At 69.6% G+C, this 57,671-nt stretch carries 48 protein-coding genes (2 of these 48 running past the window's edge); 22 read left to right on the top strand and 26 right to left on the bottom strand.

The window, feature by feature from the left end; all coding sequences use genetic code 11:
* Positions 1 to 348 carry the start of a UMP kinase gene (gene pyrH / locus WMF14_RS39145; protein ID WP_437794837.1) on the bottom strand. It extends 414 nt beyond the left edge of the window, so 348 of the gene's 762 nt are visible here — the first part of the coding sequence; its start codon is at positions 346 to 348; its stop codon lies beyond the left edge, outside the window.
* 228 nt (positions 349 to 576) lie between these two features.
* Between pyrH and rpoZ the strand changes: the two genes are divergently transcribed.
* Both rpoZ and WMF14_RS39135 read left to right on the top strand, forming a co-directional pair.
* Complete coding sequence (gene rpoZ, locus WMF14_RS39140; protein WP_044966694.1) at positions 577 to 819, top strand: DNA-directed RNA polymerase subunit omega; 243 nt, start codon at positions 577 to 579, stop codon at positions 817 to 819.
* A gap of 117 nt (positions 820 to 936) precedes the next feature.
* Entirely contained in the window at positions 937 to 1,815 is an 879-nt protein-coding gene (locus tag WMF14_RS39135) for a class I SAM-dependent methyltransferase (protein WP_437794835.1), read from the top strand.
* Between the two features lie 171 nt (positions 1,816 to 1,986).
* On the opposite strand, the gene WMF14_RS39130 is transcribed toward WMF14_RS39135, so the two are convergent.
* Entirely contained in the window at positions 1,987 to 2,724 is a 738-nt protein-coding gene (locus WMF14_RS39130; RefSeq protein WP_272102835.1) for a metallophosphoesterase family protein, read from the bottom strand.
* Positions 2,725 to 3,139: 415 nt separating this feature from the next.
* Here WMF14_RS39130 and WMF14_RS39125 point away from each other — a divergent pair, with 415 nt between their 5' ends.
* Together WMF14_RS39125 and tssM are read left to right on the top strand one after the other, a co-directional pair.
* Positions 3,140 to 3,832: a hypothetical protein gene (locus tag WMF14_RS39125; RefSeq protein WP_272102836.1), complete on the top strand. Its 693-nt coding sequence runs from the start codon at positions 3,140 to 3,142 to the stop codon at positions 3,830 to 3,832.
* Between the two features lie 93 nt (positions 3,833 to 3,925).
* The gene (gene tssM, locus WMF14_RS39120) at positions 3,926 to 6,841 is read left to right on the top strand and encodes a type VI secretion system membrane subunit TssM (protein ID WP_437794832.1); all 2,916 of its coding nucleotides are present in this window, start codon (positions 3,926 to 3,928) and stop codon (positions 6,839 to 6,841) included.
* A gap of 15 nt (positions 6,842 to 6,856) precedes the next feature.
* Here the strand turns inward: tssM and rimI are convergent, their stop codons facing one another.
* The 6 genes from rimI to WMF14_RS39090 form a co-directional block, all read right to left on the bottom strand.
* Positions 6,857 to 7,381 carry a ribosomal protein S18-alanine N-acetyltransferase gene (rimI, locus tag WMF14_RS39115; protein WP_272102838.1) on the bottom strand — a complete coding sequence of 175 codons (525 nt, stop codon included), beginning with the start codon at positions 7,379 to 7,381 and terminating at the stop codon, positions 6,857 to 6,859.
* Positions 7,378 to 8,580, bottom strand: a complete 1,203-nt coding sequence (locus WMF14_RS39110) for a vWA domain-containing protein (protein ID WP_272102839.1) — start codon at positions 8,578 to 8,580, stop codon at positions 7,378 to 7,380. The genes rimI and WMF14_RS39110 overlap by 4 nt, the downstream gene beginning before the upstream one ends.
* A gap of 62 nt (positions 8,581 to 8,642) precedes the next feature.
* Positions 8,643 to 9,923, bottom strand: coding sequence for an alanine racemase (gene alr / locus WMF14_RS39105; protein ID WP_437794829.1), 1,281 nt, complete (start codon positions 9,921 to 9,923; stop codon positions 8,643 to 8,645).
* A gap of 99 nt (positions 9,924 to 10,022) precedes the next feature.
* Positions 10,023 to 10,556, bottom strand: a complete 534-nt coding sequence (locus WMF14_RS39100) for a hypothetical protein (protein ID WP_437794827.1) — start codon at positions 10,554 to 10,556, stop codon at positions 10,023 to 10,025.
* A gap of 438 nt (positions 10,557 to 10,994) precedes the next feature.
* The gene (locus tag WMF14_RS39095; RefSeq protein WP_012239857.1) at positions 10,995 to 11,585 is read right to left on the bottom strand and encodes a GTP-binding protein; all 591 of its coding nucleotides are present in this window, start codon (positions 11,583 to 11,585) and stop codon (positions 10,995 to 10,997) included.
* An 11-nt stretch (positions 11,586 to 11,596) separates the two neighbouring features.
* Positions 11,597 to 12,079 (bottom strand): roadblock/LC7 domain-containing protein, encoded by a 483-nt coding sequence (locus WMF14_RS39090; protein ID WP_012239856.1) that lies wholly within the window; start codon positions 12,077 to 12,079, stop codon positions 11,597 to 11,599.
* Between the two features lie 767 nt (positions 12,080 to 12,846).
* Here WMF14_RS39090 and WMF14_RS39085 point away from each other — a divergent pair.
* The 4 genes from WMF14_RS39085 (at position 12,847) to WMF14_RS39070 (ending at position 20,334) form a co-directional block, all read left to right on the top strand.
* Positions 12,847 to 16,656 (top strand): DUF3857 domain-containing protein, encoded by a 3,810-nt coding sequence (locus WMF14_RS39085; RefSeq protein ID WP_437794825.1) that lies wholly within the window; start codon positions 12,847 to 12,849, stop codon positions 16,654 to 16,656.
* Positions 16,657 to 16,841: 185 nt separating this feature from the next.
* Positions 16,842 to 17,039: a 50S ribosomal protein L35 gene (gene rpmI / locus WMF14_RS39080; protein WP_012239854.1), complete on the top strand. Its 198-nt coding sequence runs from the start codon at positions 16,842 to 16,844 to the stop codon at positions 17,037 to 17,039.
* 26 nt (positions 17,040 to 17,065) lie between these two features.
* Entirely contained in the window at positions 17,066 to 17,425 is a 360-nt protein-coding gene (gene rplT, locus WMF14_RS39075) for a 50S ribosomal protein L20 (RefSeq protein ID WP_272102843.1), read from the top strand.
* Positions 17,426 to 18,849: 1,424 nt separating this feature from the next.
* Complete coding sequence (locus tag WMF14_RS39070; RefSeq protein ID WP_272102844.1) at positions 18,850 to 20,334, top strand: sigma-70 family RNA polymerase sigma factor; 1,485 nt, start codon at positions 18,850 to 18,852, stop codon at positions 20,332 to 20,334.
* A 163-nt stretch (positions 20,335 to 20,497) separates the two neighbouring features.
* Here the strand turns inward: WMF14_RS39070 and dacB are convergent, their stop codons facing one another.
* Entirely contained in the window at positions 20,498 to 22,072 is a 1,575-nt protein-coding gene (gene dacB, locus WMF14_RS39065) for a D-alanyl-D-alanine carboxypeptidase/D-alanyl-D-alanine endopeptidase (protein WP_272102845.1), read from the bottom strand.
* A 178-nt stretch (positions 22,073 to 22,250) separates the two neighbouring features.
* Between dacB and WMF14_RS39060 the strand changes: the two genes are divergently transcribed.
* Entirely contained in the window at positions 22,251 to 22,784 is a 534-nt protein-coding gene (locus WMF14_RS39060) for a hypothetical protein (protein ID WP_272102846.1), read from the top strand.
* Positions 22,781 to 23,263: a hypothetical protein gene (locus WMF14_RS39055; RefSeq protein ID WP_437794821.1), complete on the top strand. Its 483-nt coding sequence runs from the start codon at positions 22,781 to 22,783 to the stop codon at positions 23,261 to 23,263. Before WMF14_RS39060 ends, WMF14_RS39055 begins: the two co-directional genes overlap by 4 nt.
* Positions 23,264 to 23,309: 46 nt before the next feature.
* Here the strand turns inward: WMF14_RS39055 and WMF14_RS39050 are convergent, their stop codons facing one another.
* Complete coding sequence (locus tag WMF14_RS39050) at positions 23,310 to 24,209, bottom strand: fumarylacetoacetate hydrolase family protein (protein ID WP_437794818.1); 900 nt, start codon at positions 24,207 to 24,209, stop codon at positions 23,310 to 23,312.
* A gap of 459 nt (positions 24,210 to 24,668) precedes the next feature.
* Here WMF14_RS39050 and WMF14_RS39045 point away from each other — a divergent pair, with 459 nt between their 5' ends.
* Positions 24,669 to 26,354, top strand: coding sequence for a CTP synthase (locus WMF14_RS39045; RefSeq protein ID WP_272102849.1), 1,686 nt, complete (start codon positions 24,669 to 24,671; stop codon positions 26,352 to 26,354).
* A gap of 270 nt (positions 26,355 to 26,624) precedes the next feature.
* On the opposite strand, the gene WMF14_RS39040 is transcribed toward WMF14_RS39045, so the two are convergent.
* Together WMF14_RS39040 and WMF14_RS39035 are read right to left on the bottom strand one after the other, a co-directional pair.
* Complete coding sequence (locus WMF14_RS39040; protein WP_437794815.1) at positions 26,625 to 27,509, bottom strand: acyl-CoA desaturase; 885 nt, start codon at positions 27,507 to 27,509, stop codon at positions 26,625 to 26,627.
* Between the two features lie 208 nt (positions 27,510 to 27,717).
* Entirely contained in the window at positions 27,718 to 28,707 is a 990-nt protein-coding gene (locus WMF14_RS39035) for a diacylglycerol/lipid kinase family protein (protein ID WP_437794812.1), read from the bottom strand.
* Positions 28,708 to 28,801: 94 nt separating this feature from the next.
* On the opposite strand from WMF14_RS39035, the gene WMF14_RS39030 reads away from it, so the two are divergent.
* On the top strand, positions 28,802 to 30,124 hold the full coding sequence (locus WMF14_RS39030; protein ID WP_437794809.1) for a hypothetical protein: 1,323 nt from the start codon (positions 28,802 to 28,804) through the stop codon (positions 30,122 to 30,124).
* 36 nt (positions 30,125 to 30,160) lie between these two features.
* Here WMF14_RS39030 and WMF14_RS39025 read toward each other — a convergent pair whose 3' ends face one another.
* The 3 genes from WMF14_RS39025 to WMF14_RS39015 form a co-directional block, all read right to left on the bottom strand.
* Positions 30,161 to 32,176, bottom strand: a complete 2,016-nt coding sequence (locus tag WMF14_RS39025) for a DUF6029 family protein (RefSeq protein WP_437794806.1) — start codon at positions 32,174 to 32,176, stop codon at positions 30,161 to 30,163.
* Positions 32,177 to 32,263: 87 nt separating this feature from the next.
* Positions 32,264 to 32,788: a peroxiredoxin family protein gene (locus WMF14_RS39020; protein WP_437794805.1), complete on the bottom strand. Its 525-nt coding sequence runs from the start codon at positions 32,786 to 32,788 to the stop codon at positions 32,264 to 32,266.
* A 144-nt stretch (positions 32,789 to 32,932) separates the two neighbouring features.
* A complete protein-coding gene (locus tag WMF14_RS39015; protein WP_272102855.1) occupies positions 32,933 to 33,460 on the bottom strand; it encodes a TlpA disulfide reductase family protein in 528 nt (175 codons plus the stop codon).
* A gap of 407 nt (positions 33,461 to 33,867) precedes the next feature.
* On the opposite strand from WMF14_RS39015, the gene WMF14_RS39010 reads away from it, so the two are divergent.
* The 3 genes from WMF14_RS39010 (at position 33,868) to WMF14_RS39000 (ending at position 38,492) form a co-directional block, all read left to right on the top strand.
* Complete coding sequence (locus WMF14_RS39010) at positions 33,868 to 35,097, top strand: hypothetical protein (protein WP_437794802.1); 1,230 nt, start codon at positions 33,868 to 33,870, stop codon at positions 35,095 to 35,097.
* Positions 35,098 to 35,225: 128 nt separating this feature from the next.
* On the top strand, positions 35,226 to 36,326 hold the full coding sequence (locus WMF14_RS39005; protein ID WP_437794799.1) for an Mrp/NBP35 family ATP-binding protein: 1,101 nt from the start codon (positions 35,226 to 35,228) through the stop codon (positions 36,324 to 36,326).
* A 126-nt stretch (positions 36,327 to 36,452) separates the two neighbouring features.
* Entirely contained in the window at positions 36,453 to 38,492 is a 2,040-nt protein-coding gene (locus tag WMF14_RS39000; protein WP_437794796.1) for a S1 RNA-binding domain-containing protein, read from the top strand.
* Positions 38,493 to 38,576: 84 nt separating this feature from the next.
* Here WMF14_RS39000 and WMF14_RS38995 read toward each other — a convergent pair whose 3' ends face one another.
* From WMF14_RS38995 to WMF14_RS38980, 4 genes are read right to left on the bottom strand one after another with little or no spacing between them, the layout of a single operon-like run.
* Positions 38,577 to 39,809, bottom strand: coding sequence for an ABC transporter permease (locus WMF14_RS38995; protein WP_437794794.1), 1,233 nt, complete (start codon positions 39,807 to 39,809; stop codon positions 38,577 to 38,579).
* Positions 39,806 to 41,026, bottom strand: coding sequence for an ABC transporter permease (locus WMF14_RS38990; RefSeq protein WP_437794791.1), 1,221 nt, complete (start codon positions 41,024 to 41,026; stop codon positions 39,806 to 39,808). Before WMF14_RS38990 ends, WMF14_RS38995 begins: the two co-directional genes overlap by 4 nt.
* Entirely contained in the window at positions 41,023 to 41,820 is a 798-nt protein-coding gene (locus WMF14_RS38985; RefSeq protein WP_437794789.1) for an ABC transporter ATP-binding protein, read from the bottom strand. Before WMF14_RS38985 ends, WMF14_RS38990 begins: the two co-directional genes overlap by 4 nt.
* A gap of 6 nt (positions 41,821 to 41,826) precedes the next feature.
* A complete protein-coding gene (locus WMF14_RS38980; protein ID WP_437794786.1) occupies positions 41,827 to 43,047 on the bottom strand; it encodes an efflux RND transporter periplasmic adaptor subunit in 1,221 nt (406 codons plus the stop codon).
* Between the two features lie 316 nt (positions 43,048 to 43,363).
* On the opposite strand from WMF14_RS38980, the gene WMF14_RS38975 reads away from it, so the two are divergent.
* The 7 genes from WMF14_RS38975 (at position 43,364) to WMF14_RS38945 (ending at position 47,840) form a co-directional block, all read left to right on the top strand.
* Positions 43,364 to 43,966 carry an FKBP-type peptidyl-prolyl cis-trans isomerase gene (locus WMF14_RS38975; protein ID WP_437794784.1) on the top strand — a complete coding sequence of 201 codons (603 nt, stop codon included), beginning with the start codon at positions 43,364 to 43,366 and terminating at the stop codon, positions 43,964 to 43,966.
* A gap of 42 nt (positions 43,967 to 44,008) precedes the next feature.
* Positions 44,009 to 44,239, top strand: a complete 231-nt coding sequence (locus WMF14_RS38970) for a hypothetical protein (RefSeq protein WP_272102864.1) — start codon at positions 44,009 to 44,011, stop codon at positions 44,237 to 44,239.
* Positions 44,236 to 44,538, top strand: coding sequence for a DUF1844 domain-containing protein (locus WMF14_RS38965; RefSeq protein WP_437794782.1), 303 nt, complete (start codon positions 44,236 to 44,238; stop codon positions 44,536 to 44,538). The genes WMF14_RS38970 and WMF14_RS38965 overlap by 4 nt, the downstream gene beginning before the upstream one ends.
* Positions 44,535 to 45,686, top strand: a complete 1,152-nt coding sequence (locus WMF14_RS38960; protein ID WP_437794780.1) for a S1C family serine protease — start codon at positions 44,535 to 44,537, stop codon at positions 45,684 to 45,686. The genes WMF14_RS38965 and WMF14_RS38960 overlap by 4 nt, the downstream gene beginning before the upstream one ends.
* 113 nt (positions 45,687 to 45,799) lie before the next feature.
* Positions 45,800 to 46,600: a sigma-70 family RNA polymerase sigma factor gene (locus tag WMF14_RS38955; protein ID WP_437794778.1), complete on the top strand. Its 801-nt coding sequence runs from the start codon at positions 45,800 to 45,802 to the stop codon at positions 46,598 to 46,600.
* Entirely contained in the window at positions 46,597 to 47,322 is a 726-nt protein-coding gene (locus tag WMF14_RS38950; protein ID WP_437794776.1) for an anti-sigma factor family protein, read from the top strand. The genes WMF14_RS38955 and WMF14_RS38950 overlap by 4 nt, the downstream gene beginning before the upstream one ends.
* Positions 47,322 to 47,840 carry a hypothetical protein gene (locus tag WMF14_RS38945; RefSeq protein WP_272102869.1) on the top strand — a complete coding sequence of 173 codons (519 nt, stop codon included), beginning with the start codon at positions 47,322 to 47,324 and terminating at the stop codon, positions 47,838 to 47,840. The genes WMF14_RS38950 and WMF14_RS38945 overlap by 1 nt, the downstream gene beginning before the upstream one ends.
* A 21-nt stretch (positions 47,841 to 47,861) precedes the next feature.
* On the opposite strand, the gene WMF14_RS38940 is transcribed toward WMF14_RS38945, so the two are convergent.
* From WMF14_RS38940 to WMF14_RS38910, 7 genes are all read right to left on the bottom strand, one after another.
* Positions 47,862 to 49,061, bottom strand: a complete 1,200-nt coding sequence (locus WMF14_RS38940; protein ID WP_437794774.1) for a sensor histidine kinase — start codon at positions 49,059 to 49,061, stop codon at positions 47,862 to 47,864.
* Positions 49,058 to 51,079 carry a PAS domain S-box protein gene (locus WMF14_RS38935; protein ID WP_272102871.1) on the bottom strand — a complete coding sequence of 674 codons (2,022 nt, stop codon included), beginning with the start codon at positions 51,077 to 51,079 and terminating at the stop codon, positions 49,058 to 49,060. Before WMF14_RS38935 ends, WMF14_RS38940 begins: the two co-directional genes overlap by 4 nt.
* Before the next feature lie 107 nt (positions 51,080 to 51,186).
* Complete coding sequence (gene ruvB / locus WMF14_RS38930) at positions 51,187 to 52,209, bottom strand: Holliday junction branch migration DNA helicase RuvB (protein WP_272102872.1); 1,023 nt, start codon at positions 52,207 to 52,209, stop codon at positions 51,187 to 51,189.
* Positions 52,210 to 52,292: 83 nt separating this feature from the next.
* Entirely contained in the window at positions 52,293 to 54,212 is a 1,920-nt protein-coding gene (locus WMF14_RS38925) for a sensor histidine kinase (protein ID WP_272102873.1), read from the bottom strand.
* Positions 54,209 to 55,768, bottom strand: a complete 1,560-nt coding sequence (locus WMF14_RS38920; RefSeq protein WP_437794770.1) for a sensor histidine kinase — start codon at positions 55,766 to 55,768, stop codon at positions 54,209 to 54,211. Before WMF14_RS38920 ends, WMF14_RS38925 begins: the two co-directional genes overlap by 4 nt.
* A gap of 93 nt (positions 55,769 to 55,861) precedes the next feature.
* A complete protein-coding gene (locus tag WMF14_RS38915; protein ID WP_272102875.1) occupies positions 55,862 to 56,437 on the bottom strand; it encodes a GNAT family N-acetyltransferase in 576 nt (191 codons plus the stop codon).
* A gap of 4 nt (positions 56,438 to 56,441) precedes the next feature.
* Positions 56,442 to 57,671, bottom strand: partial view of a protein kinase domain-containing protein gene (locus WMF14_RS38910; protein ID WP_437794767.1) — the end only. Its footprint extends 1,488 nt past the window's final position; 1,230 of the gene's 2,718 nt are visible here — the last part of the coding sequence; its start codon lies beyond the right edge, outside the window; the stop codon is at positions 56,442 to 56,444.

Genomic DNA, 57,671 nt, shown 5'->3' with positions numbered 1-57,671 from the left:
GCGCGTCGGCACGCCCGTCTTTTCGAGCGCGTCCTGCAGGGCGAGCGCGTTGATGACGGTGGCGAGCATGCCCATGTAGTCGCTCTGGGAGCGGTCCATCCCCGCGCTCGCGCCCTTCAGCCCGCGGAAGATGTTGCCGCCGCCCACGACGACCCCGATCTGCACCCCCATCCGCTGGAGCTCGGCGACCTCGCCGGCCACGTGGTGGAGCGTCTCGGGACGTATGCCGAACCCCCCTTCCTCGCCGCAGAGCGCTTCGCCGCTCAGCTTGAGCACGATGCGGCGGTACTTCAGCCCGGGGGCCGGACGAGGGGGAGGGGGAAGGAGAGAGTCCTGGTCAGCGGCCACGGTGCGACCTCGTAGCCGGGACCTGCGTGGAGGGCAACGAACAACGTGAACCATCGCCCGGGCCAAGCGGCCGCGCGCGCCGCAACGGAGGAAGAGCGAAAGCAGAACCAGAGGAAGCGAGGAAAGCCGAGGGAAGCCGAGGGAAGTAGAGGAAGCAGAGCAGGCAGGACCGCCGGTGCGGCATGTACCTTGCGCTTGCCGGGGTGGGGAGCTACTCTCGGCCCCCCTATGGCGCGTGTGACTGTGGAAGACTGCCTCGAGCGCGAGGAAAACCGTTTTGCTCTCGTCGTGCTCGCGGCCAACCGGACGCGGCAGCTCATGAAGGGCTCGGACGCTCTCGTGAAGACGAAGAACAAGCCTGCCGTGACCAGCCTCCGAGAGATCGCGGCGGGCAAGGTGCACTTCCACCGGAGCTCCCACGAGGTCGTCTCCGAGTGGCTCCAGCAGATGAACGCTGGCGGCCAGCGCTGATGCCGCACCGGAAGGGCGCGCGTCCGGTGATGCGCGCCTCCGTCGGGGCTCCGTTCCGCAGCTCGCTCCCGTCACCGTGCCAGCGCTCTGCCTGATCTGTTGCCTCGCATGAGCGGGATGGCCACGAAGCGGCCGGCGCATGTTTCGGGCTCCGGCCAGCGTCGCGATCCGGAGCTCGAGGCTGGGACGTCGGCCCACTACGAGGATCCGGCGTACTACGCGAAGACGTACGCGCGCCGGAAGGATGACGTCCGCTACTACGTCGACCTCGCCATCGCGTCGGCGGGGCCAGTGCTCGAGTACGGCTGCGGCAACGGACGGATCACGCTGCCTGTCGCGAGGGCGGGGGTCCAGATCACCGGCGTGGACCTGTCGGCGCCGATGCTCGGCGATCTGCGCGCGCAGCTTGGACGCGAGCCGCGCGATGTCTCCTCTCGCGTGAGCCTCCGGCGGGGCGACATGCGGGCGCTGCGGCTAGGGCGCCGCTTTCCGCTCGTGATCTGCCCGTTCAACGCCTTCTTGCACCTGTACACGCGCGTGGACGTGGAGCGATTCCTCGCGCGAGCGCGCGAGCATCTGACGCCGAAGGGCGAGCTCGTCTTCGACGTTTCCATGCCCGAGCCGGCGGAGCTCGCGCGAGATCCGGATCGCGCCTATGCCACGCCGCGGTTCCGGTACCCCGCGAAGGATGGCCCTGGCGAGTTCGTCCGGTACACGGAGCGGTTCGACTACGACAAGGTCCGGCAGATCCTGTTCGTTTCCATGGAGTTCTCGCCCGTCGACGGCGGCGAGCGCTGGATGACGCCGCTCGCCCATCGTCAGTTCTACCCGCAGGAGCTCGAAGCCCTGCTCCACTACAACGGCTTCGAGGTCACGGCGCTTCGCAGCGATTTTTCCGCGGAGCCGCCCGACAACCAGACGAGCATGCTGCTCTATCATTGCCGGCCACGCCGTTCTGGTCGGGCCCGCCGCCCTGGAAATGAAGGGGGCCGCTGAAGGGCGCGCGGCACCGGCTTTCGAACGCCCGGATCCTGCTGCGCCTCGGGCCGCCCTGTGGCGGCGCCAGGTCGATATCGGGCCATGCGCGACGTATCCGCGCACCAGCGCGCGTGTGCCCCTGGTCCTGCGGCACCGAGGTCGCGCCAGATGCGGCCGTTGCCTGGAGTCTCAGACCCCGATGTAGAGGCGATGAGCGAAGTTGCGCTCGAGCTTGGCGCGCAGCACCTTCTCCGCCGCCGTCTCGATGTCGTACTCGACGCGCTTGAACTCGAAGCGCTTCGTGTCGCTGTCGTAGACCGTGTAGCTCGCGCGGTTGTCGTAGTCCCGCGGCTGTCCCACCGAGCCGACGCTCACGATGTACTTGCGACCCTGCTCGAGCTGGAAGTCCACCGCGGGGAGCTCCTCGACGCTGTTCGGTGTGAGCGCGAACACCTTGCAGAGATGGGAGTGGCCGATCAGCGTGATGTGACCGAGCTCGTTCCACATCGGGAGGCATTCGCGCGCCTGCTCCGGGGCGAAGATGTACTCGAACTCTTCCAGCCGGACGGGTGAGCCATGGCAGAGGTCGACGTTGATGTCCGTCAACTTCTCCTGGTACGTCAGGCTCCGGAGCCAGGCCGCGTTCTCGGCGGACAGCATCGCAGCGTGGGTGTCGAGCGCCTGCCGGGCGGCCTCGTAGTAATACGAGTAGTCCATCCGACCAGCGACGGCCGCGTCGTGGTTGCCGAGGATCGTCTTCTTGGCCACCTTGCGGACGAGATCGGCGCACTCGTTCGGCGAGCCGCCGTAGCCGACCGTATCCCCGAGGCAGTAGTAAACGTCGATACGTTCGTGGCGGTAGGACTCGAGCACAGCGCTGAGCGCCTCGTAGTTGGCGTGCGTATCGCTGAAAATCCCGAGTCTCATTTCGACGCGAGGGCGGAGCTTAGCACGAAGGCCTCGACTTCCGTTAGGAATTCAAACCCGAATCCGCGGACGGGCCGGTTGGACCGGCACCGAGCTTTGTTAGCTCGTTCTCGTTGGCGTTCTCGTTGGCGTTCTCGTTGGCGTTCTCGTTCTGGTTGTGTCGGCTGGTTCGTCGGTCCTGCTGGTTCCGGCGGTTCCGTTGCCTCCGGCGGTTCCGTCGGCTCCGCCAGATTCATCGGTCCTGTCGGTTTCGTCAGATTTGTTGGCTCCGACGGCCCGTGCTCACGCTGCGCCCGGGGATCTGCAGAGGACGGTCGAGGGCCGGACACGGTCCTTGCGGAGCTTGCCGAGGCGCTCCCAGCACGACCACGTTGACGAGCGGCCACCCGCACCGGAGAAGAATAGCGTGGAGCCCATGAATACCAAACAGAACGGTGCAGGGACCTCTCCGATTTCTGCGGAGCGGCCGGCCGAGTCTGCGCTGTCCGCTGCAGCTGTCGAACCTGTCGCGCCGCCGCCGTCCACCGTGGAGGATCTCGCCGAGGGGTGCGTGCGGTTTGTGGAGCGCGCCCTCGGCGTACGGCTTGACTATCGGCCGGAGACCCTGCCTCTGCTCGACCACTACCTCGAGCAGGCGCGCGGCGCGACGTCGGAGCGGGTCGAGGCCTTGCCGATGGTCGCGCACATGGCAGGCGCTTACTTCGGCGAGGTGATCCGGCGCCGACACGCGTCGTGGTGGCGCCTGGATGGCGAAGATCCGACCTACTGGCAGGTGCAGTTCGGGTCGGTCTACCTCGCTTTCAGCCCCGTCCTCTTCGTGCGCGAGGCGCTCACGCGCGGACACCGGGCCGACGCCGCGCTGGACCTCGCAGAGGACTCCCTGAGCGGCGATCCGGCGGCGCTGGAGCTGCAGGAAGACGATCGCGAGGCGGTCGCGGCCAGGCTCGCGGAGCTGCCGTCGGTCTCGGAAAACGAGTACTACGCCCCCTCGACGCGGCTCGAGGTGATCGACATCGCCGTGGACGCGATCCGTTCGCGTCGGCTCGCGGCCGGCGAGGACACCGACGCCGCGCTCGACCCGGGCGACTACGAGCGCGGCGGCGACTGACGCCGGGATCGCCGCGCGCCGGCAGATCACGCTCGCTGGGCGGCGCCGCGCGGACGTGCTCCGGGAGCGGCGACCGGTGGTATCGTCGCTGGCGTGTTGTGGGTCCTCTTCGGGCTGTTGTTCCTCATCTCGTGGGCGGCGTGCTTCACGTTCGGCCTGCCCACCGCGATCCCGATCGCGACGAGCATCGTCATCGCGCTCTCCGCGATCGCGCTCTTCGTGTACCGCCGGATCAACGCGCGCCGCGCCGCCTCTGCGCTTGAGCGGGCCATCGTCCAGCAAGGAGCGCAGCAGGCGCTCAACGCGCGGCCCGAGCGCCGCGCCGAGATCCAGGAGCTCCAGCGGCAGGTCCAGGGCGGCATCAGCGCCCTGAAGAGCTCGAAGCTCGGCAAGGGGAAGGAGCACGGCAACGCCGCGCTCTACTCGCTGCCCTGGTACGTCATCATCGGCCCGCCCGGGGCGGGGAAGACGACGGCGTTGAAGCACTCCGGCCTCGTCTTCCCGTACGCGCACCCGAGCAACGGCGGCGGCGTGCGCGGCGTCGGCGGCACGCGCAACTGCGACTGGTGGTTCACCAACGAGGCGATCCTCCTCGACACCGCGGGGCGCTACACGACGGAGCAGGACGATCACGAGGAGTGGATCGCGTTCCTGCAGATGCTCCTCAAGCACCGCGCTCGCCGCCCGCTCAACGGCATCCTGGTCGCCGTGAGCGTGGCGGATCTCATCGACGCGAGCGAGCAGCACATCGAGCTGATGGGGAAGAAGCTCCGGGCGCGCATCGACGAGGTGATGACGCAGCTCCACATGGTGCTGCCCGTCTACCTCCTGTTCACGAAGTGCGACCTCATCGCGGGCTTCTCGGAGTTCTTCGGCGACATGCGCAAGAGCGACCGCGCGCAGGCGTGGGGAGCGACGCTCAAGCTGAGCGCGGACAAGGCCCACCCAGGGAGGCTCTTCGACGCCGAGTTCGACGCCCTGGCGAGGCAGATCCATGGCCGCTCGCTGAAGCGGCTCGTGATGGAGCGCAGCCGCGAGGTGCGCGAGCGCGTCTACCAGTTTCCGCTCGAGTTCTCGGGTATCCGGCGGAACCTCTCCGATCTGGTCTCGACCGTCTTCATGGTCAACGCGTTCCAGGGGACGCCCATCTTTCGCGGCTTCTACTTCACGAGCGGCACGCAGGAGGGCAGGCCGCTCGACCGGGTCCTCCAGCGCATGGGCCAGGCGATGGGGATCCGCACGCACGAGGCCGCGGCGCAGCAGAACGTGGAGTCGAAGAGCTACTTCCTCCACGACGTCTTCATGAACGTCGTCTTCCCGGACGGGGACATCGCCGCGAGGAGCGCGAGCGAGATCCGGCGCCAGCGGCTCGTCCGCGGCGCGATCAGCGCGGCGGCCGCGGCGCTCGGGGTCATCCTCGCGATCCCCAGCGTGGTGTCGTTCGTCAACAACCGCGCGTTCCTGCGCGACGTGGAGGCGGACGCGCGGACCGTCAGCGCGCTCCGATGGGAGGACACGCGACCCCTCTCGGAGAAGCTCGCCGCGCTGGGGCCTGCGCTGGACCGGCTGAAGGAGATCGACAAGGCGCGCGAGGAGGGGCCGCCGGACGGGAAGGGGTGGACGATGTTCCAGGGCGAGACGGTGTACCCGCCGCTCGTGCACGTCTACGTCGCGAGCCTCCAGAACGGCTTCGTGATCCCGTGCAAGCAGCGGCTCGAGGATCGCCTCAAGCTCGCGAAGGGCGACCACTACCTCCGCGAGCGGAACGACCTCAAGCTGTACCTGATGCTGAGCGACGTCGAGCACCTCGACGTCGCGTGGGCGAAGGACAGGTTCACCTCGCTCTGGGCCGAGGTGCTGCGGGCGACCTCGAACCTCACCGAGACCGAGCTGAAGAAGCAGCTCGATCGGCACGTCGAGTACTACCTGACGCTCATCAAGGAGAAGCGGGTCACGCCGATCGCGCGCAAGGAGGATCTGGTCGCGAGCGTGCGCGCGACGCTCCAGGCCGTGCCGCCGCGGAAGCGGTACTACGACTTCTTCGTCAACGCGATCATCGAGGAGAAGTACGACGAGACGGGTGACAACAGCCGCGCCAACCGCAAGTACCCTCCGCACACGCTCGGCGACATGTTCGCCGACCGCCCCGCCGTGCTGAAGATCATCGGCAGCAAGCTGTACGCGAAGGAGAAGCGCTGGAAGGAGGTGGACGGTCCGTACACCGAGAGGGGGCACTTCGCGGTGCTCGAGAGGCTCGAGAGCGGCGCCGATAGCTTGATGGCTGAGCGGTGGGTCGTGGACCTCGCGCCCGGCGAGGAGGCCTCGATCAGCAAGAACCTGGACGGCCTCGCGGCCGACTACGACGCCAGCTACATCGCGCAGTGGACCGACTGGATGGCGGACCTCACCGTGCGGGTCCCGGCCAACCTGAAGGAGGCGAAGGAGACGTACCAGGCGCTCACCCAGGCGGATTACCCGTACCTCCGCATCATCCGAGCGCTCGAGGACAACACGCAGTGGAAGCGGGATCGCGGCGCGATCGAGGATTCGGCCCTGGCCAAGCGGGGGAAGGAGTACCTCGAGCGGAAGATCGAGCAGAAGACGAGGCTGAAGGTCCCCGTCAACGTGAAGCTCATAAGAAACCGGCCGAGCTCGGTGCCGGACGAGTTCAAGCGGACCGTCGAGTTCGGCGTGCCGGCCGCCCCGAGCGGCTCGGCGCCGATCACGGACACGCCCCTGGCGAGGTACATCTCGTTGCTCAGCGCTCTTCGCGACGAGATCCAGCGCCTCGAGGATCTGAACCCCAACGTCGATGCGCGCCTCATGGCCGATCGGTTGGTCGAGGCGACGCGACAGGCCGACGCGCTCCTCCAGCCCTTCGACGAGCGGGCCAAGACGCTGCTCCGGCCGCTGCTGCTCACCCCGATGCAGGTGGTGGCGGCGCGGCTGCCGCCGCTCGCCGCGGTGTCTCGCTTCCCCGCGGCGGCACCTGCCGCGGGCCCGCGCTGAGCCACGCGGCGCAGCTCAGATCTCGATGCGGATCTCGTCGCGGCCTGGCTGCACCGCGCCGGTCGCTGGATCGAGCGTGAGCACCATCTCGATCGCGTCCTCGCCGTTGTCGCTGTAGTACCGAGGGCGTACCCCCATCGCGGTGAAGCCGAGCTTCCTGTAGAGCCGGATCGCTGCCCGGTTCGAGCGGCGCACCTCGAGCAGGATCAGCCGCACTTGCTGCTGCTGTGCATACTCGAGCGACCTGTTCATCAACGCCGTCGCGAGCCCGCGCCGCTGCGCGGCCGGGCAAGTGGCCACGTTGAGCACGTGGAGCTCGTCGGCGACGTGCCACGCGATGAGGAAGGCGAGCGCGCGCCGCTCTTCGCGCGCGACCCAGCAGCGCGTCCAGGGGCGGCGCAGCTCTTCTCGCGCGGAGAACTGCGGCACGTCGAACGCCGCGGCCGCGACCGCGTCGATCTCGTCGAGCGCGGCGTCGTCCGCAGCGTCGGCCGTCAGCTGGATCAGCGAGGCCGAGAGCTTCGTCGCCTCGCGTTTCACCTCGCCACCTCCGTGGGACAGCCGGAGACGATCTGGACTTGCCCCACCCGCCCGCTCTTGAGCTTCGTGCATGCCTCCCCGAGGAGCTCGACCACCGCGGGCGACTTCCAGCGCCAGCCGTTCTCCGGGTCGTAGGCGACCAGCTCGTCGTCCAGGTAGACGTTCGTCTGTCCCGCCTCGGGAGGCGGGTCGACCAGGTCGAACTCGCAGGAGACGACGATGCCGGCGATCTTCGAGAGGACGTTCCCCAGCGTGTCGAGGTTGTCCACCTTGAAGTAGAACGGGCTGACGAACTGCGCCGTGCCGCCGGCGAGCGCCATCTGGTCGAGGACATCGCCGTAGAACTCGCTCCCGGGGATGCCGACGACATAGACATCGATCCCGCTCGCCGCGAGCAGCTCGATCGCGGCGACCGTATCGTCGCGATCGAGGCACCCTTCGGGGCCCGAGGGACCCGAGGGCGAGCAGCAGTTCTCCTCGGGGCACTGCTGCTCGATGTTGGCGATGCACCCGTCGGCGTCGCACTTCGCCGAGCTGTTGCAGTTCGGACCTCCGTCGGTCGCGAGCACGACGATGGTCTTTCCGGGGAGCCCGACGAGCTTCGGCGTCAGCGCCGCGAGGGTCGCCGCGGTAGGCGTCCCGCCGAGCGGCGCGGCCCGCGTCGCCGCGCGGAACCGCGATGTCGTCGTTGTGCCCTCCTGTCCCTCTGCGAAGGGAGCCCCCGGCGTGACAGCGAACACCTCGCCGCCTGCCCTGCACGGCGCCTCGTCGGTCGCGTCCACGGGGAACACGGCTGCGCCGACGTTGATCAGCGGGCCCAGGTTCCGCACGAGGTCGACCGCGGCCTCACGGACCCGGTCGTATCGGGTCGCGCTCGAGCTCGCGGAAGCGGGGCTGAGCATGCTGCCTGACGCATCGAGGACGAAGTAGATGTTCGGCGCTTCGGCGATCTCGACCTGGTGGATCCGGTTGCCGCAGAGCCCACCCGCATCCGCGGCCGGTGGTCCGCTCGGGTCTTCGGTGTCCGGATCGAACCCGTCCTCCGGCTCCTGCGCCCCCTGACCGATGCCGCTGCGCGGACGCTGCTTCGCGACCTCGTCCTCGCACGCGGTCATCGCCGCGCCGCCGAGCGCGAGCACAGCCCCGACGCAGAAGAGCATGCCGCAGGCGCTGGCCCGCTGCTTCACGGCCGTCTTCATGGAGAGCAGCGTATCACGCCCGTTCGCGCTGGCAGCGCCAGCACCGGCGCCGCCGCGCGCGCTCAGGGCTCGCGGTAGAACCTGGGCACGCGGCGCGAGATGCTGGTCAGCACCTCCCAGGCGATCGTCCCCGTGAGCCCCGCGATCTCTTCAGCGCTGATCGTGCCGCGCCCGAGCGGCCCGTCCTGCGCTCCGAGGAACACCACCTCATCCCCCAGGCGTGCTCCCGGCACATCCGTCACGTCGAGCATCGTGAGATCCATCGACACTGCGCCCGCGACCGGCGCGCGTTGACCGCGCACGAGGGCGGCGCCGCGGTTCGACAGCTGGCGGCTCAGGCCGTCGGCGTACCCCATCGGCACGGTGGCCACGACGCTCTCCCGGGAAGCTTGCCAGGTGTGGCCGTAGCCGATCCTGTCGCCCTTCGCGATCGTGCGCAGCGCGACGATCTCGCTGCGCACCCGGATGACCGGCTTGAGGTCGGGCGCGAGCCCCGCGCACGGCGATATTCCGAAGAGCGCGACCCCCGGGCGGACGATGTCGAGCCGCGCCGCAGGGAGGCGCAGCATCGCCGCGCTGTTCGATGCGTGGCGCACCCGCGGCGTGAGGCCGAAGCTCTTCGCTCGCTGCTCGATCTCCCCGAAGAGGCGCATCTGCTCGATCGTCACGCCGAGATCGTCGGCGTCCGCGCAGGCGAGGTGGGTCATGAGCCCGTCGAGCTTCACCTCCGGGTGCTTGGCGAGCGTCGCGAACACCGCCTCGATCTCCGAGCTCGCGGCCCCGAGCCGCCCCATGCCGGTGTCGACCTTGAGATGGACGCCCACGCGACCGCGCTGCTCGATCCGCACCACGCTCGCGAGGCGCTCGATCTGGCCGGCGTCGTAGACGACGGGCACGAGATCGCGCGCGATGATCTCCTCGAAGCCGTCGCGGCGCGGGCCGTAGTAGCCGCCCATGACGAGGACAGGGAGCCGGATGCCGGCGTCTCGCAGCTCGATGGCCTCCTCGAGCAACGCGACGCACAGGCCGGGGATGCCGGCGCGCTCGAGCGTCCGTGCGACGGCGGGCGCGCCGTGGCCGTACGCGTCCGCCTTGAGCACGCCCCAGATCTGCGGCTTCTCCGCGCCGATCAGGCCTCGCTCGAGGACGCGGAGGTTGTGCCGCAGGTGCGCGAGGTTCACCTCGGCGCGGGTCGGCCGCACGGCGTCCGCAGGCGCCGCTCGCCGTGGCCGCAGCACCCGCATGGGGCCTGCGCTCGCACCGAGCCCCTCGAGGGGCGACGCCGTGCCGTTGCGATCAGGAGTCGTGCTGCTGAGCTCTTTGGGCGCGTGCGAAGCGGACATCGTGTACGCCGATAGCTCTACGCTCGATCGCGGGTCAAGATTCCAGGCCATCTTGGTGCGACAAGGTGAGGCATCTGCGCGGAGAGCAGACCACGTCGATCAGAAGCAGCGACGCATGCACCGCGTGTACTTGCCGGAGCATCCTTTTTCGCAGGCGGCGGATTTGCAGTCGTCCTGGCATTCCTTCCAGTCCGTCTGGCACGACGCGCTGCACTTCGCTCCCGGCGGTGCAGCCTCCGCGGTGTTCGACGCCGAGGGCGCAGCGCCGCCGTCGTTCGCGTCTGGGTCTGCGCGAGCCTCCTCCGCTGCCGCCGTCGCGGCCACGTCGGCGGTCAGGAGCCTGGGCGGCGGAGCGAGCGCGCTGGTCGGCTCAGGCACGGCAGGGGCTCGGCTGCTCGGCGGAGTCCACTCGCCTTCGTCGAAATCGCTCGCGTGGCTGAGCTGCCTGGCCCGCACGGTGGCGTACTCCACGCGGTCGCGCGTCTGGCCGAACGTACAGAACTGAAGCCACTCGTCCCAGCACGCGCGCCGCAGGGTCGGCTTGACGTCGGCCAGCGAGTCAAGCGCCATGCAGTGCTCGAAGCGTACGTCCCCCTCGTAGACCGCGTTGATGCTCGCGCCGCACGCGGTCACCGAGGCGGCGGCTAGGCAGAAAAGGGTCCTGAACCGCACGTCGTAGAACACCGATAGCAGAAAAGCTCGGCCCCGGTGCCAGGGCCTGTCCTATCCGCCGCGGGAACCTGCCGGTCGCCCGGCCGAGGTGCTCTCCGGTTGAACTTTGCCCTGTGATGCCGTACGTTGCCGCCCCTTCGCACCGGCGGCGGCGGCACGACGCCTCCGCGCCGGGCGCCTCAACGGAGCCTGTTCATGTTCCTCATGCTGTCGAAAGGTCCTCGGAAGACCACGCGCTCCAAGTCGAAGCGCTACCGGTCCAAGCTGAAGGCGAAGAACCGCAACCGGCGCAACCGCATCTACCAGCGCGCCTGATCGCTGCACCGAGCGCGAGCGGGACCACGGCCTCGCTCGCGGCGCCGTTCTTCGATTCGAATCTTCTGGGCCGGCCCTTGAAACCTAGGGGCCGCCCTTCTTCAGCTCGGTCAGCACCAGCTTCGCGACCGCCTTGAGCGTGTCGAACACCCCGACGCCGGTCCGCGCAACCCCCTCGAAATCGGGGACGTTCGTCGGGTTGAGCAGCGAGCGGAGCTCTTCGACGGTGCCGATCTCTGGCAGGTCCCGTTTGTTGTACTGGATGACGTACGGGATCTTGTCCAGCGAGTAGCCCTGCTCGGCCAGGTTCGTGCGGAGGTTCTCCACCGACTCCTGGTTCGCCTCGATGCGGCCGAGCTGCGAGTCTGCCACGAAGACCACGCCGTCGACGCCTTTCAGGATGAGCTTGCGGCTCGCGTCGTAGAAGACCTGCCCCGGCACCGTGTACAGGTGGAACCGCGTCTTGAAGCCGCGGATCTCGCCCAGCGCGAGCGGGAGGAAGTCGAAGAAGAGTGTCCGGTCGGTCTCCGTAGCGAGGGAGATCATCTTCCCCTTCGCGTCCGGGTTGGTGCGCTCATAGATGTACTGCAGGTTCGTCGTCTTGCCGCAGAGACCGGGGCCGTAATAGACGATCTTGCAGTTGATCTCGCGCGCCATGTAATTGATGAAGCTCATCGACCGCGCTCCTAGTCGTTGAAGAGGTTGTCGATGTCCTCGTCGGTGATCTCGGCGAACGGCGAGTCGGCGCCCGGCTCCTGCACCTTCTTGAGCAGCGCCTCGAAGATGTGGTTGAGCTCCTCGCTCGCCTTTCGCACCCGGAGCCTCACCAACCCGAGGCTCGACTTTGAGTCGAAGATCACCACGAGGATGACGCGGTTCCCGACCAGCTGGATGTGGATGTTCGCCTTTTCACCCTCGTGGAACTGAGTGGCGAACTCGTTCTCCTTGAGGAGCTTCGCCATCCCGCCCGTGGCGGCGATGTTCCCCGCCGTCAGCGAGGCGAGCGACGTGGTGTCGAGGTTGTCGACGTCTCCGCTCGCGGCGATCAGTTGCCCGTTCTTGTCAACGATGAAGACGACCTTCGCATTGGCGTCCTTGACGAGGCGATCCACCACGCTCTGGATCTGATTGAATTCCTCCTCGTACATCACCATCTGAGGGTTGACCATCGTTCCTCCGCCAGCGCTCTCGCGATGGGGCCCTGGGCATTGCGGGCTCTGTCGCCCTTGTCATCACCGGGCGCCGCACGTGCGGTCCCCGACCATCGTCATCCAACTGGCTTCCCGCTGCGCGGGCTTGCCTTACCACCGGTACCACGTTCGCGGCGTGACGCTCACTGCCGTGGGGACTTGCATGGCCGGTTCGCAGCGCGCAGTGCCGCTGCTCCTCGACCGTGCTCCCGTACATCTTGGGACGTTTCTATCCGAAGCTGGTGCGGCGGAGCAAGGCGGCCCTTTCTGGAAGTTGGAGGATCGCATGGCCGAACCTCGCCGAGCCTTGCCGGACCCGGACGGAGCTCGCTCCCCCTGCCCCCAGGGGAGCCTTGGTTCCGGACCTTTTCCAGGCGCCTGTCCGCCCCGGCCGCCCGGAAGGTTTGCCCGGTAAATATATAAAATTACTACTATTTCATGAGTTGAATGCGGTCGGACGGCGCTGCGCCTTCCTCCAGGGGCGCTGCTGTGGGGCGCGCTGTGTGTCGTCGCTCTGTCCCCGGCTCTGTACCCGGCAAAAGATAGACAAAATTCGCGGGATCGGCGCCGGCGGCGCGGCGGGCTCATGAAGCGCGCCCTGATGAACGCGGCTCGGGGGACGACCTCCTGCCGGCGTACGTTCCGCCGGATCGTCGGCAGCACCCCCTTGACCTCGGCCGGTGCGGCGCCTCTGCAGTCATGCCTTGTGCTTGACCGATGGCTTCGGCCACGGGATAGCGCCTCGGATGCGTGACGTGCTCAGCCGGGCCGAGCCCCGTGAGATCGAGCTCAACCAGGGGACGGCGAGGGGGCGGTCCTTCTGCGCGCTCGCCGTGGGGACGGCGGCCTTGGCGTGCGCCATGTCGCTCGGCGCCGATGTTCGCGCGGAGCTCGGCGCGGTTCACCCCGAGGTGCTCTCCGCGCACGCGGCTGTCCGCGCGGCGAGAGGCCCCGAGGTCTACGGCGCGCTACGTGAACTCTGGCGCACGTGGGACCGCGCGGATCCGACGCAGGTCGAGGAGGCGATCGCGTCCATCGCGGAGGCTGGCGCGACCAGCGCGCCCACCCAGGTCTATGCGGAGCTCCTCTCGGCGTACGCGCGGAGGCGTCGAGGCGATCTCGACGGAGCGGTCGCGAGGATCCAGAAGCTCGGGTTCATCGGTCGCTGGGCGACGATCGGACCGTTCGACAACGAGAACAAGGGGGGCTTCGAGCGGGCGTTCGGGCCCGAGGAAGATCTCGAGCAGCCGATGGCCGCGGGCAGGACGTACGACGGCAAGGCGCGCGCGGTCCGGTGGCGCGTGCCCCCCGAGGCGCCGCAGTACGGGTGGTTTGACTTCGGCGACTTCATTCGTCCGGTGGAGGGCGTCTGCGGCTACGCGACGACGTTCGTCCGCGCGAAGGCCGGGACGCGCGCTCCTCGGCCGATCTCGATCTGGGTCGGGGCAGACGGCGCGTTCAAGCTGTTCTGGAACGGCGCGAAGGTCCTGGCCGATCCGGGGTACCGCGAGCTCGACATCGATCGGTTCGCCGCGCCGGTGACGCTGAGGCCCGGCTACAACCGCCTGACGATCAAGGTCTGCGGAGGTGCGTCGGCGCCCAAGTTCGCGCTCCGCATCGGCAACGAGAAGGGGGCGCCGGATCTTGATCTGGATGTGACCTCCGACATCGGAACCCACGTCACGGCGCCTCAGGGGGAAGCCGATGGCGCGAGGCGCGCGGGCGGGGCGCGGGCGCAGGCCGAAGGGCCAACCTCAGGAGCGAAGCTCGCCGCGCGTGCGGCTGTCATCGAGGGGCCGATGCAGGCGTTCGAGCGCGCCGCGAGCGCCGCTCGGCCTTCACCCGCCATGCTGGAGGCGTTCGCGCGGTACCTCATGCTCACCGGCGGTGACGCCGAGGGGGAGCACAGAGCGCGCGACCTCGCGCGGCGCTCCGCCGAGGCCGAGCCGAGCGTGCGTCGCTACCTGCTCGCGGGCCAGCTCTCGGAGGACAGGAACCAGCAGCGCGCGTGGATCGAGCGCGCGGCCGCGCTCGCGGGCGGTCGTGAGGACATCGACGTCCTGCTCTCGCAGGCTCGGCTCGCGCAAACGAGCCCGAACTGGCGGGAGGCGGCTCCGATCTACGAGCGCATCCTCGCCTCCGATCCCGATCATGTCACGGCCGTCCTCGGGCTCGTGGACCTCTACGGGGAGGCTGGGCTGAAGCGCACCGCGCTCGCCACGCTGGAGCGGGCGCTCGCGCGCCAGCCGAGCAGCGTCGCGCTCCTCCGCGCCTCGGCGGCGCAGCTGCGCGCGCTCGGGCGCGACACGGAGGCCGCCGAGATGGAGGCGCGCTACGCCGCGCTGCGGTTCGACGACTCGAGCTTCCTTCACCAGCAGGTCGAGCTCGCGGTGGCGCGCCGCGATCCTGCCGGGGCGGAGCGCTGGATCGAGCGCTTCCTCCGCAGCGAGCCCGACTCCGTCTGGGCCCGCACGGTCGCGGCGCGTACGTACCGCGCGCTGGGCCAGGGTGACCGCGCCCTCGCGGCCCATCAGCGCGCGCTCGCCATGGCGCCGGAAGACATCGGAACGCTGCGCGCTCTCTCGGACCTCTACGGCGAGGAGGGAAACCGAGAGGCGCAGCTGGAGATGCTGCAGCAGATCCTGGCGATCAGCCCTCAGGCGAAGGATGTGCGCGAGTACATCGAGCACATCGAGCCGCCGAAGCCGCGCGCTGACGAGGCTTACGCCTGGGCGCCCGACCGCTTCCTCCCGATGCGGCGCAACGCTGACCGGCAGTATCCCAAGCGCACGCTGCGCAACCTGACGGTCACCACCGTCTTCCCGAACGGCCTGGCGAGCCGGTTCCGGCAGGTCGTCTTCCAGCCGCTGACGGACGAGGCTGCGGCGAGCGCCCGGCAGTACGCGTTCGAGTACCAGGCCGATCGCCAGACCGTGAGCCTCCGTGCCGCGAAGGTCTACCGAGCAGACGGCAAGGTCGACGGGGCGATCGAGAGCGGGGAATCCGGGGCGAACAACCCGGCGCTCGCGATGTACACATCGGCGCGCACGTTCTACGTCAGCTTCCCGCGGCTCAACGCCGGCGATGTGGTCGAGCTGCGCTACCGCGTCGATGACGTCAGCCCCCGCAACGAGATCGCCGATCACTTCGGCGAGATCGAGTTCCTCCAGGGGGACGAGCCGATCGCCAGCAGCGAGTACGTGCTGATCACCCCGAAGACGAGGCAGTTCCACGTCTTCGCGTCCAATCTGCCTGGCCTCGTGCGCGAGACCAAGGAGGACGCCGAGCGGCGCATCTTCCGCTTCTCCGCCGCCTCTGTGCCGCCGGTTGCGCCCGAGCCGGCGATGCCCGCTTGGTCCGAGATCCTCGCGCACGTCCACGTCTCGACCTTCAAGACCTGGGACGAGGTCGGCTCCTGGTACTGGGGCCTCGCGCGAGAGCAGTTCGATGTGGATGATGAGGTGCGCAAGCGGGTGCGCGAGATCACGAGCGGCCTCGCCGACGATCGGAGCAAGGTCCGCGCGATTTACAAGTACGCGACCGAGACGCGCTACGTGGCGCTCGAGTTCGGCATCGAGGGGATTCGCCCGAGGAGGTGCGCGCAGACGCTCGCTCGCGGCTGGGGGGACTGCAAGGACAAGGCGACGCTGATCGTCACGATGCTCCGCGAGATCGGCATCCCAGCGACGATCGTCCTCGTGCGCACCCGCATGCGAGGCGACATCGAGCCGGAGCCCGCGAGCCTCGCGCCGTTCGACCACGCGATCGCGTACGTGCCGTCGCTCGACCTTTACCTCGACGGAACGGCGGAGCACTCGGGCTCGACAGAGCTTCCCATCATGGATCGCGGCGCGATGGCGCTTCAGATCAACGAGGGCAAGCCGAAGCTCGTTCGCCTGCCGGAGCCTGCTCCGGAGGCCTCGGTCGTGCACCGGACGGTCGACATCGCGGTCAGCGCTGACGGGTCAGCTCAGCTTGGGGTCGACATCCAGGTGGCCGGCGCGTCTGCGCCGGAGTGGCGGACCCGCTACATGGCGGAGGGGACGCGCCGCGACCGCGCAGCTCGTGACCTCGCCACGGACTTCGGGGCGGTCGAGCTGGCCCCTGGGAAGGCCGGGGTCGAGGTGAACGATCTCGAGGACATCGAGCAGCCAGCGAAGCTGCGGGCTCGAGGAAGAGCCGTCGCGCTCGCTCGAAGGGAGGGCGACAGCCTGTCGGTCCCGGCTGTGCCCACGCAGCGCCTCGCCACCGAGTTCGCATCCCTCTCGGCGCGCACCCGCGACGTGATCATTCCCGCGCTCACCACGCGCCGGGATGAATGGACCCTCCGGATCCCCGCCGGGTGGCGTGTCACCAGGGCGCCGCTGCCCGAGGACGTGGACACCCCCTTCGGCAAGTTCTCGCTTTCGATCGAGCAGTCCGCGGGGAAGATCGTCGTCCGCAGTCAGATCTCCCTCACGAAGTCCCGGATCAAGCCGTCCGAGTACATGGCCTTCCGAACGTTCTGCGAGACGGCGGACCGCGTCTTCGGTCAGCGGGTGGTGTTCGGAAAGTGAGGACGGCCTGACCCCCGGCCCCTCGGCGCGCCGACGGGCCCCTAGCCGCTGCCGGGACACTTGACAACCCCACGCTGGATCGCCATAAAGCGCCCCCTCTACGCATCCCTGCGGCGCAGAACAGCCTCTCCGGTGGTTCGGAGCGGTGGCCGCCGGGAGCGATAGGCATTCGGATCGAGGGCATCATGCCGAAGATGAAGACCAACCGCGCCGCGGCCAAGCGCTTCAAGGTGACCGGCTCCGGCCGCATTCGCCGCAGCAAGGGCGGGCTCAACCACTGCATGCAGGAAAAGAGCAAGAAGCGTCTGCGTCGTCTCCGCAAGAACGACATGGTCGATTCGGCGATGGAGAAGCGCGTCAAGCTGCTTCTTCCCTACGGCTGACCCTGGAGCAGTGAGGTAGATTACCGATGCCGCGTGTAAAGAGAGGCTTCAAGGCCCGCCGCCGTCGCAACCGTGTCCTCAACCAGACCGAGGGCTACTTCCTCGGCCGAAAGAACCGCTTCCGCCAGGCGGTCGAGGTGCTCCGCCACGCCTGGGAGTACGGCTACATCAGCCGTAAGCTCAAGAAGCGGGATTTCCGTCGTCTTTGGATCACCAGGATCAACGCTGCCGCGCGCCTCAACGGTACGACGTACTCCCGCCTCGTCAGCGGGCTCAAGAAGGCAGGCATCGCCCTCGATCGGAAGATCCTCTCCGAGATCGCGATCCACGATCCTGCGTCGTTCGGTGCTGTGGCGAAGCTCGCCTCGCCCTCAGCGGCGAAGTGACGGCTCAGCGGGCGGCCTTCAGCCCGTCGTTCGACCATTCCGATGCGGAACGGTCGAAATCGGCCAAGGCCGCCCCGACCGTTTCCTCGCAAGTGCCCGATTATCGTAACATTTCATCTATTTGACTCGCCGCCGTGGCGAGCGATCCTTCGGGTTGCGTCGCAAACGTAGAGTTCGGGCGCAACCCTCAGGCGAGGACGTGCGGCTGCCGTCGCTGACGCTGATCAGAGTCATCAGTGTGAGGCAATTAGGCACCGAGCAAATGCGCAGCGTGCATTCCGTGCGCACTTGCTACGCACCGCCGATGGCACCGTATGATCGTGCGATCAGGGTAAGCCCCGACCCAGCCCAGCCCGGTGACGGCTGGCCTATCGAGCGTTGTCTCTCGCGGGGTTCTGCGTTCCCAGCCGAGGCCTGACCAGCCTAGGGGGCGATCCGGGTCCTGTTCCCAGGGACAGACTTAGCTATAAATTCCGCTGAGCCTGAATGATTTGCCGGAATTGCCAACTTTCCAGGCGGTCTGTCGCGAAAAATAACCTTCTCCGCCTTCGTCCGTCGGGTGAGGGCTCGACATTGCCATCGGGAGGCCCAGGTTCAGGAAACATCGAAGCTCACTGAGAGAACGGCCTCAGCGGCTAGGTACGGGACTCCTACACGCTGGAAAAAGCAGCGAAATTCCCTTGCCTGTGCTGCGAGGGCGGACCCACCGACCCGCGGAACGCTTGCGAGCTCGAGGTGTCCCCAAGGAGAACAGGTTGCCGATGTTGTTGCGTCCCCGACAGCGCACCCAGCCATGCAGTCCGGTTCGGTCACAGCGAAATGTCTCGCTCGACAGGACATGGACAGCGCCTTCCGCTCTACATAGCGCACCCAGGCCGAGCTCTCAAACGGGAGAAGCAGGAACGCACGCTAAAAAAGGCACTGTTTTTGCTTCTGAAGCTGGGCTGCTACCGGGGACTGGCGCAGGAGCATCATTCTGCAAGAGCAGACCTGCCTCAGATGAGAAGAGTTCGACCGGAATCAAAAGAAAGCACCAGCGGTTGCCAGTTTCAACAGGGGCTCCTTCGGTCAGCTCCTCTCCTCTGTCTGGCACGAAATCGTCTCGCCTGTCCTCAAAAGGTGGCGGGACATTTCAATCTCGCAAGGTCAGCCGTTTAGAAGTGAACGCCGACACAAAGACCAAGATGAGCACGTCGACCGCCCGCCGTCCAGAAACTGCGCGGAGAAACGCCAAGTCCTCTGCTGTAGGTGCCTCTGCGCGGCTCGCGGCATCCAAGAGCTCGCAGGGAGCCGAGACCGCATCGGCTCCCCGGCGGGGGGCATCGCAGACCACCGAGTTGGAGGTCTCCGAGGTCGAAGAATTCGGGGACAACCAGTCGCCGCGCTCGCACTTTCAAGGAGCTACCACCGTGGAGGGAGCCGCCATGAGGTCGACCAAGAGCAACGCCACTGTAGTGAAGGGCGACCCGCTCGCTCAGGGTGGGACGGCCACGCCGGAAATCGCAGCGCTCGGCATTCTGGATGACGACCAGACGGAGGAGACGGTTGTGCGACCCCGTCCGGCCGAAATCCTCGATGAGGAGCGGGCGGCTGACTTCATCGATCTGGACCTTGGACCGCTCGATCGGCTGCCTCAGCCCGAGCGCGCGAGGAACCAGGATCGGGAGCTGAAGGATGTCGAGGACGGGGGCGGCGACTCGATGCTCGCCCGCTATTTCCGCGACATGGCGCTCCACCCCGTCATGGGGCCGGACGAGGAGCTCGACACCGCGCGGGCGGTCGAGCGCACGGAGGTGGAGCACTGGGTGGCCCTGCTCTCCTACCTGCCTGCGGCCGAGTACATCCTCACCGCGCTCGAGGAGGATGTCGCCAAGGCGGGTGAGGACGAGGTGAAGGCTCCGCAGATCGCGGAGCTGCAGAAGCTCGTTCGCCTGGCGAAGAAGCAGAAGGGGAAGCTGCTCGCCGAGCAGGAGAAGCCGTGGACCCAGCTCTCCGAGGAGCTCGCAGCGGCCGTCCGCCTGCCTGACTCGGATCGCCTCTGGATGGCGCGCGCCTTCAGCATCGCGCGCGATCTCGTGCGCGAGCCTGACTTCGAGGATGACGTGAGCGATCCCGAGGAGACCCGCCCCACGCGGCCGAGGCTCCCGCTGTCTGGCTCCTACCGCCGTTACCTCGATCGGGTCGAGCGAACCTTCCAGGCGCAGCACGACGCGAAGAACCGCTTCGTGAAGGCCAACCTGCGGCTCGTCGTGTCGATCGCGCGGCGCTACAACCGCGGGCGCCTGCCGCTCATCGATCTGATCCAGGAAGGCAACATCGGCCTGATGAAGGCGGTAGAGCGCTTCGACCACAGCCGTGGCTACCGCTTCTCGACGTATGCATCGTGGTGGATCAGGCATGCGATCAGCCGCGCCTTGGCCGACAAGGGCCGCGCGGTCCGCATCCCGGTCCACATGCTCGATACGTACAACCGCGTGGCGCGGGCGACGCAGGCGATCATCGCGCGCACGGGGCATGAGCCGACCATCGAGGAGCTCGAGAAGGAGACGGGGGTCCCGCGCGAGAAGCTCGACAAGGTGAAGGACTTCTACGCGGAGACGCCTTTCTCGCTCGATCGTCCGGTCGGCGACGAGGACGGGCGCAAGTTCATCGACTTCCTCCAGGAGGAGAACGCGCTGTCGCCGTTCGATCACCTGGCCAACAGGAAGTGGAGCGACGAGGTCCGGCGTCTCCTGACAACGCTCACGCCGATCGAGTCGCGGATCATCCGCTGGCGCTTCGGCCTCGACGACGAGGACGAGCTCACGCTCAAGGAGATCGGCGACAAGTACAACCTGTCGCGCGAGCGCATCCGTCAGCTCCAGGAGCAGGCGCTCGGGAAGATCCGCAAGCAGATGCGCGACTACTGAGCGACGAGCTCAGCACGAGTCGGTGAAGAGGCCGCGCGGTGTCATGCTGCGCGGCCTCTTCGCGTGAGCCGCCTGAGCACGCGGCTGCGTGGGGGCACGCAGAGGTGAGCAGGGGCCGGAGCTCAGCGCAGCCCAGCGGGTCGACACGAGACAGCCCGCGCTCTCAGGGCGTGCGTGCGTCCTTCCAGAGCTCGTCGGCGAGCGACTCGACGAAGTGATCGATGGCCCTTCGTGCGGGGTCGATCTTCCCTGGCACGTCGGAGACGAGCGCGGCGAAGGCGATCGGGGAACGACCAGGGGGCGCGAGGATGTAGCCAGACAGGGCCACGACCGAGGCGAGCGTTCCCGTCTTGGCGCGGATCGCGCGCTCCTTCGACCACCCGCGGAAGCGGCTGCGCAAGGTGCCATCCACACCGCCGATCGCGAGCTGCGCGGTGAAATCGGCGCCTAGCGCCGGATCGAGAAGCGCGGCGCGGAGCAGCCGGACGATGGCCTCCGGCGATGCGCGAGCGGCGTCGAACAAGCCGGAGCCGTTCCTCAGGACGACGTCTTGCCCGAAAGCATCGAGCGCCCTGAGGGTCTCGCCGACCACCGCCGCCGCACCCTCGGCTGTGCCGGGGCGCCCACGCTTCTCTGCGGCGAGCGTCTTGAAGATCGTCTCCGCGTAGAAGTTGTCGCTGTCCTTTCCGAGGGCGGAGAGGAGCTCGCCGAGAGGTGCCGAGCGGTGGGCGACGAGGAGCCTCTTCTGGCGCTCACCGCCGAGCCGCACCTCGCCGGGGACGTCGACGCCCACCTCCAGCAGCATCTCCTTGAGCGTATACGCTACGACCAGGCGGGGATCGTCGACGCGCCTCGCCAGGCTCACCGCGCGGCCGCCCTCTGGGATGTGCCCGCTGAGGTGCGCGACGAGGCGCTCGCCGCTCGGTTCGAGCCGGACCCCGAGCTTCTCCGGTGTGCCGCGCCTCGCGGTGGTCACCGTGCCCTGGAGCACCGCGAAGCCTGGGGGATCGATCGCGACGGAGGCAGCCTGCCCTGCCTTCGACGGGCGCACCGTGAAGAGCAACGCGTTCGCGTTCAACGAGGCTGCCGCGACCGGGGCGCGAAAGGCCGCCCACTCCTCCGGCTGCTGCTCGAAGGCGGGAGGCACGTAGCGCGCGTCAAAGTAGCCCTGGTCGATCGAGATCGCCGCGACCTTGCGGACGCCGGACGCCCTCAGGGCGCGCGCCATCTCCCAGAGATCAGGCGTCTTGAGGGAGGGATCGCCCGAACCCCGGAGCACGAGCTCGGCGACGGTTCCGTTCGACGCCTCCCCGTAGAGGCCGGTCAGGTAGCGGTAGCTCGGCCCGAGCAGGCGAAGCGCGGCGGCTGCCGTGAAGAGCTTCGCGTTGGATGCAGGGTTGTACAGGCCGCGCTGATCGAAGGCCGCGAGAGCCGCGCCGCTGGCGACGTCGAGGGCGAGCACGCCGACCCGTCCCCCCAACCGGCGCACGTCGGTGACGAGCGCCTCGACCTCCGCTCGAGCGCGGTCAGGGTCGATTTTTTGAGGCCCGTGCGACGCGGGAGATCCTGGGGGCGCGTTCGGGGTGACGGGGGCTCCCTGGGTCGGCGTTGCTGCGCGGGCCGAGCGGTCAGCGGGACCCGTGCCGCCGTCGAGCGGCTGCGAGCCGCCGGGGCGAGCCAGGATCGACGAGAGCACGAGCGCGACCGCGGAGACGGCACGACGAGGATGTCGAGGCATGAGATCTCTCTGCCTCTACAACGCCTCCACCGCGGACGCCTCCTCCGGTCGACCGGTCGTCGCAGCCCCGGCGGCGCTCATCGGTGCGCGCGTGTGCGCTCGGGGTTGTCCTCGGAAAGGAGAGCTTGCTAGGGTGCGCACAGACGCTCCTTCACGCTCTGTTCGAACGGAGGACACCGTGTCCCAGCAGCATTCGACCCGCGCGCTCTTGCCGCTCATCCTCCTCGCGGCTGCAGCATGCTCCGGCGCCAAGCCCAAGCAGGCAGGGGAAGACTACAACTTCGAAAAGGCTTCGTCCGATGTGGCCGAACCCGCTGAAACGGAGAGCTCCGGCGCCGAGGCAGGCAGCTCCGGCGCCGAGGCGGGCGCGTCGGTGGACAGCGGAGGCGGGCTCAACCCCGATCAGAAGAAGCAGATGGAGATCGCCCTGCGTCGCGGAGGGGACAAGGCGGCGAACTGCGCCGAGGTCGTGTCCAACGCGCCGACGGGCGAGGGAGAGGTCAAGGTCGTGTTCGACGGCCAGAAGGGACGCGTGACCGACGTGCTGGTCGGGCCGCCCTTCGCGGGGACGCCCGCCGAATCCTGCGTGAAGCGCGCCTTCGTCGGAGAGATCGTGCTGCCGTTCGATGGCGATCCGCTCGAGGTCCCGTACACCGTGAAGCTGCCGTCCAAGAAGTCCGGCGCGGGAGCTTCCGGAACGAAGACGCCATGAAGTGCGCCTCCCTCGCCGTCGTCGCCGCGCTGGTGTTGGCCACTGCCTCCGCCGGTGCGGAGGAGCCGACGGCACCTCCGCGGTACCCGCCGTCCTCGGCACGCGTGAAGGTCATCGCCGGCGGGGTGGCCGTGACGGCGCTCGCTTACGGCGCAGCATTCCTTGCCGCATCCTCGTGGCCGGAGGTCCCTGGGGCGAGCGAGCTAAAGATCCCGATCGCTGGTCCATGGCTCGCGCTCGCCAAGAACGGCTGCGCCGCGGACGATCCGGACTGCGGCGCGACGCTGTACGTTCGCGGGGCGCTCACCGCCATCGGTGGGCTCGCGCAGCTCGCCGGCCTGGGTCTCGTCGGCGAAGGGATCTTCATGACCACGGAGGCGCGCTCGGCGCAGCCTTCGAACCCTGCGGCGCTGACGGTGCGGCCGGCCCCGGTGATCACCGCGACCGGCATGGGCCTCGGCGTCGTCGGTACGTTCTGAACTACCGAGAACCATGCGGGCCGCGCGGTGATGCGCCGGCGCCCGCTCACCGGCGGCGCCATGGCAACGGCGCGGGGCCGCAGACGGGCTTGCCCGTCATCCGTCCGATGCGCTCGATCAGCAGCTCGACGCTGGCGCCGTACGGTACGCGCTGATCAGCGCTTCCACCGAAGACGCGGCCCGCTCCGATCACGTCGCCCGCGCGCAGCCCGATGTGGTTGCTGATGTACGCGACGGATTCCGGCAGCGAGAAGGTCCACTCGCCGACGCGCGAACAGGAACGCGTCTCGGCATCGACGCGGACCTGAGTCCGCAGCGCCTCGACCGAGCCGAGCTCGTCGGGCGTGACGAGCACCGGGCCGAGCTGCGTTGCAAAGTCCTTCGCCTCCGACGGTGGGAGCCCGCGCGCGAGCGACCGCGCCTCCAAGCTGCGCGCCGTCCAGTCGTTCAGCACGGTGTAGCCAGCGATCGCGCGCTCCACCTCGTCCGGGGTGGCACGCCACAGGTCCTCGCCGAGGACCACCGCGAGGTTCAGCTCGTAGTCGGGCCTGTCCTCGAGCGGGGGGAAGGGGATCTCAGCCGCGTGTCCAAGCAGCGCGCGGCTGTTGCCGAACCGATACCAGGGTCGCTCGGCGCCGTGCGCGTAGGGGCCGAGCTGGATGTACGCCGCGCGGTCGGTGGCGCAGGGAGGCAGCCACAAGATCGTGGCTGGATGCAGATGCGTCGACGCGGGACGATCTCCGTTGAGCAGCCGATCATCCAGCGCGTGAAGGCCGGCGCAACGAAGCGCCACCACGCGCGTGTGAAAGTCCGACGCGCCGCGGATGTCCGCGAGCTTCGTCCCGAAGTGGCGCTCTAGCTCCGCGACGTCGTAGAGCGCTCCGTCCCGTTCGAGCGCTACGATCGGGGTGGACGTCGCGAGCTGGAGCACGTGCGCGATTCTCATGGCGTGACCAGGCCGCCGGGAGCCGGCGGAGCGTACCATCCCGGTCCGCCGACGCCCTCAGGCCGGCGGAACCCCCCGCGCCTACGCCTGCGGCCGGCGGTCGGCGCGCGATCCCGAGGGACTCGACCCTTCTTGGGACATCGGATTGTCCTTTGCATTGACGCGCTGGGAGAGCGGCCTAGAATGCCGGCGGATTCAGAGCGGCATCACGTCGCGCAGGCTTGCCGTGGGTCCCTGCCGGTTGCAGATGGGCTCGTACGGCAGGTCAGGTTCTGTTGCCGGCGCGGGGTTCCCCGTCGCGGGGTTTCCTCCGGCTTCGGTCCTGCTGACGGGGCCGTGCGGCTTGTAAGCCGGGCAAGGTATTTGCCGTGGACAGCCGACCCTTGGCGGCGCTCACCTTGGAGCGCCGCTCGAGGGACTGGTTACAGGCGCGCACACGGCGCAGCGGAGCGATGGGTCATGAGCAAGCGGACCAAATTCGTCTTCGTCACAGGCGGAGTCGTATCGTCGATCGGCAAGGGACTCGCTGCGGCCTCGATCGGGGCGCTGATGGAGTCCCGTGGGTTGAAGGTTACCCACCTCAAGCTGGACCCGTACATCAATGTCGATCCCGGCACGATGTCCCCCTACCAGCACGGCGAGGTCTTCGTCACAGACGATGGAGCAGAGACCGATCTCGATCTCGGGCACTACGAGCGCTTCACGCTCGCGCGGATGAGCCGCCAGAACAACTTCACCACCGGCCGCGTCTACGAGGCGGTCATCTCGAAGGAGCGCCGCGGCGAGTACCTCGGCGCGACGGTGCAGGTGATCCCGCACGTCACGGACGAGATCAAGCTGCGCATCCGTTCTGCTGCGGACGGGGCTGACGTCGCGATTGTCGAGGTCGGCGGTACCGTGGGTGACATCGAGTCGCTTCCGTTCATCGAGGCGATCCGCCAGCTCAAGGTGGAGTCGGGCGCGCAGAACGCGATCTCGGTGCACGTCACGCTGGTGCCGTTCATCGCGACGGCGGGCGAGCTGAAGACGAAGCCCACCCAGCACTCGGTGAAGGAGATGCGCGAGATCGGCATTCAGCCGGACATCCTCCTCTGTCGCTGCGATCGGCCGCTCCCGCGCAGCATGAAGGAGAAGATCTCCCTCTTCTCGAACGTCGCCGTCGACTGCGTGATCGCGGCCGTCGACGTCGACTGCATCTACGAGCTCCCCCTCGTCCTCCACGCCGAGGGGATCGACGAGAAGATCACGGAGCTGCTCAACATCTGGGCGAGGCAGCCGGACCTGTCGCCGTGGCAGCGCATCGTCGAGCGATTCAAGAAGCCGTCCCGCGGCATCGTGAAGATCGGCGTCGTCGGCAAGTACGTGCACCTGCGCGACTCCTACAAGTCGCTGCACGAGGCGCTCGTCCACGGCGGGCTCCACAACGACGTGCGGGTCGAGCTCGAGTACATCGACTCCGAGCAGATCGAGGCGCGCGGTGCGGCCGACCTGCTGTCGAACCTGGACGCTATCCTCGTGCCCGGCGGCTTCGGCGATCGCGGGACCGAGGGGAAGATCGAGGCCATCCGCTACGCGCGCGAGGAGAAGATCCCGTTCTTCGGGATCTGTCTCGGCATGCAGCTCGCGGTCGTCGAGTACGCGCGCCACGTCTGCGGCATGACGGGAGCGAACTCCGTGGAGTTCGATCGCAACGCCGCCTACCCGGTGATCGATCTGATGCCCGACCAGAAGGGGGTCGTCGAGAAGGGCGGGACGATGCGCCTCGGCGCGTACCCGTGCGTCCTGGACAAGGGCTCCGTCGCCGCAGAGGCGTACGGGCAGACGAGCATCAGCGAGCGGCACCGGCATCGGTACGAGGTGTCGAACAAGTACCGCGAGGCGATGGCGCAGAAGGGGCTCGTGCTCTCCGGGACGTCGCCCGACCAGCGCCTCGTCGAGATGATCGAGCTGCGCGAGCACCCGTACTTCGTGGGCTGTCAGTTCCACCCCGAGTTCAAGAGCCGCCCCCATAGCGCGCACCCGCTCTTCGCGCGCTTCGTGCGCGCCGGTCTGGAGCGCCAACGCGAGCGCAACAAGGCCGAGAAGCCGAAGCCCGGCGATTCTGCCTCCGCCCATACCCAGCAAGCTGCCTCGTCCGTCAATTAGGGCGGGGTGCAGGTCGTGCGCTACGGGCTCAGCCGCTAGGCGAGTGAGGCGTACGAAAGCCGCGGCGAGCCGAACGACACGGACGAGCCCGTAGCGCATCATGAAGATGCGCCCCGCGCCAGAGCTCCCGAGGGGCTCTGGCCCGCCGCGTCGACAGCGAGACGCGCGGCGCTGCGATGGTCGTCGAGGGGGTCGTCGCGAGCGTTCACGGACGAAGGCGGCTCTGCAGCCTCCGTCCGCAGATCATCGATGAACGAACGCCGCGGGCGATCAGACGTCGCCGAGGCTCGGCTGACCCAGCGGCGGGGCATCAAGGGGCTCGGCGTTCGTGGCCTGAGGCGCGAGCAGCGGCGAACGCTCGCCGACCTCCTTGATCAGGTTCCGCTGCAGCACGTGCGCAGGCGCGGTCCTGAGCTCCCAGATCAGGCCGAGCTTCTCCATCGCGCGCAGGATGTAGAAGCTGACGTCGATCTCCCACCAGAAGAAGCCCTGGTTCGCGCTGCTCATGTAGTGGTGGTGGTTGTTGTGCCAGCCCTCGCCGAGGGTGATCAGCGCGAGCCAGAAGTTGTTGCGGCTCGTGTCGGTCGTTGCGTAGCGCCGCGAGCCAAACACGTGCGCGAGGGAGTTGATCGTGAACGTGCCGTGCATGAGCGCGCACGTCGACACGACATAGCCCCACAGGAACGCGTCGTAGCCGCCCACCGCGAAGAGCAGCGCCATCATGCCGAGCGGGCCGACCACGTGGTAGCGCTCCAGCCAGCGGAGCTCAGGGAAACCCGCGAAGTCAGGGATGCGCTTCAGATCGAGCTCCTCGTGCTCGCGGCCGAGCCACCAACCCATGTGCGCGTACCAGAACCCCTTGCGGAGCGGGCTGTGGACGTCGCGCTCGGTGTCCGAGTACTTGTGGTGGACGCGGTGCGTCCCCCCCCACCACAGCGGGCCCTTCTGCGTCGCCGTGGTGCCGAGCAGCGCGAGCAGGAATTGCAGGCCGCGGCTCGTCTTGTAGCTGCGGTGCGAGAAGTACCGGTGGTAGACCCCCGTGATCGCGAACATCCGGACGAAGTACGTGGCCGCGGCGAGCGCCGCGAGCTTCCATGTGGCACCTCGGAGGATGGCGACCACGGTGCCCACGTGGATCGCAGCGATCCCCAGCACGTTGAAGATCTGGCCGAGGCTGGGGCCGGGTTTGGGTACGACGACTCGTGTAGGGCTCGATGCAGGCGCTTGCGTCATGGGTTCCAAGGTGGATGGAGCATCGAGCACGCCCGTCACTGGGGCTCACGACGCCGGTCATGATTCCGTCATGCGATGCAGCAGCCGGCGCGCCGGCGGATCGGCGCAGGGCGTCGACGAGCGCGCGATCTCAGGAGCGCAGCGAGAGGACGTCGATCGCTGGCCCGGCGGAGACCCGGATCTCGCTCGCTCGGAGGGGATCGCCGTCGAGGATGTAGGGGCCGTCGCCGAGCGAGGCCGCGCTGGGCTCGGCACCGAACCGGACCGTGAAATCTTGGACGAGGTCGTCGAAGTGGTCCCTGCCGCCGATCCGGCGGCCCGCGAGGACGAGCGGCGCGCGCGGCCCGAGCTCTCGAGGGGGCAGGGCGCTGGCGACGAGGTGAGGGCGATCGAGATCCTCTCCCGCCCGGTAGGTGACGAGCATGTGGATCCCGAGGTCGCGCACTGCAGAAGAGCAGATGAGCGACCAGGCGCGTGGGGCGAGCTGCCGCCCCTCCACGTCGATCGTGCACGGCAGCGGGTCGAGGACGCGGCGCGCGTAGGCGCCGCCGTAGAAGGACTCGATGAACACCCGCGCCACGATGCGCGCAGCGGCGCCGTAGCCGTCGCCTCCGCGCTCGTAATAGACATCGAAGAAGCTGGCCACGAGCCCGGTGCCGAAGATGAAGCCGATGCGCTCCTCGACACCGCCGCGGGTCGTCGCGCGCACGCGCAAGGTCGGCCGGCGGACGGCGCCCTGGATGGCCGCGCCGCTCGGGAGGCCGCGAACCTGGCTGACCGTCCGCGCGAGGAGCACAGCCGGATCGCCGGTCATGCCCCAGTTCCGCGCGACGGTCGCCACGGTTCCGCCTGGCAGCAGGACAAGAGGCGGCAACGAGCGCTCGCCGAAGGCGCGCGCGAGGGCCGTGACGCCGGCCATGAAGCTGCCGTCGCCGCCCGAGAGCGCGACGAGATCCGTGCCTCGCCGGGCGAGCCGCTCGCACACTTCCGCGAGCTCCGCGACGTTCGAGGTCGGGTGGAGCTCCGCCGCGCCAGCACACGCAACCGCCATGCGGTCGATGAGCGACGGCTTCGCCCGGTACCGGCGCGCCGTGGTGTTGACGATGACGTCGATACGCATGGTGCCGGAACGTGAGCGCCCTATAGAACGGATTCCCCGGGTGGTCGAGCCGAAGGGGCTTCGAACGCGAACTTCGGCGCGGTAAGACGCGCGCATGCGCCGCGTGCTCTCCGGGTCGATCCTCGCCGGCCTCCTCTCGCTCGTCGCCGTCACCGGCTGCGCGAGCTCGGCCTCCCTACGCGCAGCCGAGGCGGGCAGGTTCGACGAGCTGCGCCGCACGTTGGGCGACGAGCTTCGCCGCGGCGCGCTGGACAGCGACGACGTACGAGCGATTGCCCGCGCGATCGCGCAGGGGGAGATCGCGCGCGCGGCGCCGCCATCGGGGGCCGATCGGCTGCGCGAGCTCCGGACGTGCGCGCGCGCGCTGGAGGACGCGCTGGTCGAGCGCGCCGCGGGCTCGGACGCGATCGCGACCGCCGCAGAGATGCTCCTCCTCGAGGCGGGGCTCACCGACCCGGAGAGCGTGAAGCGGTACGCGAGCGACGCGGCGGCGGGGCGATACCCCGGCAAGGACGCGGCGCTCCGCGCGCTGGAGACGCGGGCGCTCGTCACAGCCGAGGACGGCGCGGTGCGCCGCTCGCGGATGCTCGACGGAGATCAGGAGGTCCGCGTCTCGGCGCTCCGCGCCGCCGCCGCGGCAGCGGACCCGAGCGACCGGGGAGCGCTGCTCGAGGCGGCGCGGCTCGATCCTTACCCGCTCGCGCGGACGCTGGCGATCCGCGCCGCCGGGGCGCTCGGCGATCAGGAGGTCGTGCTGGCGCTGCGCGATGTCTGGACCCTCTCGGATGAACCCGGGCGCGAGGCGATCGCCGAAGCGTGGGCGACGCCGCGCGCGATGGGCGGCGGCGGGCGCGCGCAGCTGCTCTGGGCGATCTCCACCCAGCGCGGCGCGCCCGCGATCGCCGCGGCGCGCGCGCTGGTCCGCGCGGGAGGCGAGGGCGTCGGCGAAGCGGTCTCCGTCCTCATCGGCGCCATCCGCTCCAGCCAGAGCCGGGATCGCGTCTACGCCATCCTCTCCGCGCCGCTCCAGGACACGGCGGTGCGATCTGCGCTCATCGAGGCGCAGGGCGATCCGGATGAGGCCGTGGTCTTCGCCGTCCACAGCCGCCACGTCGACGCCGCGCCGCGGGACGTCGCGGCGCGCGAGCGCTCCGCGGCGGTCGCTTGGCTCATGAAGCTCGCCGCGGGGACGTCGACGCGCGCGGTGCTCGCGCGGGGAGTCCTCGCACGTGCAGGCATCCGCGCGGTCGTGCCGCTGCTGGAGCGCGATGTCCGATCCCGCGAGATCCCGGTGCGCGAGGCGGCGGGGGCGGGCTTGGTCGCGCTCGGCGAGATCCCGCGCGCCGCATCGCTCCTCGCCGACGCCGAGCCCCAGGTCAGGACCTCGGTGGCCTGCGAGATCCTCGGGGCGTTCTGAGCGTTGCCAGGGCGGCGCCCGAGGTGGTCCGGTCGTTCAGAACTTCGAGACGAGCTCGAGCCGCGCGCCCTCGAACGGCGGGAAGAACCGGCACACGCCCGAGACGCAACGCAGTCCCCCGCGCCGCTGGCCAACGAAGAGCTGCGCGGTGTCGATGATCCGATCGAGCGCCGTCCTCGTCGACCCGGCCTTCCACTGCAGCCCCCCGTTGAAGAAATGGCAGAGCTCGGTGTCCTTGCCAGGTTCACACCCAGGCTGTGAGGTGTACTCGTAGCCGAACATCGCTGCGAGGTGGGGCGACCACTGGAGCGCGAGGTAGTTGTCCCCTTCGACCCAGGAAGATTCGAAGTTCTCCGGCCTGTAACGGCGCCGGCTGTTGCCTTGCGCCTGGATCGAGAACGCGCCGGCGAGGTGCTTCACGAGGTCGTAACGGACATAGCCCTCGCTGTAGAAGACATGGCCAGTGTCGGCCTCATCGGATTGCCGGACTCCAGCCCACGCGCGCACGTGCGAGCGGCTGCCGTCGAAATCGATCTCGGTGCCTGCTGCGGTATCCCAGGTGTCGGTCCTGTTCGTGTCGTCCGTCTTGCAGTCATAGTTCGCCTGGCGCTCGGAGAAGCTCACATAGCGACCGAGCCAGGCATAGATGGCCGCGCTCCGGTTGAAGCGGTAGTCGACGCGCCCGCGCCCGCCGGTCACGCAGATGTTGGGCGCTCCGATCGGCTCGACATAGATGGGCTCCGCCGTCGGAGGCTGGTTGTACGCCACGCCCTCGAACTCCGGCGCATTGAACCCCGGGTTCGACAGCGAAGAGACGTCGATGTTGGCCGACAGCGGGAAGAATCGCCGGTAGTGCTTCCCTTCGAGGGCGACGGCGAGCGGACCTCCACGCCCGTTCGCTGCCAGATAGACCGCATAGCCGGACATGTCCTTTGCAGGCACATCATCACGGTCGAGATGACCGCCACGGAGCTGCTGACCTGCAACCTCGACGTAGACATCGCCGCGCTCTGCGATGGACGGAATGCTCACCGAGCCGCTGAAGGTGCGGATCGTGTTGTGCTGCCGCGCGGGGGAGGCGCTGACGACGTTGAACTCCGGGAATCTACCGCCGCACAGGCGCAGCGCGGCCTGAGGATCCGCGCCGCCCTCGTCCAGGCATCGGTTGAACTCTTCGGTGTATGTCTTGCGCAGCAGCAGCGCGCCGTTCGCCGCGAGCTCCACGCCCTTCAGGGTCGCCTCCAGGCGTCCGCCGAGCACCGTGTCCTCCAGGTAGTTCGGCCGTGCCCCTTCGGTCACATCGCGGGTGCGAGGATTTCCCCCCGCATCCACGGTCGTCTCGCGCGTGACCAGGTCGTCGGCGCCAGGGAAGCCGAAGAAGAGCGGCGACCCGTCGCCATGGAGCCGCCTGCCGCTCGCCTCATCGACGCGCAGCGGGTTCATCTGCCCGGCGAAGGCGGTGGCCTCGAGCCTGAACAGCTGGAAATCCTTGTCGAGCACGAGCCTGCCGCCCCTCAGGGTCGTGTCGATGGCGAGCTCGTCCATCTTCCGCACGCTGAAAACGAGACCGCGTCCGAGCTGGGCGTAAAAGTCGCCCGCTGTTGCCTCGATACCCGGCTGCGTGTAGGTGAGCCAGAGCTTCGCTGGATAGATCGTCGTCAAATAGCGGGAGTGAACCTCCCGCGCGGCGTCGTTCAGATCGAACGATACCTCGTCGTTCAGGACCTTCTCTTGCAGCTCGAAGCTGGTCGCCGAGGGCCTGGCCAGGTAGAAAGAGGCGTTGAGCCGCGTCCCGAGCTGGATGCGCCACCAGTTGAGCTGAGCGTCGACCCGATCGACGATCTCTCCGTAGTTGTCGTCGAGATAGCGTGAGGGATAGCGGCGATCGTCGTTGCGATTGTCGAAATGATAGCTGGCGGCCGCGGTGTTCACGACATCGAGCGAGAGCGGTTCGCCGCCGACGTTCGGGAGATCGACCGCCGCCGCCGGAGAGGCCGCGAGGACGAACGTCGCTGTCAGGCAGGAACGGACGAGGCGGAGCGGGCTGCGCACCGCCCGATCTCTACCACGGACCTCGGCGCCGTGGAGCCAGCGAGCCGCCGATCGAGCCGAGAGCGCGCGAAGACGGCCGCCCAGGCGCTACTGGCCAAGCGCCTTCTCGACCTGCTCGGTGAGCGCTGCCTCGTCGCCGGGCTGGTACCCGCCCCGCTTGTGAAGAATCGAGCCGTCTCGGCCGATGAGCACGGAGAACGGGAGCTCGCGCTTCGGATTGTACCTGGCGGCCACGGTCGTCTCCTCGTCGAGGAGGACAGGGAAGATCATCTCTCTGTCGTGGACCGTGCTGCTCACCTGCGCCCGCGACTCCGGTCCGTCGAGCGACACGGCGAGCACGACGAACCCCTTGTCCTTGTGCTTCTTGTAGAGCTCGACGAGGTGGGGCATCTCCGCCAGGCACGGATCGCAGGTGGTCGACCAGAAGTCGATGAGCACCACGCTCTTGCCGGCGTAGTCCGAGAGCCTGACCGTCTTGCCGTCGAGGGCGGGGAGCGAGAAATCCGGCGCCGGGCTCGCCGATGAGCCGCCGGAGGCCGCTCCGCACGAGGCGGCACCGAGGCTGAGGACGATGGACGCCAGCGAGAGCGCGCAGCGGGTGTTTCGGTTCATTGGGTTTCCGTCGCGAAGGGCCGGCCTGAGCGGCCGACCGGCATGAGGCTCAACGTCGCGGGCGCCCTCTGCGGCGCCCTGGCAGATTCTCCCAGCAGCGCGCGCCGACCGGTGGCTCGACGACGCGCCCACGGCGAAGCTCGTTCAGAGCTCGCCGTTCATGATCTTCTCATAGGTCCGCCAGAAATTGCTGTCCTCCTCGGGCACGCCAGCGACGACTTCCATGATCGTCATGTCCTGCGTCCTGACGATCATGTTCGCCGGGAACGCGTCGGCCTGAAAAAGCGCGCCGAGCTTGTACGAAGGGTCGATCGCCGACGGGTACTGCACGTCGTACCGGGTCGTCCAGCGGTACAGGTCGTTCGGGACCGCCGCCTCGCCCGGGGTCCTTCCGTCTGCGAGCTGAACAAGGAACTCGCCGCCCTGGGGTTGATACTTCTTGTAGAGCTCGGGCAGGACGGACTCTGCCTCGATTTTGCAGGGGCCGCACCATACGGACGAGACGTCGATCAGCAGCACCTTCGGCTTCGGCTCTCCCGCGCCGTAAAGCGAGCCTTCCGGAAAGACCTCCGTCCCGGTCGGGTTGTAGAAATCGGCGAGCTGAATCGGCTGCATCGTGTCGTTGTGTTCGGCGGCGTTGGCGTACCCGACGAACTGATAGTTCGCGATCACCCGATGGAGGCTCACCCCATACGGCCCAGCCGGATATCGAGCGTTCGCAGCTTGACCCGTCCCCTCGGGAAACGGAGGAGCAGGAATGGGATCCTCAGCGCAGCCGACGAGCCCTAGAGCCGCCACGACGAAAAGGCCCATCCCACCGAGAACCGCGTCGATTCGCATGATGCCACCGCCTGAAGTATGGTGTAGGAGTGCTCATTCTTCTGGGCGGCACGGGGGGCGTCAAGGGCAACCTTGGCGTCGCCGCTTCGCTCGGGAGCGCGTTTCCGCAATCTCCGGCCAGGCCCGCCGTGCCTGCCCCGATCCGCGGGTGTTTCCCGCGCTGAGGTCCTATGCAGCAGGTTGTCGCTTCTCACAGCGCCCGTCGGCCCCGTCTCCGTAGTATCCACGCCTTCCTGATCTTGTGCTGCCTCGCGAGCGGGGCGGCCATCGCGGGCGGCGCATGCTCGTCGGGCACGCAGGACGAATGCTTCGGGGGGGTCATCGTCGACGGCGTCTGCGAGGGCAAATGCAAGCCAGAGCTCTGCCTGGAGGGCAACACCTGCGTCGGCAACCGCTGCGTGCTCAGGTGCAGCAGCCACGGCGAATGTATTCCAGGCCTCCAGGACTGTGCGCCGGCCGAGGAGGACGACTCGAAGGCCGAGATCCTGGTCTGCACGCAGAAGGAGAAGATGGTGGGCTTCGGTGCGCCCTGTCCATTCGGCACCGAGTGCGGCCAGTTCGGGCGCTGCCCCGACGAGACGCCGTGCAACCCGATCCAATGCAACGGGAACCCCGGCGAGTGCCAGCGCGACGCGGAGCGGTGCGGCGACGACCCCACGTGCTCCGCCGGCAAGTGCAGCGACGGCAGCTCCTGCGTCGTCCCCGCCTGCCCTCCCGACCAGTGCGCCTCGCTCGGCCTGGAGTGCCTCGGCAAGGGACAGGGCGACGCCGAGGCCTACTGCACGATGCCGCACTGCACGGGCGATGCGGACTGCCCCGGCGGCTTCGAGTGCGCCGTGTCGCGCGATCCTCACGCGATCTGCGGCACGGACAAGGGGAATGACAGCTTCTGCGGTGAGACGGACGAGGAGTGCATCGACCCGTCCACGTTCGGCGACGGCAACACCTATGTCGAGGGCCCGGTGTGCCTGCTGCGCAGCACCTGCGTCAAGCGCACCCAGTGCGCGCCGTGCAGCACCGATTTCGACTGCTCGTTCGTCGCAGAGCAGCGCTGCGTCGCGATCGACGGCGAGCGCCGGTGCGCCAGGTCCTGCAGCGCGGACTCCGACTGCGACCTGGACTACCGGTGCGACGACGGCGCGTGCGTCCCGCGGTTCGGCGCCTGCACCGGCAAGGGCAACTTCTGCGAGCCGTGCCGCAACGACACCGACTGCGGCGACGCGGACTCCACGATGGAGTGCACCACCACGCTGCGCGGCGAGCGGGCGTGCCTGGACGCGGCGCTCCCCATCCGGTGCACCGCGGAGAACGCGGCCGAGGTCTGCCCGAAGTCGCCCAGCGGGCTCGTCGGCGAGTGCGTGTGCGTCCAGCAGAACACGAGCGGGGACTGCGTGGACTCGCGGTGCTACCTGCCGTCGCGCCGGCTCGATGCCGGCGACCCCGATTCCAAGGTCGCCACCTGCTGGTGACGGCGCCGACCGGGCGCAGGAACGGCCGCTGTCGCGCCCGCGCCCGGCCGGAACGGGAACGAGCGCCCGCGGCGACGCCGCGCTCGCCGGTTGACGGGAATCCCGAGCAGTCCTAACTGCTTCGCCCCATGCCCATCACGAAGGACGCCGCGCTCGCTGCGCTGGCAACGGTCATCGCGCCGGACCTCCAGCGCCCCATCACCGACCTCGGTCGCGTCCGGGAGCTCTCGGTCGAGGGCGAGGCCGTCTCGCTCACCGTCGAGCTGACCAGCTACTTCAAGCAGCGGCTCGCGGCGGACATCGAGGCAGCCCTGAAGGGCGCCGGCGCGAAGGGCGTCCGGATCGCGTGGGACGTCGGCATCCCCACGCGCACCATCCTTCAGGACGACCCGTCCCCGGGCGTGAGGAACATCATCCTCGTGATGAGCGGCAAGGGCGGCGTCGGCAAGAGCACGGTCGCCGCGAACCTCACCCTGGCGCTCAGCCGCGAGGGGGCCAAGGTCGGCCTGCTCGACGCGGACATGTACGGGCCGAGCGTCCCGACCATGCTCGGCGTGATGGGCCGCCCGACGTCGTCCGACGGGCAGAAGTTCCTGCCGCTCGAGCGCTTTGGCGTGAAGCTCATGTCGATCGGCTTCCTGCTGGAAGATCCGAGGTCGGCGGTCGTCTGGCGCGGGCCGATGCTTCAGAACGCCCTGATCCAGTTCATGCGCGACGTGGAATGGGGTGAGCTCGACTACCTCGTGCTGGATCTTCCGCCCGGTACCGGCGACATCGCGCTGACGATTTCCCAGAAGATGAGGACCACGGGCGCGATCGTCGTGACCACACCGCAGGAGGTGGCCCTCCAGGACGTGTACAAATCGGTCTCGATGGCCCAGAAAGTCGGGATCGCCCTGCTCGGCGTGGTCGAGAACGAGAGCTACTTCGTGTGCGACGGGTGCAGCAAGCGGCACGAGCTCTTCGGGGCCGGCGGCGGGCAGAAGATCGCCGAGTTCGCCGAGGCGCCGCTGCTCGGCCAGATCCCGATGGATCCGGCCATCCGGGAGTGGGGCGACGCCGGCACGCCGGTCGTTCAGGCTGCCCCGAGCAGCCCGATCGCGCGCGCGTTCGTGGATGTGGCGGAGCGGCTGGCCGGCCAGGTCAGCGCCCACAACCTCGCGAGCGGGGGCGGCCTCCGCATCGATCGGAGCGGGGGGACCAACAAGCACCTGCCCATCATGCGGTAGGCTCTCGCGTAAACGTCCCGGGTACGATATGGTTCCGGCCCCTTCCCCCATTCAACCGAGGGGGCCGCTGGAGAGAACGCGAGCACGTTTCGCCCCCATCGGCATGCGTTGTCGCGCGAGGCGCGGATGAATACCCACGAAAATACCACCACGCCGGCGGACGCGCCGGGAGCTCCGGCCGACCAGGGCGGCCCGCTCGAGTCGTCGAACGCTGCGCCCGAGCAGGCAGCCCAAGCCCATGAAGCGGGGTCCACCCCGCCGACCGAAGCGAGCCACGACCCCGGCGAAGAAGCGTCGCCGCAGGCGAGCTCGACCCAGTCCGAGGCGACACCGGCCGCGGCGGCAACCGCCGCCCCGGCGAGCGCTGACGACGACGAGTGGGAAGAGCAGCCGGGCGACAACATCGGCAACCGCGTTCCAGGCCTGCCGCGGGACGATATCGGCAACCGCAAGCCCGGGTTCTCGCCTGGCAAGCGGACCCCTCCGGCGGCTGTGAAGCCCGCGCCGGCCGCGAAGCCCGCGCCGGCCGGAGAGGCCGGTGCGGCCGCGCAGACCGAGGGGGGCGCTGGAAAGAAGCGCCGCCGCCGCCGTCGCCGCAAGGGCGCGGAAGAGGCCGGCCAGCCCGGGGCCGAGGCTGCTGAGGCGGCCGAGGCCAGCGGCGCTGAGGCGGCCGACGCGGCCGACGCGGCCGAAGACGAGGGCGAGGAGGAGCAAGCGGCCGACGAGGCGGGCGGGCAGCCGCAGCCTGGCGGCGAGAAGCGCAAGCGGCGCAAGGGGCAGGGCGCGCCGCCACCGCGCGAGCGCCCGGCCTTCAGCATCGGCGAGGAAGTGTTCGGCAAGGTCAGCAAGATCACTGACCATGCCATCTGGATCGACATCGCCGGGAAGGCGACGGGGCTGTTCGACCGTCGCGAGATCCTCGATGAGGAGCCGCCCATCGAGGGTGATCAGTTCATCGCGACGGTGGCGAGCACCGGCGTGCGCGGAGGCATGCTCCTCCTGTCGAGGGCGCCGGTGCAGCTCGATCAGGCGCGCGCGCGCGCCGAGGCTGCGCTCCAGAGCGGCGAGTCGATCGAGGGGTTCGTGACCGGGGCGGTGAAGGGCGGGCTCGAGGTCGACCTCGGCGGCCTCCGCGCCTTCGCGCCGGCGTCGCACGTCGATCTGCGCCACGGCGCGGACCTCAACTACCTCGTGGGCCAGCGGCTCGACTTCGGCGTGACCCAGTTCGCGAAGAAGGGGCGCGACATCGTCGTGTCCCGCCGCAAGATGCTCGAGGAGGAGAGCCGGAAGGCGCGCACCGAGGCGCTCACGTCGATCGAGCCCGGCTCGCTGCACAAGGGCATCGTGCGCAAGGTCGTCGCCTGGGGCGTGTTCGTCGCGCTCCCCGACGCCGGCGGCGTCGAGGGGCTGGTCCACATGAGCGAGGCGAGCCACGACCGCGGCGCCAAGCTGGCCGACCTGTTCAAGCCGGGCGCGGAGATCGACGTGAAGGTCCTCCGCGTCGACGACAAGGGCAAGCTCTGGCTGAGCCGCAAGGCCGCCACCGTCGATCCGTGGGACGCGGTGAAGGAGAAGTACGCGGTCGGCACGCGCCACAAGGGCAAGGTCGCTCGCCTGCAGCCGTTCGGAGCGTTCATCGAGCTCGAGCCGGGCATCGATGGGCTCATCCACACGGCCGACCTCTCGATGAAGCCGATCCAGCACCCGAACGAGGTCGTGAAGGTCGGCGACGACGTCGACGTCGTCGTCGCGACCTGCGACGCCGCGGGCCGGCGCATCGGGCTCCACCCTGCTCCGCCCGAGGGCGAGGAGAGCGAGCCGCGCCAGCGCGTTCAGCAGGGCAAGGCGGTGAAGGTGTCCGTCACGCAGGTGACCGAAGGGGGGCTCGTCGTCCGGGTGCTCGGCACCACGGGGCGAGCGGCTCGCGGCTTCATCCCGGCCGGCCACACCGGCACGCAGCGCGGCACCGACCTCCGGAAGGAGTTTCCCATCGGGACTCAGCTCGACGCGAAGGTCATCGAGGTGGATCCGCGCCGGGGCGAGGCCAAGCTGTCGATCCGCGCCCTCAAGGAGGACGCTGAGAAGCAGGCGTACCATCAGTACCGCGCGGGGGTCGCGCGCGAGGCCAAGTTCGGCACGTTCGCCGACCTGATGAAGAAGAGCTGATCCCGGGAGGCGCACGCTGCCCGTGCAGCGGCGCCTCCGCCTCCATCCTCCACCAGCCACCGCCGCGGTTCGGCGAGCTTCGCGCTACTCGCGCCCTAGCGCGTTCACGGGATCCATGCGCGCGGCCCGCCGCGCCGGGAAGAACCCGAAGACGATCCCGATCGCCGTGCTCACCCCGAGCGCGACCGCGAGCGCGGTCGGCTCGAGCCTCATCGGCCAGCTGAACGCGCGCGAGAAGCCGAAGATGACGCCGTACCCGAGCGCGCTGCCGACGACGCCGCCCAGCGTGGCGAGCACGAGCGCCTCGAGCAGGAACTGCAGCAGGATGTCGATCTCCCGGGCGCCGATGGCCATCCGGATGCCGATCTCCCGGGTGCGCTCGGTGACGCTGACCAGCATGATGTTCATGACGCCGATGCCGCCCACGACGAGCGACACCGCCGCGATGCTGACGAGCAGCGCCGAGAGCGCCGCGAAGATCGCGTCCTGCATGGCCTGGAACTCCGCCTGGCTGCGGACGGTGAAGTCGTCCTCGTCATTCTCGCCGATGTGGTGCCGCTGGCGGAGGATCGCCTCGGCCTGCAGCCTGGCGCGCTCCGACGTCTCGGCCGACGTCGAGCTCAGCAAGATGGCGTGAACCTCCCCGGGCCGCGTGGCGATGACGTGCGACCGCATCGTGGTGATGGGCATCAGCACGATCTCGTCCTGGCTCTGCCCGAAGGGCGACGCCCCCTTCTCCTCCAGCACGCCGAGCACGCGGTACATCTGGCGGCCGATCCGCACCATCCGGCCGATCGGATCGAGCGATCCGAACAGATCGCGCGCGGTCTGGGCCCCGATCACGACGACCTTCTCGGAGAGGTTCTCCGAGGCGGGGCTCCACGGCTCTCCCTGCGCGACCTTCCAGCTCCGGATCTCGAAGTAGTTCAGGCGCGTCCCGACGAGCGTCGGGCTCGCGTTCTGGCCCTCGTGGATGACCTGGGCGCTCGACCTGAGGAACGGCGCCACGAGCCGGATGCTCGTCGACTCGCGCGCGAGCGCTTGGCCATCGAGCTCCGAGAGCTTGGCGCCCGCGGTGCTGCGGACGCCTGATGCGCGGGCGGAGCGGGCGAAGACGATGAGCGAGTTGGAGCCGAGGTTCGAGATCTGCGCGTTGACGTTGGCGCGCGCGCCGCTCGCCAGCGCCGTGACGGTGACGACGGCCGCGACGCCGATCGTGATCCCCAGGATCGTGAGCCCGGCGCGGAGCTTGTTCCGGCGGACGGCGCGCAGCGCGATCACGACCGCCGAGAAGACGCGGGTGAGCGTGGCGCTCATTCATGCCTCAGGGCGGCGATGGGATCCTGACGGGCCGCGCGGCGGGCCGGGAAGAACCCGAAGACGATCCCGATCGTCGCGCTCGTCCCCACCGCGACGACGACCGCGCTGGCCGGCAGCGTCATGCTCCAGCCGAGCGTCGCGGCGAGGGCCTTGATGACGCCGAGCCCCGCGCCGAGCCCCAGCACGCCGCCGATGAGCGAGAGGGTGATGGCCTCGACGAGGAACTGGACCAGGATGTCGCCCTCGGAGGCGCCGATCGCCATGCGGATGCCGATCTCGCGCGTCCGCTCGGTGACGCTGACCAGCATGATGTTCATGACGCCGATCCCGCCGACGAGGAGCGACACCGCGGCGATCGAGGACAGGAGCATCGTCAAGGTGTCCAGGATCCGCTCCTGGGAGGCGCGGAACTCCGCCTGCGTGCGGATCACGAAATTCGGCTCGTCGTCCGGCGCGATCTCGTGACGCTGCCGGAGGATCCTGTCGATCTGCTCCACCGCGCGATCGACGGTCCGCTCGCTCGTGGCGGCGGCGACGAGCATCTGCACCCTGCCCGGCGCGCTCGGCACGATCCGCGATCGGAAGCTGCCGATCGGCATGAGCAGCCGGTCATCCTGGTCCTCACCGAAGGGCGATTGCCCCTTCTTCGCGAGCACCCCGATCACCCGGAACGGGTGCTTGCCGATCCGGATGTACCTCCCCACCGCCTCGCCCGAGCCGAACAGGTTCTCCCGGACGGTCTCGCCGATCAGGCAGACCTTCGCCTTGAGCTGCTCGTCGGCCTCGGTCCAGCCCTCGCCCACCCCGACGCTGTACGAGAGGATCGAGAGGTAGCTCCGGGTCACGCCCATGACCTGGGTTGCGACGTTGGCCTCTCCGGCCACGACCTGCGTCGACGTCGAGCTGAACGGGCTCAGCGCGGTCACGCTCGTGGACTCCTTCAGGATCGCGATCCCGTCGGCCTCCGACATCCTCGCGTTCTCGCGGCGCCTCAGCCCCGACGCCTGCGTCGACTGCGGGAAGATGTAGATCGAGCTCGCCCCCATGCCCGAGATCTCGCCAAGGACGCGGTTACGCACGCCCGTCCCGAGCGCCACGACGATCACCACGGCCGAGACCCCGATCAGGATGCCGAGCACCGTCAGGGCGGCGCGGAGCTTCGAGCGGACGATGGCGCGCAGCGCGATCCGGACGGCGGCGAGGTAGCCGCTCATGGCGAGCGCTCGTCGCGCTCCGCCTCGGAGAGCGGCAGCGCGGCAAGCGCCGCCGCCGCGTCGACGGGGCGGTCGTCCCTGAGATCGCTGCGAATCTCGCCGTCGCGCATCGTGATCACGCGGCTCGCGCAGGCGGCGATGTCCGGCTCGTGCGTCACGAGGACGATCGTGATCCCGCCCCGGTTGAGCCGCTGCAGCAGCCCGAGCACCTCGTAGCTCGTGCGCGTGTCGAGGTTGCCCGTGGGCTCGTCGGCGAGGAGCAGCGGCGGTGAGGTGACGAGCGCCCGAGCGATGGCGACGCGCTGCTGCTGTCCGCCCGAGAGCTGGTTCGGCGTGTGGTGCAGGCGCTCGGCCAGCCCCACCGCGCCGAGCGCCTCGAGCGCCCGCTTGCGCCGCTCCGCCGCGCCGACGCCCCGATAGACCAGCGGCAGCTCCACGTTCTCGAGCGCCGTGGTGCGCGGCAGCAGGTTGAAGCCCTGGAAGACGAACCCGATAAGGCGGTTCCTGACGATCGCGCGCGCGTCGTTGCTGCGCCGGGTGACGTCGAGGCCGTCGAGCCGGTACGTGCCCTGCGTCGGCCGGTCCAGACAGCCGATGATGTTCATCAGGGTGCTCTTGCCCGAGCCGCTCTGCCCGACGATCGCGACGAAATCGCCGTGCTGGATGGTCAGATCCACGTGCCGAAGCGCCCTCACGATGACGGCCTCGGTCGTGTAGTCCTTGCCGACGCTCGAGAGCTCGATGAGCGGCTCGTCCCGGGGCGCCGCGGCGACGTCTTGGCTCTGGGGCAGCATCACGCCTCAGAACAGCCGAGGGCCGCGCCCCTTGCCGCTCGCTGACGGATCGTCGTTCTCGTCGGTGACGACCTTGAGCGGCCCGAGATCGGACGCCAGCGCGGTGAAGATGCCGTCGGTGATCCCCACGTCGACGACGCGCGGCTCGATCTTCTCCGCCCCCGGCGTCGCGTCGGTCAGCACGTAGATCCGGCCCTTCTTCGGCGGGAGCGGATCGAGGGGCGGCGCCTTGATCTCCTTGCCGTCCTTGTCCCGCGCCGGGGCCGGCTTGAACCGGAGCGCCGCGTTCGGCAGCCGGCGCACCCCCCTGGCCTCGGCGGACCGGACGCTCACCGTCGCCGTCATCCCCGGCCGGAGCTTGACGTCGGGGTTGTCAACCTCGACGACCGCCGCGTAGGTCACGACGCCGGACTGGCTCAACGGGCTGTAGCGCACCTGGCTCACCGTCCCTCGGAACGTCTCGCCCGGGAACGCATCGACGCTCACGTCCGCCGCCATGCCCTCGCGGAGCCGCCCGACGTCCGCCTCGTCGATGTCGGCGAGCACGCGCATCTTGCGGAGATCCTGGGCGATCACGAAGAGGGTCGGCGCCTGGAAGCTCGCCGCCACGGTCTGCCCGGGGTCGATCGCGCGGCTGATGACGACCCCGTCGATGGGCGAGAAGATGCGCGTGTACTGGAGGTTCGTCGTGGAGGAGCGGAGCACCGCCCTGAGCTGCGCCACCTGCGCCTTGGAGGCCGCGACGTCGGCGAGCGCGACGTCATAGGCGCCCTGCGCGGTGTCCAGATCCGCCTGCGAGCCCACCCCCTCCGCGACCATCTTCCTCGCGCGATCGAGCCGCTGCCTGGCGGTCCCCAGCGAGGCCTCCGAGCGCACGACGCTCGCGTTCGCCGCCGCGATCTGCGCCTGGTTCGAGTCGATCTGCGCCCCGAAGAGCGTCGGATCGATCTCGGCCAGCACGTCGCCGGCCTTCACGATGCTGTTGAAGTCGACGTAGACCTTGGTGATTCGCCCCGAGACCTGGGCGCCGATCTGCACCTCGGTGAGCGGCTTGACCTGCCCCGTCGACTGGACCACTTCGAGCACGTCGCCCGTGGTGATGTCGCCCGTGACGTAGCGCGGCGGCGGCGGGGGCCTCGTCCGGATCCTCCAGACAACGATCCCCGCGACGAGCGCTGCGATTGTCGCGAGGACGCCGAGCCGAGCGAGCCAGCGCTTCGTGCCCACCCGGGAGAGCTCCTGCTCCAGGCTCTCTCCCCCGCGTCGAGGCTGCGGTCCGCCCTCGCGGCGGCCCCGGGCTGCCGCGCCGCCGGGGGGAACCGGCGCGGCCGAGGCCGGTCGCATCTCGCCCGGCGGCGCGTCTCCGGGACGGAGACGCTCGGTTTCCGTGGCGGCCTGCTCAGCAGGGGGCGACGCGTCGAGGGGGTCGCGACCGGTCGCCCGAGCCATGGAGTCGGCCATCGGACGTCCTCATAGCACGCTGCCGCGCAAGCGCGCCTCGCTTGAAACCGCGGAACCGCCGTGGCAGACCAACCGCCGCCCCATGGAGTCGCTGCCCATCGCAACGGATACGGTCGTCACGCTGTCCTACGTCCTCTTCAACGAAAACGGCGAGACCGTGGATGAGGCATCGACCGCGGAGCCGCTCGTTTACACGCACGGCTATGCCCAGATCGTGCCCGGGCTGGAGCGTGCCCTGGAAGGGCTGCGGGCGGGCGAGCAGCGCGAGATCACCGTCGAGGCGGAGGATGCGTTCGGCGAGCGCGATGACGCTGGCGTCTTCGAGGTCGACAAGGCGGATTTCCCCGATGGCGGCGCTGTCGAGGTGGGCGACGAGTTCGTCGCCCAGGGCCCGGACGGCTCACCGATCGCGCTCCGGGTCATCGAGATCCTCCCCGAAGGCTTCCGGGTGGACACGAATCACCCCCTGGCAGGCCAGAAGGTGCGCTTCCAGGTTCAGGTCAAGGACGTGCGCGCCGCCAGCGAGGAGGAGATCGCGCAGGCTCAGGCCGAGCTGGAGGAGCGCATCGATGAGTCCGAGGGCGAGGGCTGCTGCGATCACGACCACGACCACGACCACGATCACGGCCACCATCACGAGCACGGGGATGGGGTGCTCGTGACGCTCTCGAAGAAGTCGTCATAAGCCCGCCGCCAACTGGCGGGTTGTCCGAGGAGATCACACATCATGACCGTAGGTGAGAAGGGCAAGCTGACGGAGCTGCAGCTCGATCGCCGGGTGCGCGAGCGCCTGCTGGCGAGCGGGACGCTCAGCGCCGGGACCATCGAGGCGCACCTCGCGGGCTTGCAGGACCTGGAGGAGCAAGCCGAGGGGATCGCCGTCGATCAGCCGGCGCTCGGCGCGTCGGCGCAGGGGTCGCGGGTCGAGCCCGATCTCGACGACGACGGGGCAGAGTGAGCGACGCGAGGAATCGGGAAGAGCTTCCGCCGTTCGGGAGCCCCCCGGAGCTGCCGACGCTCGACTTCTCGACCTTCGTGCTGTCGATCATCGGCTCCGCGTACGTGCACCTCGGCGACGCGCCCAGCCCTGACGGCAGGGAAGAGCAGAACCTGGTCCTCGCGCATCAGGACATCGATCTGCTGTCGCTCCTCCAGGAGAAGACGAAGGGGAACCTCTCGGGCGACGAGGAAAGGCTGCTCGAGCAGGCGCTCTACGATCTGCGGATGCGCTACCTCGAGGTCTCGAAACGATCGTGACCGTTGGCGCCAGGGCTCTCTCGTGGGTCCTCCTCGCCTGGCTGGTCGCCTCGTGCAGCAAGGCCTCTCCTGGCCACTCTTCCAGCGCAAGCAGCTCCACCGTCCCCTCGGGCGCCGTGCCGGTGGCGACCGCGCCGCCGCCTCCGTCGGCGCCGCCTCCTCCTCCGATCGTCCGCTCCGAGGGCATGCCCGGCTCCTTCGCGCCGCTCGCGCGCAGGGCCGATCCCGCGGTCGCGACGGTCAAGGCGCGCGTCGAGCGGCAGCAGCAACCGGGCGGCCGCCGCCGCACGGTCGCCGAGGGGCTCGGCACCGCCTTCGTCTATGATCCAGAGGGCTTCCTGCTGACGAACAACCACGTCATCGAGGGCGCGACCGACATCCTCGTGAGCTTCGTCGACGGCCGTGACATCAAGGCGACCGTCATCGGCCGCGACAAACACACGGACGTCGCCGTGCTGAAGGTCGAGGAAAAGGGGCTCCCGTCGCTCCCCCTGGGCGACTCGGACACCATCGAGGTCGGCGACTGGGTGGTCGCGATCGGCAACCCCTTCGGCCTCTCCCACACGGTCTCGGCGGGCATCCTCTCCGCCAAGGGCCGCACCCGGGACGACGTGAAGGGGCTCGATCCGAGCGGCTACTTCAACTTCCTCCAGACGGACGCGAGCATCAACCCCGGCAACTCCGGCGGCCCGCTCCTGAGCCTCAAGGGCGAGGTGGTCGGCATCAACGCGGCCGTGCGCGCCAACGCGAACAACATCGGGTTTGCGATCCCGATCAACATGGTCCGGCAGCTGCTCCCGATGCTGCTGCGTGACGGCAAGATCCGGCGGAGCCAGGTCGGGGTGATCGTCGACGTCCTCAACTCGATCGAGGCGGGGCGGCTCAAGCGCCCCGATCGAAAGGGGGCGTGGGTGAAGACCGTGGTGGCGGGCGGACCCGCGGACCGGGCTGGCATCGCGCCGGACGACGTGATCATCGGCTTCGAGGGAAAGACGATTTCCGATCCGAACGAGCTCCGGTGGATGGCGAGCATCGCCGGGGTGAACAAGGTCGTTACGCTCCGCGTCGCGCGGCTGGAGCGGGTCTTCGATGTCCGCCTCACGCTGGGCGAGCTGCCCGAGCTCAGCGACGAGCCCGATGAGCCGTGAGCCGGACGTCCGCTGTCTGCCGCCCGGCACGTCCGCCGGCTGCCGCGCGCCGTGCGTGGCCGCCTGCTCCGCGACCTTCCTCGTCCCCCAGCCTCCTCAGGTAAGCTGACCCCGTGGCCATTGCACCTTCTCACCCGGACGAGCTCGAGCCGGTCGCGCCTCCCGGTGATCCCGGCGAGGGCGATGCGGAAGGCGACGACCTGTCCGCGGAGGGCGACCACCCCGAAACGAAGCAGCTCCACTCGCGCCTGAATAGCGCTTCCTCCCGTGCGTCCAATCGCGAGGCGCGGCGGCGGGAAGCGGAGGAAGATCGTGAGCTCATCGAGCGGGCGCAGAAGGGGGACCAGGCGGCTTTCCGCTCGCTCGTCGAACGGCACCAGCGCAGGGCGTTCGCGATCGCGATGGGGCTCGTCCGCGACGAGAACGACGCGCGCGAGCTGGTGCAGGACGCCTTCCTCCGGGTCTACAAGGGCCTCGGCTCCTTTCAGGGGGGCTCCTCGTTCTTCACCTGGCTCTACAGGATCGTCACGAACCTGGCGATCGACCTCATGCGGAAGCCGGGACGCCGCGACCTCGAGCTCCAGGAGAACCAGGCGGCGGACGAGCAGTCCGATTTCCCGCTCGTCGCTCGGATCGACGGCGCGGACCCCCTCAACGTCGTCCGGCGCCGGGAGATCGCCGGGCGCATCCAGGCCGCGCTCGACGCGCTGCCGCCCTACCACCGAGGCGTGATCCTGATGCGGGAGGTGGAGGGCATGTCGTACGAGGAAATGGCTCAGGCCATGGGGGTCTCGAAGGGGACGATCATGAGCCGCCTGTTCCACGCCCGTCAGAAGCTTCAGCGCGCCCTCGCTGACTGTTACGCGGAGGAAGAGGGCAAGGCCCCAGCAGAGGACCCGGAGGAGATCGCGTGAGCACCGCCAACAGCAGCAAGGCGAATCACGGGGAAGCGAGCGCCCCGCCGACGGACCTGGAGCTGATGCTCTATGTCGACGGTGAGCTCGATGAGGCTCGCCACCAACAGGTGGAGGAGTACGTGCTCCACGACCCGCGCTGCCGAGCGAAGGTCGCAGCGCTCGTCACCGCGGCCGACATGGTCCAGGAGAGCGCGCTGGCCTCCAGCGCGGCCGACGGCATCGCCGACGGGGTGATGGCGAAGATCCTCGAAGGGCAGGGGGGCGCCGCGCGGGTGGACGGAGGCGCCGTCGCGCCGCCGCTCGCGGCGTCGCCGTCGGGCCAGCCGGCCCGCGCTCGGGCGAGGCTCCAGGGAGCGCCGGCGAACGACAACTCGCGCGGGATCTTCGCGCTGACGGCGCTCGCCGTGGCGGCGGCCGCCGCCTTGATGGTGTGGGGCAAGATGGGCGTGGAGGCACCCACCGCGGAGCTGACGACATCGGCGCCCTCCGCGTTGCTCGCCCCGCCGCCCGAGGCGCCCTCCGCGTTGCTCGCGGCGCCGACGAAGGAGCCGGACGCCGCGCCGAGCTTGGAGGGGGACGTCGAGCCCGGCGTCGAGATCGCCGCGGTCGACTTCGGGGCACGCATGGGCACCATCTTTTACGTCCCGCAGGAGGCCGTGGCTTCAGGCCCGACGACCACGGTGGTCTGGCTCTCCGATGACGGTCCGGGAGGACAGTGATGAGATTTCTTGCGAGTGCGATCACCGCGACCATGGTCCTGGCGCTCGGCGTGAGCCCTTCCCCCGCCGTCGCGCAAGAGCAGGCGCCGGCCCCCCCGCAAGCGGCGCCGTCGGACGCCGAGATCACGTCCGAGATCGTGATCCTCCACGCGACGAACGATGGGAAAGGCATCGACCCGAAGATCGGCAAGATGCCCGAGCTCGGGAAGCCGCCGTTCTCGGCGTACAACAGCTACAAGCTCCTCGAACGGCTGAAGGTCAGCCTGCAAAAGGGGAAGCCGACCACGACGAAGCTGCCGAACGGCAGCGTCCTCATGGTGTCGCTGAAGGACGTGGTGGCCGCGAAGAAGAAGGACGAGCCGAGGCGCTTCGTCGTCAGCGCGAGCATCCAGAAGCCGGGTGGCACCACGTTCCTGCCGCTGCTCGAGGTGAACGCCAAGGCCGGCGAGAACTTCTTCGTGGCGGGTCAGCAGCACATGGGCGGCGTGCTCGTGATCGGCATCAAGGTCGCGCCCTGAGCCGAGGGAGCTCGCCCCTGCTCAGCGGCGGGCCGAGGACGGCAGCGCGATCGGCAGATCCAGAGAGAAGACCGTCCCGCGCGGGGCGCGCGCATCCGCGCGGATGCTGCCGCCGTGCGACGCAACGATGTTCCTTACGATGCTCAGGCCTAGCCCGGTGCCGGTTCCATCGGTCTTCGTCGTGAAGAAGGGGTCGAAGATCCTCGGCAGGTGCTCGGGCTCGATCCCGTGTCCGTCGTCGCGGATCGTCACCGTGATGTAGCCGTCCTCCGCCGACATCGCGGTGGCGATGCCGAGGCAGCCGCCGCGCTCGTGCATCGCGTGCGCGGCGTTCGTGAACAGGTTCACGAACACCTGCGTCAGCGGGTCGATGACGCCGCAAACCGGAGGGATCTCGTCGAAGCATCTCTCGACGGTGACGCCCGTCTGGTCGAGGAGGTGCTCGCAGAAGACGAGCGCGCGCTCGATGATGTCGTGGAGCGAGACGGCGCCCGGCTTCTCCGTGGACGGCCGCGCGTAGGCGATCAGGTCGCGCGAGAACCGGCGGATGCGATCCGCCGCGTCGTTGATCCTCGCGAGCCGCTCGATGTCCGAGGGGTCGAAGCCGCCGCGCTCGCCCTTGCGGCGCAGGTACTCGGAGTAGGCGAGGATCGAGGTGAGCGGGTTGTTGAGCTCGTGCACGACGCCTGCGGCCATCTTCCCGAGCGAGGCCAGCTTCTCGGCCTGCATGACCTGAGCGCGCAGCGACTCGTGCGCGCGCGCCTCGCGGAGCGACGCGCCCAGGGTGAGCACGAGCCGATCGACCAGCGCCTCTACCGGCGCGCTGTCGAGGTACGCGGCGTCGTCGGCCGCGATGTGCATCGTCGAGCGACCTCCGGGCTCGATGGCCACGACGCGCTCGAAGGCGAACTCCGGGAGGAGCCGCGCCGGATCGCGGACGTCGTCGCGGCGAGCGCGCGGCGAGACCCGGACGGCCACCTGCGCTCCCGTCGCGCCGGGGATGTAGACGCCGAGCCCGCAGGCCGTGAGCACCTTCGCGGCCGCGCCGAGCAGCGTCGAGGCGCGCTGCTCGATGGAGGCCGACGGATCCAGCTCGCTCGACGCGATCAGCAGGCTGTCCACCCACTCGAGCGGGATGTCCCGGGTGAGCGGCTTCCGGAGCGTGACGGGAGCGTCGGACAATGGCTGCTCCCCCAGGCGCTCCGCGGTCTTTCCGCTCACCCGATCACCCTGTTCGGGTCGTCGCCGCTCGACCGGTCGAGATCGATGATCTTCGCGGCGCCGACATAGGATTTCGTCTCATAGCGGGTGATCTTGCCGATCTTGCGGACGATCTCCGCCATCCGCTCGGCTTCGCTGCGGATCGTGGCTGCGGCCCCCTTGATGGGGGACGCGTCGTCGATCCGACGGCAGATCAGCTCGGCGTAGCCGAGCACGCTGGTGAGCGGCTGGTTCAGCTCGTGCGCGGCCGCGCCCGCGAGCTCGGCGATGATGGCCTGCTTCTCGCGAGCGCGGAGCTCCTCCTGCGCCTCGGTGAGGCGGGCCTCCATCCGCATCCGCTCCCGCAGGTCCGTGAAGATGCCGACGGAGCCGACCGGGACGCCGTTCTCGAAGATCAGCGCCGCGGAGAGGTGCACCGGGATCCGCGAGCCGTCCCTGGCCAGGACCTCGGTCCGGTAGCCCTCGAGCCGGCCGGGACCGCCGTGCTCCTTCGCGTGGATGAGCCTCATGATGTGCTCGGCGTTGTGGTCGGGGTAGAGCGCGCGGGCGTTCATCACGCCGACGACCTCCTTCGCGTCATACCCGTAGATCCGCTCGGCGGCGCGGTTGAAGAGCAGGACGACGCCCTCCATGTCGGCCGAGACGATCGCGTCGACCGAGCTGTCGATGACGCGCTCCAGGAACTCCTTGGTCTTGGTGAGCTCCGCCTCGGTGGCGCGCTCCGTGGTGACGTCGCGGAAGCTGACCAGGACGGCGCCGCTCTCCTCGCGAAGGACGCTGCTGAAGCTGAAGCTCAGGATGAGCCGCTCGTGCTCGCCCCGCCGCACGGTGAAGTCCACCATGTGCGGGAACGATCCCTTGGCGAAGCCGGCCCGGATCTCCTCGAGGAGAGGGTGCTCGCGCGCGTCGACGAGATCGGCCAGGTTCGCGCGCTCGAGGTCCTCCGCCGTGCGCCCGGTGATCGCCTGCGCGCGCGGGTTGGAGAAGAGGATGTGGCCGTCAGGATCGACGACGACGATGCCGTCGGCCGTCGAGTAGAAGAAGTCGGCGTAGCGCTGGAGCGCCTTCAGCCGGCGCTCCGCCTCGAACCGGGCGAAGGTGCTCTGCTGCGTCTGATCGCGGAGCGACTGCAGGATGCGCGCGTTGCGCAGGGCGATCGCGGTGGCGCTCGCGACCGTGCGGGCCAGCGAGAGCTCGTGCGCGTGGGGGGCCACCGGCTGCCGGCCGCGCAAGAAGAGCACGCCGAGCGGCTTGTCCTCGAACAGGATCGGCAGGAGCGCCAGCGAGCGGAACGCGTTCTCCGGGAGCTCCGCGCGCACGATGTCGAACAGCGGGTGCGCCTTCGCGTCGTCGATCACGAGCACGTCACCCGTGCGCATGACGCGCTGGATCTCCGGGTACTTGCCGAGATCGATCGGCAGATCCCGCAGCTCCTTGTCGTCGCTCGCGGCGACCACGTAGCCGACGTCGCCCGCGTCGCGCACGAGGACGATGCTGCAGCGGTCGACGCGCGCCACCTCGGCGATGCGCCGCACGACGGTGAAGAGGATGTTCCGGAAGTCGAGCGTCGAGGAGAGCGCCTGCGTGAGCTCGAGGACCACCTTCGCGTCGTGCTCTTTGCGCGCGAGCGCGTCGACGTAGTCCCGGATCCGGAGCTGCCCACGGATGCGCGCGATCAGCTCGGCGGGGCGGAACGGCTTGCGGATGAAATCGTCCGCGCCGAGCTCGAAGGCGCGGGCGACCTCCTCGTCCGCGTCGAGCGCGGTCAGCACGACGACGGGGACGTCCTGCGTCCGAGGGGCGTCCCGCACGGCGCTGAGGACCACGTAGCCGTCAGGGGGCGGCATCACGAGGTCGAGCAGCACGAGCGCGGGCACGCTCGCCTTGAGCCAGGCGAGCGCGTCCGCGCCCGAGGTGACCGCGACGGCCTCGATGCCCGCGTCGGCCAGCGCGTGCAGCAGCATCTGCCGGCTGACGGCGTCGTCGTCCACGACGAGCACAGGATCACGGCGAGGCACACGCCAAGCTTAGCGACTCCAGGCTGGAGCGATGAGAGAATTCCGGGCATCGGCGCGGCGTTGCGCGGCGTTGCGCAACGCATTGCGCGGCCCGCGCGGCGCTGGGATCAGGAGAAGAGATCCCCCTGCTTCGCCGCTGGAGCCGCGATGCCCAGGTGCTCGTAGGCGCGGCGGGTCGCGACCCTTCCGCGCGGCGTGCGGCCGACGAAGCCCTGCTGGAGCAGGAACGGCTCGTACACGTCCTCGATCGTGTCGCGTGGCTCACTGAGCGCCGCGGCCAGGGTGTCGATGCCCACAGGGCCGCCGTCGTAGTGATCGACGATGACGCGCAGCAGCCGGCGATCCATCTCGTCGAGGCCGGCCGCGTCGATCTCGAGCCGCTCCGCGGTCTTCCGCGCGATCTCCATCGTGATCGCGCCGTCGCCCAGCACCTCGGCGAAGTCGCGGACGCGGCGCAGGAGGCGGTTGGCGACGCGCGGCGTCCCCCGCGCGCGCGCCGCGATCTCGCGCGCTCCGCCGGCGTCGATCGGCACATCGAGCAGACCGGCGCTGCGCTGTACGATGCGCTCGAGCTCCTCGACGGGGTAGAAGTCGAGGCGGACGACGTGGCCGAAGCGCGACAGGAGCGGCGCGGTGAGCAGCCCGGTGCGGGTCGTCGCGCCCACGAGCGTGAAGGGCTTCAGCGCGAGCTGGATCGTCGTCGCGTACGGGCCGTCACCGGTCATGATGTCGATGTTGAACGACTCGATCGCGGGGTAGAGGCTCTCCTCGACCGCCGGCGTGAGCCGGTGGATCTCGTCGATGAACAGCACGTCGTTGCGCTCCAGCTTCGTCAGCAGGCCGGCCAGCGCGCCCTTGTGCTCGATCGCCGGCCCGCTCGTGACGTGGAGGGCGACGCCCATCTCGCGGGCGATGATGTGGGCGAGCGTGGTCTTGCCCAGGCCGGGCGGGCCACAGAACAGCATGTGGTCCAGCGGCTCGCGCCGCCGGCGCGCGGCCTCGACGAAGACCTTGAGGTTCTCCGTGTGCTTGGCCTGGCCGACGTACTCGGCGAGCGAGGCAGGCCGGAAGAGGCGGTCGAAGCGATCATCGTCGCCTGTCTCGGCAGGAGAGAGCGCCCGTTCAGGCATGCCACGGGCGTACCGCGTGCAAGCAGCGAAGGGAAGCGATCCGCGCGGCGGCGGCGCGGGTCGCCGCGGGGCGCTGGGCGAGGTCAGCCGAGCGCAGGGACAGAGGACAGGCGGGGGCGGCGTGGGGGCGGGATGCGCGGCAGACGAGCGCGGCAGAGCGGCCGGCCGTCGGGGGCGCCGTCCACCTCGAGAGAGCCGCCATGGAGCTCGATCACCGATCGCGCGTGGCTCAGGCCCAGCGTCAGGCCGCGCCCGCGCGCCGTGGTCTGCCGGCTGAACAGGGCCTCGAGCTCGTCCGGCGGCACGTCGCGGCTGCCGTACTCGATGTCGATGCGGACCTCGTTGTTGAACTCGCCGGCCATCGTCGCCGTGAGGCGCACGAGGCGCGCCGACGGGTCGGCCGCGCCGGTCCGGAGCGCGTGCGCGACGATGACCGCGATCGCGCGCGTCGCGTACGCTTGATCGACGGGGATCAGCGGCAACGTGTCGCCGACCTCGATGACGACCTCGCCGCCGGCGTCGCTCGCGAGCTCGCGCGCCTTGCGGAGCGCGCCCGCGATGAGCCAGCCGACGGACGTCGGCTGGGGCTCGAGCGTGAGCTGCCCGGCCTCGACGCGGGCGGCGTCGAGGATCGACTCGATGAGGCCGAGGAGCTCCCGGCCGCGCGTCGCGATGAGCTCCAGGCTCTCGCGCTGCGCGGGGGTCAGATCCTCCTGGCCCACGAGCTCGGCGAACCCGAGGATGGCGTTCAGCGGGCTCTTGAGGTCGTGGCTCACGCTCGCGAACAGGAGGCCGCGCATGCGCTGCGCCGCCTCGCGGGCCTCGAGCGCGCGCTCCTGCGCCGCGGCGAAGACGCGGAAGCGCTCGGCGAGGTCCTCGATGGCGTGCCCGAGCCGGGCGACGACGGCGAACCGGGCGGGGCGCGCGATCTGGGTGGCGCCACGGAGCACGCTGTCCGTGCCGAGCAAGCGCACCTGCTTCGTGGCGTGCACGAGATCGGCAGCGAGGACGCGGCCGAACAGGTTGCCGAGCGCGCCGGCGACCAGCACCGCGAGCAGCGCGACGAGCGCGCCCCAGATCGCGGCCGAGGGCTCGAGGTCGGCGGAGAACCGGGTGTTGACGCAGCCGTAGTCGAGCGGCGTGATCACGGCGATCTGCCCGTCGGCTTCGCGGCCGAAGGAGGGCTCCGCGCCCACGCAGTCGTGCTCCAGGCGCGCGAGGAACCCGAACTCCGCCGCAGAGGACACGACGTCGTTGCGGCCGGCCGCGTCGATGGCCCCGAGCGACGGGTCGAGCGCCGTGCGCGCGATGAGCCCCGCGGTCGAGCGCCGGCTGCGCTCGATGAACGTCTGGAGGTGCGCGTTCGCGATGAGCACCGCCCCGACGCCGACGAGCAGCACCGGCGTGGCGACGGCCAGGAGCAGCTTCGAGGTGACCCGTCGGCGCGGCGTCTGGTAGAGCTCGGCGGTCTCGAGCAAGGCCCCGATCGCCTCGGCCGGGCTGATCTCGAAGAGGCTGAACGCCGCGGCGCGCGTCAGCACGTAGTGGGGGATCGCGGACGCGCTGAGGATCGTGATCGCGAGGATGAGCAGGCTGACCGCGCGGCCGTCGTCGAGCTTCTCCGGCCTGATCCCGGGGATCATCATGAGGCTCGAGATCGTCGAGCTCGCCAGCACGAAGCGCAGCGCCAGCGAGGTCGGGAGCCCGGCGAACCGCTCGAGCTCCTCGTGATCGACGTCGCGCGAGCCGATCACGAGCGAGCGCAGCAGGTTCTGGTGGGTGCGCAGCCGGAGCAGCGTCAGCAGCGTGGTCGCGCAGATCGCGGCGAGCGCGATCTTGGCGCCGACCGAGAGCACGCTGGCGGCGACGCGCTGCTCCAGGATGAGCAGCTTCGGCGCGAGCGCCGCGATCGCCCCGAACGCGGCGACGCCGACCAGCGCCTGGCGGACGAGCACGCGCCTCGCGAAGTGGATCGCGTCGTCCCTCATGCGCTCCTCGGTCATGCGATCCTCCCCTGGGGGCCGCCGGCGCCGGGGTCGTTCCCCGGCGGCGCCGCGTCGGGCGTGGGCGGGGTCGGCGCGAACAGGGGCTGCTGCACGATCCACATCGGCAGGGTGATCGTGAAGGTCGAGCCCCGCCCGAGCTCGCTCTCCAGCTGGATCGTCCCGCCGTGCATCAGCACGAGGCGCCGCGCGATCGAGAGCCCGAGCCCCGTCCCGGCCCGGCGCGAGCGCACGTCGCCGGTCTGCCGGTACTCCTCGAAGACCGCCGACGTCTCCTCCGGCGGGATGCCGGGGCCGGTGTCCTGGACGACGATCGCCGCGTAGCGGCCGCGCCCCGTGATGCTGACCGTCACCGAGCCGCGCGCCGTGAACTTGACGGCGTTCGAGACGAGGTTCGTCAGGATCTGCCGCACCCTCCGCGGATCGGCGTGCGCGACGAGGGCGTGGTCCCCGGTGACGCGCAGCTGGAGAGGCTTGTCGCGCGCCGCCGCGGACGCCTCCCGCATCACCTGGTCGACGAGGGCGCGGAGGTTGACGGCGCGGCGGGAGAGCTGGAGCTTGCCCGTCTCGAGCGCCGAGAGGTCGAGGATGTCGTCGATGAGCGTGCGCAGGTGCTCGCCGCTCTGCCGGATGACCGACAGCGCCTCGCGCGCGTCCTGGCTGAGCGGCCCGTCGACCTCGCTCTCCAGGACGTGCGCGAACCCGAGGATGGCGTTGAGCGGCGTGCGCAGCTCGTGGCTCAGCCCCGCGAGGAACGCCGAGCGCTCGCGGTCCATCGCGGAGGCCTGCTGGAGGTCCGCCCGGTAGGTGCGCTCCGCCGCGGCGAAGCGGGTGATCAGGAGGTTGAAGGCCGCCGTCAGGAGGCCGACCTGGTCGAGCGACCTGATCGGCACGGGCTCGGCCTGGATCACGTCCGTGGGCAGCGCGCTCTGGACCTGTCCGCGCGCCATCGCCGTGATGCGCTCGCGCAGGTAGTCGACATCGTCGCGCGCCGACTTGGTGAACGAGAGCGCGACCGCGACGGCCACGCCGAGCAGCAGCACCGTGAGCGCCGCGACGGCGTTGCCGAGCGCGATCGAGTCGGGCGGCGGGCTCGGCGCCGAGACGAAGGTGAGCACCGAGAGGTGAGAGAGCGGCGGGTGCAGCGGGCGCGCCGCGAACCGGACGCGGCCGAGCGAGGTCGTCGTCTCGCCCTTACCCAGGGTGAGCATCTGGACGATGCCGGCCCTGGCAGGCGCGCTGAAGCTCTCGTTGATCAGCACGTGGCCGCCCTGATCGACGAGCAGGATCTCCGACCCAGCCCGCCGCGCCGCCTCTCTCAGGAACGCCGTCCGCTCCCCCTCGATGGTCCCGCGGAGCCGCGCCGAGAGCGTCGCGGCCAGCACCTCGGCGCGCAGGCTCGCGGCCTGATCGCTCATCTTCGCGAGCTGGCCGATGCCGATCAGCGCGATCGCCACCGCCGTGGCGATCCCCACGACGATCACGATCGCGGGCGCGAGCGGCACGAGCGGCGTCGTGCCGCGGGGCCAGCGGATAAGGCGACGACGGCGGGCCACGGCGGGTCAGGATGCTAGCGCGCTTCGGGCGGCGCACGGGCTACCTCGGGCGCGCGGAGGGAACTAGCGAGCGAGCGCCCTCGTGAGCGGGCTTCACCTGGGATCGGTCGCCAGGAGCGCGAAGACGGAGTGGTCGAGCCAGCGGCCGTCGCACCACTCGGCCTGCCGGGCGATGCCCTCGAAGCGGAAGCCGAGCCGGCCGATGACAGCGAGGGACGGATGGTTGTCCGTCGCGGCCGCAACCCGAACGCGGTGCGCGCCCATGTGGCCGAACGCAAACCCGAGCGCGGCCCTCGCGGCCTCGGTCATGAGCCCGCGCCCGGTCGCCTCCTTGCGGAGCCAGTAGCCGAGCTCGCAGGAGCGGTGCAGGTGGACGCACGCCTCGAGCCCGACCACCCCGGCGAGCGAGCGGTGCGCGCGCTCGCGGATCACGAAGCGCAGCGCCCTGCCGTGATCCCAGTCGGCGGCGCACGCCTCGGCGAAGCGCACGCTCGCGGCCGGATCCGTGTGGAACTGCACCCAGGGCAACCAGCGCTGGAGGTAGGTGCGCGAGCCGTTGACGGCGAGCCAGAGCTCGGGCCCGTCGGACGGGTCGATCGGCACGAGGATCAGCCGCTCTGTCTCGATGGGACGGGCGCGAACCTCGCTTCGAGGTGGGAGGATGAGCATGGGGTCACCGGCACTGGATGCGGGCGGCGTAGGGCTCGAGATGACCCGCCTCGTAGTCAAGCCAGGCGACATACCACTCTCCGGGCTTCGCGCCGGGGCTGATCGAAGGCGCCGGCTGATCGCCGCTGACGCGGGCGAATTTCGTGGGCGCGCCGACGCCGTCGCGGTTGATCGACGCGGTGAGCAGGCGGCCCCCCTCCAACCAGACGAGCTGCGCCTGCCCGCTCGGCGCGATCGCGATCGACGGGCGCGCGCCCGACTTCGAGAACCGCTTGCGCCAGATCGGCTGGCCCTTGGCCGGATCGATGTAGGCGGCCGACGCGCCCCCGAGCGGGGCCTCGCCGTGCCAGACGACGAAGCAGCCGCTCGCGCCGCACGCGAGCGAGGGGCTGTCGCTCCGGACCCGATCGCTGTTCACGAGCGACAGGTCGCCGAGCGCGCGGTCGGCGCGCTTGCCGGGGCTGGCCGGCGGGAGGCCCTTGCTGGCGTTCGCGAGCGGGAGGCGCATGTACTGGATGACCCGCGTCGGCTCGCGATCGAAGCGGAAGGCGAGGTGCATCACGTCGTTCGTCACCGCCACCGAGGGGAAGCGGACGCGCGGCTTCGAGGGGCCCGTCGGGGTGACGTCCGTCAGCCGGATGATGTCGCCCGCCGGATCGAGGTTCGGCGAGAGGCGGCGCATGAAGAGGTCCTCGGAGGCGTTGTCGCCGTCGTCCGACCACGCGATCAGGAACCCCTCGGCGGCGCGCGCGAGCGAGGGCCACGAGTTCCCTCCGCGAGGGAAGGGCGCGACCATCACGGCGGGGCCGTCGATCCGCCCGTTGGCGTCGAGCCAGCGCACGTGCACGCCGGCCTCCGGTCCCTTGCCGTCCCAGTACGTGAGCACCAGCCGATCGCCTGCGGAGGTCAGCTCGGGGCGCCCGATGGCGCGGCCCTCGGGCGTCACGTCGAGCGCCGGCGACGACGGCCGCATCGCGCCGTCCAGCGTCGTCGTGTAGGCGTGCTCGGTGCCCTCGTGCGAGTCCGTCCAGGTGACCACCGCGCCGCGCGGGCCGAGCGCGATCGAAGGCCGGCTGGCTCCGACGGCGCGGCCGCCCTCGCGCACCAGATCGTGCGTGCGCGGCCTCGCGAGGCCGGTGAGCGCGCATGGCGCCTTGCCGCTCGCGTCCTTCAGGGCGATCTGCACGTTCTCGCTCAGCGTCCGCGGCACAGGGTGGTTGCCCTTGTCCTGTGC

This window comes from Sorangium sp. So ce693 (assembly GCF_051521375.1).
GTDB classification, from domain to species: Bacteria; Myxococcota_A; Polyangia; order Polyangiales; family Polyangiaceae; genus Sorangium; species Sorangium atrum.
Note: the sequence above shows the minus strand (reverse complement) of the source record. Positions and strands in the feature narration are given on the sequence as shown.

Bases quoted from the DNA above. Each gene is read 5' to 3' on its own strand.
- rpoZ (WP_044966694.1), top strand. From the start codon at position 577: ATGGCGCGTGTGACTGTGGAAGACTGCCTCGAGCGCGAGGAAAACCGT.
- WMF14_RS39135 (WP_437794835.1), top strand. From the start codon at position 937: ATGGCCACGAAGCGGCCGGCGCATGTTTCGGGCTCCGGCCAGCGTCGC.
- WMF14_RS39130 (WP_272102835.1), bottom strand. From the start codon at position 2,724: ATGAGACTCGGGATTTTCAGCGATACGCACGCCAACTACGAGGCGCTC.
- WMF14_RS39125 (WP_272102836.1), top strand. From the start codon at position 3,140: ATGAATACCAAACAGAACGGTGCAGGGACCTCTCCGATTTCTGCGGAG.
- WMF14_RS39110 (WP_272102839.1), bottom strand. From the start codon at position 8,580: ATGAAGACGGCCGTGAAGCAGCGGGCCAGCGCCTGCGGCATGCTCTTC.
- alr (WP_437794829.1), bottom strand. From the start codon at position 9,923: ATGTCCGCTTCGCACGCGCCCAAAGAGCTCAGCAGCACGACTCCTGAT.
- WMF14_RS39095 (WP_012239857.1), bottom strand. From the start codon at position 11,585: ATGAGCTTCATCAATTACATGGCGCGCGAGATCAACTGCAAGATCGTC.
- WMF14_RS39090 (WP_012239856.1), bottom strand. From the start codon at position 12,079: ATGGTCAACCCTCAGATGGTGATGTACGAGGAGGAATTCAATCAGATC.
- WMF14_RS39085 (WP_437794825.1), top strand. From the start codon at position 12,847: ATGCGTGACGTGCTCAGCCGGGCCGAGCCCCGTGAGATCGAGCTCAAC.
- rpmI (WP_012239854.1), top strand. From the start codon at position 16,842: ATGCCGAAGATGAAGACCAACCGCGCCGCGGCCAAGCGCTTCAAGGTG.
- rplT (WP_272102843.1), top strand. From the start codon at position 17,066: ATGCCGCGTGTAAAGAGAGGCTTCAAGGCCCGCCGCCGTCGCAACCGT.
- WMF14_RS39070 (WP_272102844.1), top strand. From the start codon at position 18,850: ATGAGGTCGACCAAGAGCAACGCCACTGTAGTGAAGGGCGACCCGCTC.
- dacB (WP_272102845.1), bottom strand. From the start codon at position 22,072: ATGCCTCGACATCCTCGTCGTGCCGTCTCCGCGGTCGCGCTCGTGCTC.
- WMF14_RS39055 (WP_437794821.1), top strand. From the start codon at position 22,781: ATGAAGTGCGCCTCCCTCGCCGTCGTCGCCGCGCTGGTGTTGGCCACT.
- WMF14_RS39050 (WP_437794818.1), bottom strand. From the start codon at position 24,209: ATGAGAATCGCGCACGTGCTCCAGCTCGCGACGTCCACCCCGATCGTA.
- WMF14_RS39045 (WP_272102849.1), top strand. From the start codon at position 24,669: ATGAGCAAGCGGACCAAATTCGTCTTCGTCACAGGCGGAGTCGTATCG.
- WMF14_RS39035 (WP_437794812.1), bottom strand. From the start codon at position 28,707: ATGCGTATCGACGTCATCGTCAACACCACGGCGCGCCGGTACCGGGCG.
- WMF14_RS39030 (WP_437794809.1), top strand. From the start codon at position 28,802: ATGCGCCGCGTGCTCTCCGGGTCGATCCTCGCCGGCCTCCTCTCGCTC.
- WMF14_RS39020 (WP_437794805.1), bottom strand. From the start codon at position 32,788: ATGAACCGAAACACCCGCTGCGCGCTCTCGCTGGCGTCCATCGTCCTC.
- WMF14_RS39005 (WP_437794799.1), top strand. From the start codon at position 35,226: ATGCCCATCACGAAGGACGCCGCGCTCGCTGCGCTGGCAACGGTCATC.
- WMF14_RS39000 (WP_437794796.1), top strand. From the start codon at position 36,453: ATGAATACCCACGAAAATACCACCACGCCGGCGGACGCGCCGGGAGCT.
- WMF14_RS38995 (WP_437794794.1), bottom strand. From the start codon at position 39,809: ATGAGCGCCACGCTCACCCGCGTCTTCTCGGCGGTCGTGATCGCGCTG.
- WMF14_RS38990 (WP_437794791.1), bottom strand. From the start codon at position 41,026: ATGAGCGGCTACCTCGCCGCCGTCCGGATCGCGCTGCGCGCCATCGTC.
- WMF14_RS38985 (WP_437794789.1), bottom strand. From the start codon at position 41,820: ATGCTGCCCCAGAGCCAAGACGTCGCCGCGGCGCCCCGGGACGAGCCG.
- WMF14_RS38975 (WP_437794784.1), top strand. From the start codon at position 43,364: ATGGAGTCGCTGCCCATCGCAACGGATACGGTCGTCACGCTGTCCTAC.
- WMF14_RS38970 (WP_272102864.1), top strand. From the start codon at position 44,009: ATGACCGTAGGTGAGAAGGGCAAGCTGACGGAGCTGCAGCTCGATCGC.
- WMF14_RS38945 (WP_272102869.1), top strand. From the start codon at position 47,322: ATGAGATTTCTTGCGAGTGCGATCACCGCGACCATGGTCCTGGCGCTC.
- ruvB (WP_272102872.1), bottom strand. From the start codon at position 52,209: ATGCCTGAACGGGCGCTCTCTCCTGCCGAGACAGGCGACGATGATCGC.
- WMF14_RS38925 (WP_272102873.1), bottom strand. From the start codon at position 54,212: ATGACCGAGGAGCGCATGAGGGACGACGCGATCCACTTCGCGAGGCGC.
- WMF14_RS38915 (WP_272102875.1), bottom strand. From the start codon at position 56,437: ATGCTCATCCTCCCACCTCGAAGCGAGGTTCGCGCCCGTCCCATCGAG.